General features: G+C 61.1%; 47 protein-coding genes, 2 tRNA genes and 1 riboswitch (2 of these 50 only partly in view). Of the genes, 21 read left to right on the plus strand and 28 right to left on the minus strand.

Translation table 11 applies throughout. From position 1 onward, the window contains the following. Position 1: a 1-nt sliver of a M23 family metallopeptidase gene (locus EWR20_RS10570; RefSeq protein ID WP_129360642.1), read on the plus strand. It extends 515 nt beyond the left edge of the window; a 1-nt sliver of its 516-nt coding sequence is all that appears in the window; its start codon lies beyond the left edge, outside the window; the stop codon is cut by the window's left edge — 1 of its three bases falls inside, at position 1. A 137-nt stretch (positions 2-138) separates the two neighbouring features. Beyond that, positions 139-357: a hypothetical protein gene (locus EWR20_RS10575; RefSeq protein WP_129360643.1), complete on the plus strand. Its 219-nt coding sequence runs from the start codon at positions 139-141 to the stop codon at positions 355-357. 73 nt (positions 358-430) lie between these two features. Here EWR20_RS10575 and EWR20_RS10580 read toward each other — a convergent pair. The 8 genes from EWR20_RS10580 to EWR20_RS10615 all read right to left on the minus strand — a co-directional run bounded on the left by EWR20_RS10580 (position 431) and on the right by EWR20_RS10615 (position 9834). Beyond that, positions 431-504 (minus strand) — tRNA-Ile (locus EWR20_RS10580). 140 nt (positions 505-644) lie between these two features. Next, the gene (locus EWR20_RS10585; RefSeq protein ID WP_129360644.1) at positions 645-1829 is read right to left on the minus strand and encodes a glycosyltransferase; all 1185 of its coding nucleotides are present in this window, start codon (positions 1827-1829) and stop codon (positions 645-647) included. A gap of 210 nt (positions 1830-2039) precedes the next feature. Next, positions 2040-2924 carry a phage holin family protein gene (locus EWR20_RS10590; protein ID WP_129360645.1) on the minus strand — a complete coding sequence of 295 codons (885 nt, stop codon included), beginning with the start codon at positions 2922-2924 and terminating at the stop codon, positions 2040-2042. A 721-nt stretch (positions 2925-3645) separates the two neighbouring features. Continuing rightward, positions 3646-3718 (minus strand) — tRNA-Asn (locus tag EWR20_RS10595). Between the two features lie 90 nt (positions 3719-3808). Next, entirely contained in the window at positions 3809-5686 is a 1878-nt protein-coding gene (gene dnaG / locus EWR20_RS10600; RefSeq protein WP_129360646.1) for a DNA primase, read from the minus strand. A gap of 61 nt (positions 5687-5747) precedes the next feature. After that, positions 5748-7052: a deoxyguanosinetriphosphate triphosphohydrolase gene (locus EWR20_RS10605; RefSeq protein ID WP_129360647.1), complete on the minus strand. Its 1305-nt coding sequence runs from the start codon at positions 7050-7052 to the stop codon at positions 5748-5750. Positions 7053-7156: 104 nt separating this feature from the next. Beyond that, positions 7157-8326 carry a tRNA dihydrouridine synthase DusB gene (dusB, locus tag EWR20_RS10610; RefSeq protein WP_129360648.1) on the minus strand — a complete coding sequence of 390 codons (1170 nt, stop codon included), beginning with the start codon at positions 8324-8326 and terminating at the stop codon, positions 7157-7159. 134 nt (positions 8327-8460) lie between these two features. Continuing rightward, the gene (locus EWR20_RS10615) at positions 8461-9834 is read right to left on the minus strand and encodes an aspartate aminotransferase family protein (protein WP_129360649.1); all 1374 of its coding nucleotides are present in this window, start codon (positions 9832-9834) and stop codon (positions 8461-8463) included. A gap of 175 nt (positions 9835-10009) precedes the next feature. On the opposite strand from EWR20_RS10615, the gene EWR20_RS10620 reads away from it, so the two are divergent. Then, positions 10010-10807: an SDR family oxidoreductase gene (locus EWR20_RS10620; protein WP_129360650.1), complete on the plus strand. Its 798-nt coding sequence runs from the start codon at positions 10010-10012 to the stop codon at positions 10805-10807. Here EWR20_RS10620 and EWR20_RS10625 read toward each other — a convergent pair. Genes EWR20_RS10625 through EWR20_RS10635 form a run of 3 tightly spaced genes read right to left on the minus strand, consistent with a single transcriptional unit; the run spans position 10804 to position 13587 of the window. After that, positions 10804-11202 carry an MGMT family protein gene (locus EWR20_RS10625; protein ID WP_129360651.1) on the minus strand — a complete coding sequence of 133 codons (399 nt, stop codon included), beginning with the start codon at positions 11200-11202 and terminating at the stop codon, positions 10804-10806. The two genes, EWR20_RS10620 and EWR20_RS10625, sit on opposite strands and share 4 nt — an antisense overlap. Positions 11203-11225: 23 nt before the next feature. Then, on the minus strand, positions 11226-12188 hold the full coding sequence (locus EWR20_RS10630; protein WP_129360652.1) for a GNAT family N-acetyltransferase: 963 nt from the start codon (positions 12186-12188) through the stop codon (positions 11226-11228). Positions 12189-12204: 16 nt separating this feature from the next. After that, a complete protein-coding gene (locus tag EWR20_RS10635) occupies positions 12205-13587 on the minus strand; it encodes a glycine--tRNA ligase (protein WP_129360653.1) in 1383 nt (460 codons plus the stop codon). 205 nt (positions 13588-13792) lie between these two features. Here EWR20_RS10635 and EWR20_RS10640 point away from each other — a divergent pair, with 205 nt between their 5' ends. Next, positions 13793-14038: an RNA-binding S4 domain-containing protein gene (locus tag EWR20_RS10640; protein WP_129360654.1), complete on the plus strand. Its 246-nt coding sequence runs from the start codon at positions 13793-13795 to the stop codon at positions 14036-14038. On the opposite strand, the gene EWR20_RS10645 is transcribed toward EWR20_RS10640, so the two are convergent. The 4 genes from EWR20_RS10645 to EWR20_RS10660 are packed head-to-tail and all read right to left on the minus strand — an operon-like array spanning position 14035 to position 18437. Beyond that, positions 14035-15051 (minus strand): alcohol dehydrogenase, encoded by a 1017-nt coding sequence (locus tag EWR20_RS10645; RefSeq protein WP_165001020.1) that lies wholly within the window; start codon positions 15049-15051, stop codon positions 14035-14037. The two genes, EWR20_RS10640 and EWR20_RS10645, sit on opposite strands and share 4 nt — an antisense overlap. A gap of 60 nt (positions 15052-15111) precedes the next feature. After that, entirely contained in the window at positions 15112-15771 is a 660-nt protein-coding gene (locus tag EWR20_RS10650; protein WP_129360655.1) for an alpha/beta hydrolase, read from the minus strand. 58 nt (positions 15772-15829) lie between these two features. Continuing rightward, the gene (gene metX, locus EWR20_RS10655) at positions 15830-17020 is read right to left on the minus strand and encodes a homoserine O-acetyltransferase MetX (RefSeq protein ID WP_238147708.1); all 1191 of its coding nucleotides are present in this window, start codon (positions 17018-17020) and stop codon (positions 15830-15832) included. A gap of 22 nt (positions 17021-17042) precedes the next feature. Continuing rightward, positions 17043-18437, minus strand: a complete 1395-nt coding sequence (locus EWR20_RS10660) for a bifunctional o-acetylhomoserine/o-acetylserine sulfhydrylase (RefSeq protein ID WP_129360656.1) — start codon at positions 18435-18437, stop codon at positions 17043-17045. Positions 18438-18568: 131 nt separating this feature from the next. Then, a riboswitch (SAM riboswitch) is annotated at positions 18569-18683 on the minus strand. Positions 18684-18913: 230 nt separating this feature from the next. On the opposite strand from EWR20_RS10660, the gene EWR20_RS10665 reads away from it, so the two are divergent. Continuing rightward, the gene (locus EWR20_RS10665) at positions 18914-20296 is read left to right on the plus strand and encodes an amino acid permease (RefSeq protein WP_238147731.1); all 1383 of its coding nucleotides are present in this window, start codon (positions 18914-18916) and stop codon (positions 20294-20296) included. Positions 20297-20360: 64 nt separating this feature from the next. Further along, positions 20361-22592 carry a S9 family peptidase gene (locus EWR20_RS10670; RefSeq protein WP_129360657.1) on the plus strand — a complete coding sequence of 744 codons (2232 nt, stop codon included), beginning with the start codon at positions 20361-20363 and terminating at the stop codon, positions 22590-22592. Positions 22593-22672: 80 nt separating this feature from the next. Here EWR20_RS10670 and gatB read toward each other — a convergent pair whose 3' ends face one another. The 9 genes from gatB to EWR20_RS10715 all read right to left on the minus strand — a co-directional run bounded on the left by gatB (position 22673) and on the right by EWR20_RS10715 (position 33467). Then, the gene (gene gatB / locus EWR20_RS10675) at positions 22673-24175 is read right to left on the minus strand and encodes an Asp-tRNA(Asn)/Glu-tRNA(Gln) amidotransferase subunit GatB (RefSeq protein WP_129360658.1); all 1503 of its coding nucleotides are present in this window, start codon (positions 24173-24175) and stop codon (positions 22673-22675) included. Then, entirely contained in the window at positions 24176-25768 is a 1593-nt protein-coding gene (gene gatA / locus EWR20_RS10680; RefSeq protein ID WP_129360839.1) for an Asp-tRNA(Asn)/Glu-tRNA(Gln) amidotransferase subunit GatA, read from the minus strand. A 16-nt stretch (positions 25769-25784) separates the two neighbouring features. Further along, on the minus strand, positions 25785-26081 hold the full coding sequence (gatC, locus tag EWR20_RS10685; RefSeq protein ID WP_129360659.1) for an Asp-tRNA(Asn)/Glu-tRNA(Gln) amidotransferase subunit GatC: 297 nt from the start codon (positions 26079-26081) through the stop codon (positions 25785-25787). Between the two features lie 187 nt (positions 26082-26268). Then, positions 26269-27033 (minus strand): transglycosylase family protein, encoded by a 765-nt coding sequence (locus EWR20_RS10690; protein WP_238147709.1) that lies wholly within the window; start codon positions 27031-27033, stop codon positions 26269-26271. A gap of 375 nt (positions 27034-27408) precedes the next feature. Continuing rightward, entirely contained in the window at positions 27409-29652 is a 2244-nt protein-coding gene (gene ligA, locus EWR20_RS10695; RefSeq protein ID WP_129360660.1) for an NAD-dependent DNA ligase LigA, read from the minus strand. 85 nt (positions 29653-29737) lie between these two features. Next, complete coding sequence (locus tag EWR20_RS10700; protein WP_129360661.1) at positions 29738-30814, minus strand: PP2C family protein-serine/threonine phosphatase; 1077 nt, start codon at positions 30812-30814, stop codon at positions 29738-29740. Beyond that, positions 30811-31947, minus strand: coding sequence for an adenylate/guanylate cyclase domain-containing protein (locus EWR20_RS10705; protein ID WP_129360662.1), 1137 nt, complete (start codon positions 31945-31947; stop codon positions 30811-30813). Before EWR20_RS10705 ends, EWR20_RS10700 begins: the two co-directional genes overlap by 4 nt. A gap of 138 nt (positions 31948-32085) precedes the next feature. Continuing rightward, the gene (locus EWR20_RS10710; protein ID WP_165001021.1) at positions 32086-32568 is read right to left on the minus strand and encodes a PH domain-containing protein; all 483 of its coding nucleotides are present in this window, start codon (positions 32566-32568) and stop codon (positions 32086-32088) included. Continuing rightward, the gene (locus EWR20_RS10715) at positions 32565-33467 is read right to left on the minus strand and encodes a biotin--[acetyl-CoA-carboxylase] ligase (protein WP_129360664.1); all 903 of its coding nucleotides are present in this window, start codon (positions 33465-33467) and stop codon (positions 32565-32567) included. The genes EWR20_RS10710 and EWR20_RS10715 overlap by 4 nt, the downstream gene beginning before the upstream one ends. A 103-nt stretch (positions 33468-33570) precedes the next feature. Here EWR20_RS10715 and EWR20_RS10720 point away from each other — a divergent pair, with 103 nt between their 5' ends. From EWR20_RS10720 to EWR20_RS10760, 9 genes are all read left to right on the plus strand, one after another. Then, on the plus strand, positions 33571-33852 hold the full coding sequence (locus EWR20_RS10720) for a YciI family protein (RefSeq protein WP_129360665.1): 282 nt from the start codon (positions 33571-33573) through the stop codon (positions 33850-33852). Positions 33853-34007: 155 nt separating this feature from the next. Beyond that, positions 34008-35639, plus strand: a complete 1632-nt coding sequence (locus tag EWR20_RS10725; protein ID WP_129360666.1) for an acyl-CoA carboxylase subunit beta — start codon at positions 34008-34010, stop codon at positions 35637-35639. 12 nt (positions 35640-35651) lie between these two features. Beyond that, positions 35652-35903 carry an acyl-CoA carboxylase subunit epsilon gene (locus EWR20_RS10730; RefSeq protein ID WP_129360667.1) on the plus strand — a complete coding sequence of 84 codons (252 nt, stop codon included), beginning with the start codon at positions 35652-35654 and terminating at the stop codon, positions 35901-35903. A gap of 103 nt (positions 35904-36006) precedes the next feature. Continuing rightward, the gene (locus EWR20_RS10735; protein WP_129360668.1) at positions 36007-37704 is read left to right on the plus strand and encodes a DUF885 domain-containing protein; all 1698 of its coding nucleotides are present in this window, start codon (positions 36007-36009) and stop codon (positions 37702-37704) included. A 171-nt stretch (positions 37705-37875) separates the two neighbouring features. Further along, on the plus strand, positions 37876-39390 hold the full coding sequence (locus tag EWR20_RS10740) for a dicarboxylate/amino acid:cation symporter (RefSeq protein ID WP_165001022.1): 1515 nt from the start codon (positions 37876-37878) through the stop codon (positions 39388-39390). Between the two features lie 115 nt (positions 39391-39505). Continuing rightward, positions 39506-41029 (plus strand): acetaldehyde dehydrogenase ExaC, encoded by a 1524-nt coding sequence (gene exaC / locus EWR20_RS10745; protein WP_129360669.1) that lies wholly within the window; start codon positions 39506-39508, stop codon positions 41027-41029. 54 nt (positions 41030-41083) lie between these two features. Continuing rightward, positions 41084-41803, plus strand: coding sequence for a Maf family protein (locus EWR20_RS10750; RefSeq protein WP_238147710.1), 720 nt, complete (start codon positions 41084-41086; stop codon positions 41801-41803). A gap of 53 nt (positions 41804-41856) precedes the next feature. Continuing rightward, positions 41857-43674: an acetyl/propionyl/methylcrotonyl-CoA carboxylase subunit alpha gene (locus tag EWR20_RS10755; RefSeq protein WP_371811895.1), complete on the plus strand. Its 1818-nt coding sequence runs from the start codon at positions 41857-41859 to the stop codon at positions 43672-43674. Positions 43675-44026: 352 nt separating this feature from the next. Beyond that, positions 44027-45448: an MFS transporter gene (locus tag EWR20_RS10760; RefSeq protein WP_129360670.1), complete on the plus strand. Its 1422-nt coding sequence runs from the start codon at positions 44027-44029 to the stop codon at positions 45446-45448. Positions 45449-45531: 83 nt separating this feature from the next. On the opposite strand, the gene EWR20_RS10765 is transcribed toward EWR20_RS10760, so the two are convergent. Next, entirely contained in the window at positions 45532-46947 is a 1416-nt protein-coding gene (locus EWR20_RS10765) for an NAD(P)H-quinone dehydrogenase (protein WP_238147711.1), read from the minus strand. Positions 46948-47138: 191 nt separating this feature from the next. Here EWR20_RS10765 and EWR20_RS10770 point away from each other — a divergent pair, with 191 nt between their 5' ends. The 4 genes from EWR20_RS10770 to EWR20_RS10785 all read left to right on the plus strand — a co-directional run bounded on the left by EWR20_RS10770 (position 47139) and on the right by EWR20_RS10785 (position 50876). After that, positions 47139-47945, plus strand: a complete 807-nt coding sequence (locus EWR20_RS10770; protein WP_129360844.1) for a purine-nucleoside phosphorylase — start codon at positions 47139-47141, stop codon at positions 47943-47945. 36 nt (positions 47946-47981) lie between these two features. Further along, positions 47982-49715: a phospho-sugar mutase gene (locus EWR20_RS10775; RefSeq protein WP_129360672.1), complete on the plus strand. Its 1734-nt coding sequence runs from the start codon at positions 47982-47984 to the stop codon at positions 49713-49715. A gap of 66 nt (positions 49716-49781) precedes the next feature. Next, positions 49782-50456, plus strand: coding sequence for a deoxyribose-phosphate aldolase (gene deoC / locus EWR20_RS10780; RefSeq protein ID WP_129360673.1), 675 nt, complete (start codon positions 49782-49784; stop codon positions 50454-50456). 96 nt (positions 50457-50552) lie between these two features. Beyond that, complete coding sequence (locus tag EWR20_RS10785) at positions 50553-50876, plus strand: DUF1772 domain-containing protein (RefSeq protein WP_129360674.1); 324 nt, start codon at positions 50553-50555, stop codon at positions 50874-50876. A 217-nt stretch (positions 50877-51093) separates the two neighbouring features. On the opposite strand, the gene mfd is transcribed toward EWR20_RS10785, so the two are convergent. Then, positions 51094-54729, minus strand: a complete 3636-nt coding sequence (gene mfd / locus EWR20_RS10790) for a transcription-repair coupling factor (RefSeq protein WP_129360675.1) — start codon at positions 54727-54729, stop codon at positions 51094-51096. 259 nt (positions 54730-54988) lie between these two features. Here mfd and EWR20_RS10795 point away from each other — a divergent pair, with 259 nt between their 5' ends. Both EWR20_RS10795 and nhaA read left to right on the plus strand, forming a co-directional pair. Beyond that, positions 54989-55489 (plus strand): DUF2505 domain-containing protein, encoded by a 501-nt coding sequence (locus tag EWR20_RS10795; protein WP_129360676.1) that lies wholly within the window; start codon positions 54989-54991, stop codon positions 55487-55489. A gap of 131 nt (positions 55490-55620) precedes the next feature. After that, positions 55621-56988 (plus strand): Na+/H+ antiporter NhaA, encoded by a 1368-nt coding sequence (nhaA, locus tag EWR20_RS10800; RefSeq protein ID WP_129360677.1) that lies wholly within the window; start codon positions 55621-55623, stop codon positions 56986-56988. Between the two features lie 6 nt (positions 56989-56994). On the opposite strand, the gene sufU is transcribed toward nhaA, so the two are convergent. Beyond that, entirely contained in the window at positions 56995-57456 is a 462-nt protein-coding gene (gene sufU / locus EWR20_RS10805) for a Fe-S cluster assembly sulfur transfer protein SufU (RefSeq protein ID WP_129360678.1), read from the minus strand. A gap of 23 nt (positions 57457-57479) precedes the next feature. Further along, positions 57480-57671: the 3' end of a SufS family cysteine desulfurase gene (locus tag EWR20_RS10810; RefSeq protein ID WP_129360679.1), read on the minus strand. It continues 1119 nt past the right edge of the window; only the last 192 of its 1311 coding nucleotides appear in the window; the start codon falls outside the window, past its right edge — the gene reads right to left on this strand; its stop codon occupies positions 57480-57482.

Raw genomic sequence — 57671 nt, forward strand, 5'->3', positions numbered from 1 at the left:
ATCTTCAGCTATAACCGAAGACTTCTGTCTTCCCATTCCATGATGTGGATTTGTACATGCCAGGAACTCTTCAATCCCTTAGTGTGAATGTGCGAAGCTTCGCTCAGAGCCTCTCGCGGGAAAGGATGCCGATCACTCGTGACCATGCACTACGTCAGCCGACACAAGATCGCAGTGGCCTTGGGGATGACACCTGCGGCCATTCAACAACGGCACAACGCGGGCACGATGCCCAAGCCTGACGCCATCCTGCACGGGTCCAAGGCATCGGAATGGTTCGGTTGGAAGAGAGAAACCATCGAGAAGTGGGCTCCCAGCATCGGGCGAAAAGTCGACTGGACGCGGACCGGAAAATAGATCGAGGCCCCCCCCAAATAGCAAAGAGCCCGCTTGCGGCCGCACGATGGCGGCCGGAAGCGGGCTCTTTCGGTAGGGGGTGCGGGGCTTGAACCCGCGACCAAAGGATTATGAGTCCTCTGCTCTGACCAGCTGAGCTAACCCCCCGAATGATATTTTCCCGGTCCCGCGGTGAACAGGGCCGAACAGCTATCTAGAATACCGCATGTAAAGCCCGCTCACGGCCACCTCGGATCGTCGGCCGTTCTTCACGTCCTTGCGTACCGCAAAAATACGGTTGGCCGTGATCACTGCCCCACGGGCCCATTGTAGGAACCGTTGTACATGGCCTCGAAAGCATCCCACGTCTTCTCCACGGAATGCTGCTTGACCATGGTGTGACTGATTTCGCCCATTCGGCGTCGGGTCTCTTCCGAGGCCGTCAAGATACGCAAGAGCTTCTCGCTGAGGTCCTTTTCGTTCCCGGGCTCGAACAGATACCCGTTCTCGCCCTCGCGCACCAAGTGGGGCAATGCCAAAGCATCGGCCAGAACTACGGGCGTGGAGGCCGACATCGCCTCGAGCGTGACCAGTGACTGCAATTCTGCGGTCCCGGGCTGGCAGAAGATATCGGCACGAAGGTATCCGGCGCGCAATTCGGCGTCCGAAACGAAGCCCAGAAAATCGACACGGTCCTCGACCCCGACTTCGCGAGAAACTTCTTTGAGCTGATCCTCGATCTCTCCGCTTCCTGCCAATTCGACGTGGGCGTTCAGATGGGCAGGCAAGAGAGACAGTGCCTTGATCAGGACGTCGATATTCTTCTCGACCGCGAGCCGGCCGGCGAAGAAAATCACGGGATAGTCCCTCTTGTCGATCTGCTCCCCGTGCTCCAATTCGTAGACGGACGAGTCGATGCCGTTGGAAACCGGAATGACCGGCGTTTTGAAACCGTGATCGTGCATCGCCTTCGCGCCGATCGGCGTCGGCGTGGTGACGTATTCGGCCCGCCCGAGGACCCTTTCCATGTCTTTCCATGAGCACTTCGAGATGAAGTCCAGCGCAATCTGCGGAAACGGCAGGAAAGGATTGAGGTTCTCCGGCATGAAGTGGTTGGTCGCAACCATCCGAATCCCTCGACGCTTGCATTCCCAGGACAGCATCCGACCAATAATGTAGTGGCATTGGATGTGGACCACATCCGGCTTGACCTGGTCCAGGATCCGCCCCACACGGAATTGCATCTCCCAAGGAAAACAAAACCGGAAATAGGGGTGCGTCGGCGGGTGGTGCGACCGCAGGCGATGCTCCCTGATCCCGTCGATCTCGATGTCGTACGAGGCGCCACCGGTAGTACGAGCCGCGACGACGTGGACTTCGTGGCCACGGTCCTTCATTCCCATGGCCAATCGATGGCCGAATTGGGCCGCACCGTTGACGTCGGGCGGGTAAGTATCCGCGCCAATGAGGATCTTGAGGGGCTTGGTAGTCATAAGTCGGTGGCGTTCCGTCGTCTGTTCGAAGGGTCGTGGCGTCCACGCGGTCCCCAACAGTCTACCGATCACACACCTAGTGTCGCCGAGGCCGCCCTGAGGCGTGGCTCATGGTTCCGAGGCCCCGCACAACGCAACGACGCCCGCCCACCGAAGGGTGAGCGGGCGTCCTCGTGAATCAAGGTCCGGTTGGTACCGGGGACCGTTGCCTTACTTCTTCTTGAACAGGCGTCCGAGGAACACGAAGAACGCGCCGGCCGACACTGCGAAGGCAGTGAGCGGCTTCCAGCGTGCCTTGAGGTTCTCGGGGTCGGAAATGTTCGCGGTGAAGTTCGATGCGGCAGACTTCGCGCGATCCGGTGCCGACTGGGCATCCGATTTGGACTTGTCCACCAGGCCAGTAGCAGAGGACTGCACCGAGGAGAACTGGTTTCCGAAGTCGTCCCGCAATGACTTGAGGTGATCGCGACGCGCCTTGGTGCGCTGCTCCAGCTGGTCCTGCGTCGGCTGAGCATTCTGCGGAGCCTGGCCGGACTTCTCCTGGCGCTTCTTTTCTTCCTTGGCTTTCTGCTTCTCGTCGGCCTTGGCCTCTTGCTTCTCTTGCATCTCACGACGCACACGGCTCGAGGTGTAGGACGAGCCTTCCTTGGCCACGCCAAGGTCGTAGAGGAATCCGAAGATCGCAGATTCCGGTTTGAGCGGCATCTGCTTCTTGATCTTCATCAAACCGACGAGAGCGAAGATCGCCAGAAGAACGATAAATAGCGCGGCGAAGAGCAGGGCCGAAAGCCACAACGGCATAACGGTCGCGAGGCCGGCGATGGCGGCCCCGATCAATGCGATCGTCGCGAAGAGCAGGAAAACCAGCCCTACGACGACGAATGCCGCGCCGACGCCGAGCTTGATGCCCTTGTCTTTCAGCTCGAGCTTTGCAATTTGGATTTCGTCTTTGATCTGCTTGGGGCCCAGTCGGGAGGCCACCTTGCCGATACCCAGTACCTGACTGGCCCCAGCCTTGAGGGAGCTGAAGCCTCCCCGATACGAACGGGGCTTTTGGTAGTTAGCGGTCTCTCCGTTGTCGATGGAGTGAGACATCAAGCCTCCCTAGTGAATGCCGGTGAACTTCACAGCCAAACCTATCATTTTTGGGCCAATACCGAGAGTTGCGCCACTTGAACCTCAGGAATTATCAATATTCCCGGCCACTGGCCTGGACGCCGGCACGCCACGTGACAATGTTTCAAATCGAGAACAAACCCCGAAAGCCGAACAGATACAGGCGCTCCGGGTTCCTTACACGCGGGCCACAACCCTGTGACCGACGCCAATAAACACGACCCGGTCCGACGGCAGAGAACGCGCGCAGAAAACTCAATGTTTCGGGCGGTCTTGCAGATCGTCTAATCGAGCGCAATCGGGGAGGGCCGGACAGCCTCATCGGCATCGCAATTTTCCTGGGTCGCGAGGCTATAGCCCGTTAGACGGTACTTTATTGATGTGACGAATTGGAAAAGAACGTCGAATCCCTGAGCGAGTTCAATTGAGCTATCGGCAGTTATAGAAGTATCCTTGGGGAATGTCGGAAGGGGTCCGACGGATGTCACGGTGGGTCTATCCCCCATTTCGACCCGCTGCCACATCATCCAACCCCTAGGCGCCCCGGTTTGCCCATAGCCTGCCGGGGCGCCGTTCTATTTGGTTTGAAAGAGAATAGTCCAGAAATAAGCACGTGCATTCGTTCAACTGGACAAAAGAAAAACCCGGCATCACTTTCATGATACCGGGTTACTTCACACCGCACATGCGATGGCCACTGCTCCCCCGACTGGACTCGAACCAGTAACCCTTCGATTAACAGTCGAATGCTCTGCCAATTGAGCTACGGGGGACCGCTACCGAACGTTTGTCAACGTCCGCAACAGCATTAGACTTTACAGCGTTCGCCGCTGGGACGCAAAACCGCATGCGAGTGACGCTGGTCACCGAACCTCGGACAACTGCCGACGCTTGGCCTCGAGGTCGAGGATCTCCCGCTGGATGCTCCGAAAACGCTCTGCCTCGACCACGGAATCAACCCGTTCGAGCTCACGCACCTTGTCTCGTTGTCGGACGCTCAGCTCTTGCGCCAGCAGCCTGTTCAGAATCGACACGGCATGGTTCTCGAGCTGCCGTTGCGTCGTGGCCGGCAAAGGAGCCACAGTCAGCTCCGCCAATAAGGGGTGTGCGGCATCGTGAGTGTGGTTGCGGATGCCATTGATCCAACGGGTGCCGGGGGCGGTCTCGGTGTCTTCGTGAGCCGCCAGGACCCCTCGCAGGATCTCATGGTGAATCCGGTACCGCACTCTGATAGAGCCGAGGGCTTCCCATTGCGACTGTTCGACTAAGTCAGGCACCTGGACCAGCACTTCGAGAGCCTGCTTCTCCCGGCGGGCTGCGGCATCGTTCCTGTAATCCGGCATCTCTGCCTCGGGCCCGGGAACCGTTTCGTGCTCGGCGGACGCGGCCTGAATCTCTTCTTGACGTCGCTCCGCCGGCTGCCTGGCCGCCGCGCGGACTGCCCCGTCGAGCTCCTGCAGGTCGACGCCGATCCAGCGAGAAACCTCGCGTTGGTAGGCCTGCCGAAGCCCCGAGTCCCGAATCGAGGCCACCATGGGCGCGACCACACGCATCGCGCGTATACGACCTTCGATGCTCTCCAGGTCATAATCCCGGAGCGTAACCCGTATCGCGAATTCGAAGAGGGGACGCTTGGCCTTGAGCAGGTCCCGAACGGCTCTGTCCCCCCGCTTGAGCCGCAAGTCGCACGGATCCATCCCGTCAGGTGCAACGCACACGTAGGTTTGTGCGGTGAACCGCTGATCCTCTTGGAAAGCGTGGAGGGCCGCCTTCTGCCCGGCTTCGTCCCCGTCGAAAGTGAACACCACTTCTCCACCGCTTCCGTCGTCCCCCAATAGACGTCGCACGATCTTGATGTGCTCCGTTCCGAATGCGGTACCGCACGTCGCGACGGCTGTTTCGATACCTGCCAGGTGCGCGGCCATCACGTCGGTGTACCCCTCGACGACGACGATCTGCTTTCCCTGGGCGATTTTTCGTTTGGCAAGGTCGATCCCGTAGAGAACTTGGGACTTCTTGTAGAGCTGCGTTTCCGGCGTGTTGAGGTATTTGGGACCTTTGTCATCCTCGAAAAGTCTTCGGGCGCCAAAACCTATGGTCTCCCCCGTGATGTTTCGGATAGGCCAGATCAGACGACCTCGGAAACGGTCGTACAGGCCTCTCTGCCCCTCTGAAAACATTCCGGTGGCTTTGAGCTCTTCGTCGGTGTATCCCCGATCCCGAAGGTGTTTGAGCAGATTCGACCAGCCCTGCGGTGCATAACCGATGCCGAATTTCCGGGCGGCCTCTCCGTCGAACCCGCGACCACCCAAGAAATTCTGGGCAACCGAGGCTTGACGGGTGTACAAGGCTTTCTCGAAGAATTCCTGTGCAATTTTGTGCGCGTCGATGAGACGCTGCCGACGCCCCTTCTCTTCCCGAGTCGGGCCGGTGCCCTGTTCATAGTGCAATTCGAAACCGATACGAGCCGCCAGCCGCTCGACCGTCTCGGAGAAAGAGGTGTGATCCATCTCCATGAGGAAGGAGATGACGTCGCCCGACTCACCGCACCCGAAGCAGTGGTAGGTACCCATTTGGGGGCGGACATGGAATGAAGGGGTCCGCTCGTCGTGAAAAGGGCACAGTCCTTTGTAAGAGCCGATGCCCGCGGATTTGAGCGTGACGTAGCCTTCGACAACCTCTCGGATGTCGGTGCGAGAGCGCACCTCGTCTATGTCCTCGCGTCGAATCAAACCAGCCACAAGGGCCAGTTTATCCGGCCTGACAAATCGTCGTCGCGCGAATTCTCCGACCGTGGAGGATTCACCACAGAGGCTTGTCTCCGATGCGCCAATTCAATCCGGTGATGCGGTCGTGAAGGCGTACGGCCGAGGAATCTGTGAGCGATGCAACCTGGTCGACGACCAACCGCAACCGACCAGCCTCATCCTGCCGATCCGTCTCCCGCCAATCCGCAGCGAACACAGGGTCAAGGAAGAGTCCGTCGGTATCCATGAGAGCCTCGACCAGCACGGCAAGCATTTCGCGCTGATTCTCGTACAAAGGTCCCTGATCCCTGACTGCCATGACGTATGCGGTAGCGATCCCCTTCATGACCGCGATCTCCGTGAGGGTGTCCCGCGGAATACGCAACTGGGCATCATAACGGGTCAAATTGCCCTGGCCGTACTCCGCACGGGTCGCCGCAATGGCCTCTCCCGCGAACCGCCCAATGAGTCGGCTCGTCAGCGCCTTGAGAGCCGCCATCGATGCCCGCGTTCCGGTCATCAGGGGCAGCCACTCGTCCAGATGCTGAAGCCGCACCAGCGCGGCTTCGAGTTCCTCAGGGTCGGTATCCGGCATGTACCAGCGCTGGGTCCATGTCATGACCCGATCGCGTTCCGCTGGTCGATCCATCCACCCCAACTGCACATGACCCCCGAAGACGGCGTCCTCGACGTCGTGAACGGAATAGGAAATATCGTCGGCGAGGTCCATGACCTGGGCTTCCAAGCATTTCTGGCCTGGAGGTGCGCCGTCCCGGAACCATTCGAAGACAGGCAGGTCATCCTCGTAGACACCGAATTTCCGGCTCTTGCGACCGTTGGTGACCGGTGCGTCTTCCTTGGTCCACGGGTATTTGCACGCGGCGTCGAGACAAGCGCGGGTCAGATTCAGGCCCGCGGAGTGGCCATCGGGCATGATCACTTTGGGCTCGAGTCGGCTCAGGAGGCGAAGGGTCTGGGCGTTGCCTTCGAATCCGCCTGCTTGTGCCGCGATCACGTCCAGGGCGGCCTCTCCATTATGTCCGAAGGGCGGGTGCCCCAGATCGTGGGCCAGGCATGCGGCGTCGACGACGTCCGGGTCGCAGCCGATCATGCGCCCCACCTCTCGACCCACCTGGGCGACCTCGAGCGAGTGCGTCAGGCGGGTGCGGATGAAGTCGTCCGAACTCGGCGAGACGACCTGGGTTTTGAAGCCCAGGCGGCGCAGGGCCGAGGAATGGAGAACCCTCGCCCGATCGCGCTCGAACTGACTCCGGTAGAGGTTTTTGTGGTGCTCCGGCAACCACCGGTCTGCATCGCGCGGCGAGTAGCCGGGCTGATTCGGTTCAGTCGGGGAAGACATGGACGCGTGCACCTTTGTCGGAGAAATCGAACAAACCCCACAGTACCGCGCGATTCCGCGGATGCACGGTGTTTGTCCACAACAACACCGCAAGCCGCACGATATCAGCCTCCCGAGATATCGAGCTCCGCGTCAGCGAGGCCCAAGCGTTCGGCATCGCCGAGAATTCGAGAGTCGAGCCAGCCGTCGGGCAGATGCGGCTTCTTGGGCGAACCCGCGCGCCCACGAGGCCCTTCAACGTCGGCACCCGGATACGGCAAGGACAGATCCAGCTGGCCCAGCAATTCACGGAACTGTTCAAGGCGCTCGACCTGGGCCATCTGCGCCCGCAGTTCCCCGCCCACGGGGTACCCCTTGAAGTACCACGCGATGTGCTTGCGGATCTCGCGCATGCCGCGGTGCTCTTCGCCGAAGGTCTCTACGAGCAATTCGGCATGACGGTAGATGATCTGGGCAACCTCCGCGACACCCGGGCGGAATCGGTCTTCCCGACCCTCGAAGGCCGCTTGCAGATCGCCGAAAAGCCACGGTCGTCCTTGGCATCCGCGCCCGATGACGACGCCGTCGACTCCCGTCTGCTCGACCATGCGCGCAGCGTCCTCTGCGGACCAGATGTCCCCGTTTCCGAGGACCGGAACATCCGGGATCGCTTCTCGGAGTTCGGCGATGGAATCCCAATCGGCCTGGCCCGAATAGTGCTGGGCCGCCGTACGTCCGTGCAGGGCAATCGCGGCTACCCCGGCATCACGGGCGGTCTTTGCAGCGTCGAGGAACGTGATGTGCTCGTCGTCTATGCCTTTGCGCATCTTGACCGTCACCGGGATTTCGCCACGTGAGGCCTCCCGTACCGCGGTTGTCACAATCGCTTCGAAGAGGTCGGTTTTCCACGGCAGGGCCGAGCCGCCACCGTTTTTGGTGACTTTGGGAACGGGACACCCGAAATTGAGGTCGATGTGGTCAGCACGTCCCTCCTCCGCGACCATCCGCACGGCTTTTCCGACGTTGACGGCGTCCACTCCGTAGATCTGGATCGAACGGATCTTTTCGTCCTCGTCGTGCTCGATGATGCGCAACGATTCCGGGCGTCGCTCGGCCAGCGCCCGGGCGGTCACCATCTCCGTCACGTACAGCCCCCCACCGTATTCCCGGCAAAGTCTCCGGAAAGACCTGTTGGTCACGCCCGCCATGGGCGCAAGGACCACCGGCACGTCCACCGTGAGGTGGCCGAGCTGAAGCGGAGGCAATGCGAGACGTGTGGGAATTGCTGTAGTCACGGGCCAATTTTCTCACAGTCGGAGGTGTTCGTGCGCGGTCTCGGCTGGACTCCCAGGGTGAGATCGCACTACCGGGCGCTCGGACGGCTGCCGGAACGCCCACAGGTTCCGCCTCGCCTACCCCTATGACGGCGTCAGAGGGTGTGCGCGTCCGCCACAGTCAACGCCGTGTCGATGATCTCGAGTCCTTCCCGCGCTTGCTCGTCCGTCAGGTTCAACGGGGGCGCGATGTGTATGCGGTTGAAGTTGGCGAACGGCAGCATGCCGGCCGCCGTGAGAGCGCCGATCAGCTCGTTCATTTCGGGTGAGGAGCCTCCGTATTCGGCCAACGGCTCCTTGGTCTCGCGGTTCTTGACCAATTCGATCGCCCAAAAACAGCCAAGGCCCCGCACGTCTCCAACCGATGGATGTCTTTCGGCGATCTTCTGCAGACCCGGCCCAAAGATGTCGGTCCCCAGGTGCGCAGCGTTGTCGACCATCTTCTCGGAGGTCATGGCCTCAATGGTGGCCACCGCAGCGGCGCAGGCCAACGGGTGCCCCGAATACGTCAGCCCGCCCGGATAGGGCTGTTCCGCAAATGTCTGGTAAATGACCTCGGAGATCGCGACGCCACCCAGCGGAACATAACCGGAATTGACGCCCTTGGCGAAGGTCATGAGGTCGGGACGAACATCCCAGTGCTCGACCGCGAACCAGGCGCCGGTGCGGCCGAACCCGGCCATCACTTCGTCGGCTATGTAGACAATTCCATATCGGTCGGCCAGTTCGCGCACGCCCTGCAGATATCCGGGCGGGGGCAAGTATATTCCGGCCGTTCCGGGAACTGTTTCCAGGATGATGGCTGCGATTGTCTGCGGGCCCTCGAGCAGAATCACGTCCTCCAGATGCCGCAGTGCTCGCTCTGTCTCTTCGGTCTCGCTGGTGGAATTGAAGTAGGAACGGTACGGATAGGCCGGCATGAAGTGCGCGACGCCCGCGTCGCCGTGATCGTTCGCGAATCGCCGGGGGTCCCCCGTCACATTGACCGCAAGTTCCGTCCCACCGTGGTAGCTCCGGTAGGCGGAGAGCACCTTGCGGCGGCCGGTGTGCAGCCGGGCCATCCGGATCGCGTGCTCATTCGCATCCGCTCCTCCGTTGGTGAAGAAAATATGGTTCAGATCGCCCGGCGCGAGTTCGGCGATAAGCCGCGCCGCCTCGGAGCGGGCCGGGTTGACGTGGGAAGGTGCGATCGTGCAGATCTTCTCCGCCTGGTCCCGGATGGCCTGCACCACCGCTGGGTGCTGGTGGCCGATATTGGTGTTGACCATTTGGGACGAGAAATCGAGCAGTCTGCGTCCTTCCCCGTCCCAGACGAAAGGGCCTTCGGTTTTCGTCACGGTCATCGGTTTCAAAGCCGCCTGTGCGGACCAAGAATGGAACACATGCTCACGGTCAAGATCATAGGCTCGCCGCCCCTCGGCGATCTCGGCCTGGCTGGGTCCCGAAATTCCTGTACCGGTGGTATTCACTCAGGTCTCCTCCGCGTGGCTTTCGCCGAACATACTTGATTTAGGTATTCTATTCGTCCCTGCGATGAATTCGGCCACAGGTCTCGACGGTTGATCGGTCGACTTTCTACGGTTGGAGTGCCGGGACGTTCCCGGTCTGGCGAGGAGCCAGTCCCCTCTTGAAGAAGGACAGACCATGCAACGATTTCAGAACCGCCGGGTCGTCATCACGGGAGCGGCCACCGGAATTGGACAGGCATCGGCCCGCCGTTTGGGTGAAGAAGGAGCAACCCTGGCCCTCGTTGATGTCAATTCCGATGAATTGGCCAAGACTGCTGACTCGGTGCGAGAAACCGGGGCCGAGGCACAGACCCACGTCGTGGACATCTCGGACGAAGAAGCCGTCAAGAGTCTGGCTTCTGAACTCGGCAAAACGTGGGGCACCGTAGACGCGCTGATCAACAATGCCGGGGTGGACAACAAAGGCGGGAAGGTCCACGAATATCCCACGGAGCTTTTCGACAAAATAATCGCCGTGGATCTCAGAGGAACGTTCCTCATGACGAAGTACCTCGTTCCCCTGATGTTCGCCACGGGCAAGGGCGCGATCGTCAATATGGCGTCCTTCTCGGGGCTCGCCGCAGATGCCGACCGCTCCGGGTACAACGCCGCCAAGGGCGGGGTTGTGAACTTTACTCGGGCCACCGCCACGGATTACGGCTCTCGGAACATTCGCGCCAATGCGGTCTGTCCAGGAACCATCGAGACCCCTCTCGTGGACGAGCTGGTGGGCGGCGCCGACGCCGAGGGCAAGAGTTTCCGGGAGCAGCAGGCCCGCGTCACTCCGCTCGAACGACTCGGCAAGCCGGAAGAAGTCGCTGCCGTCGTGGCTTTTCTCGCCTCCGACGACTCTTCCTTCGTGACCGGCGAAACCATCACCGTGGACGGCGGGGTCATGGCCTACACCTGGCCAGCGAACGTCCTGACCAACTAGCCGGCAGCTGTTCCAGGGTCGGCGGGGCCTTCATCGTCGAGGTTCTTGATCGCGCGGGCCCAGGCCAGGCGCAAGCAGCTTTCCTCGGCCAACAAGGTTCTGACCCGGACCCGGACGACGCCGCCCGCTCCCGAGCGATCCGGGCGGGCGGTAGCCAGGTCGAGCAAATCCTCCCGAACCCAATGGTCGTAGGCCTCCCCACCGTGCCCGGGGATGACGCCTTGGGCATTGACGACACGCCACCAGGGCACGGAAGAGCCCCACCGCGCGAGAACATTTCCGACGACGCGCGGAGACTCTCCTACGATCCGACCGATGAGACCGTAGGTCGCTACGCGGCCGGTGGGAACACACTCCACGGCGCGCAAAATACGTTCAACGCGCAGATCGTCCATCCTGTTCCCCGGGGTACCGCGACCTAATGGTCCGCGACCACGAGGGCCTCTTCCTCGACGCTAGCCGTTCCCCTGTGGAGGAGAGCTTCAACCAGTTCCGTGAGAATGCGCATCGAATCGTCTACTTCAATGACCACGGGGTACTGGGCCACGAGCAGTGCGAGCAACTGTTCGACGTCTTCACCCGAGCGGACTCGATCGAGGTCGTAGCCGAGGAGAACCTCGGTCGCCTCCTCATCGGATACCTCGCGCCCAGGGGCGTCGGCGTCCAAGGCACGGTAGCTGACCGCAAAAGCGGCAATCGGAGCTTTTGACCCGTTCTTTTGGGCCTCCAGTACGCCGTCCCGCATCACGATTGCGCCGTATGCTTCCGCTTCGTCGGAGAGGAACAGCCTGTTGACCCGACCCAAGGACTGCTCGGCCGGCGGGTCCCAATCATGGACTCGACGGTAGAAGTCCCAGACGGCCTGGGTCAGCTCAAGCGACCCTGTCGCCAAGTCTTCGATGGCTTGATCGAGGTTGCCGTCACCGTCGACTCGCAAAGGCCGTTGGGGAAGGGCCCCGGCCTCGACTCGGATCATTCGGGTCCGCTGGATTGAGCCGAGCCCGGCCCACTGGGCGAAACCGGCACCAGAAGTCTCGGGCACAATCTTGGTACGCAACGCCGTGATGCCCGACGGGGCAGTTTGCGCCGCTTCCCGAAGCGCCTCGAGAAGACGCTTTCCCAGGCCGAACCTCCGATGGTCAGGCGCGACCTCGATGTAGGCCCACAGCCGGGACGAATGCAGCGAGGTCTCGTAGACCGTCCCGGCGGCGACGGGAACGCCGTCGTGTTCGGCGACGACAGTCCGTTGCCACGGTTGCTCGCCATCCGGCCCCAGCTTCGCGCGGAAAACGGAGGCCTGAATATTGTCGGCATCGGGCCAGATCTGCATCAACTGCAGGTCGTCGCCCTCTTGCCACCCACGGATCGTGTAGTCCGCCATACCGCTCTCCCTTGAGTTATTTGATCAGCTGTCCCGCGAGGTAGGACTTGACCTGGTCCAAGCTGACGCGCTCTTGAGCCATGGAGTCCCGCTCACGAATCGTGACGGCGTTGTCTTCGAGAGTCTCGAAGTCCACAGTGATGCAGAACGGCGTTCCGATCTCATCCTGGCGGCGATAACGGCGACCGATCGCGCCGGACGTGTCGAAGTCGACGTTCCAGTTCTTCCGCAGATCCGAGGCGAGCTTCTCCGCGGTCGGAGTCAGCGTCTCTTTCTTGGACAACGGCAAGACCGCGGCCTTGACCGGCGCAAGGCGCGGATCCAATTTGAGGACAGTGCGGGTATCCACGCCACCCTTGGTATTGGGCGCTTCGTCCTCGGTGTAAGCGTCGACCAAGAAAGCCATCATCGAGCGGGTCAGTCCGAAGGACGGCTCGATCACGTACGGAACGTAACGCTGTCCCGTACCCTGGTCGAAGTACTCCAGACGCGTATTGGAATGTTCGTTGTGGACACCGAGGTCGTAGTCGGTGCGGTTGGCCACACCCATGAGTTCGCCCCACTCATTGCCCTGGAAACCGAACTTGTATTCGATGTCGATGGTCCCGGCGGAGTAATGCGCGCGGTCGTCTTCGGGGACGTCGAACTTCCTCATGTTGTCCGGGTTGATGCCGAGGTCCACGAACCAGTTCCAGCAGTCCTCGACCCAGGTCTCGAAGTACTTGGGGGCGTCATCAGGGTGCGTGAAGAATTCAATCTCCATCTGTTCGAACTCGCGGGTCCGGAAGATGAAGTTGCCCGGCGTGATCTCGTTACGGAAGGCCTTGCCGATCTGGCCGATTCCGAACGGCGGGCGCTTGCGAGAAGCAGTCACCACATTGTTGAAGTTGACGAATATGCCTTGCGCGGTTTCTGGACGGAGGAAGTGGAGACCTTCCTCGTTGTCAACGGCTCCCAGGTAAGTCTTCATCAGACCCGAGAACTGTTGCGGTTCTGTCCAATTCCCTGGCTGGCCAGTCTCCGGATCGTTGATGTCCGCGAGGCCATTGGCCGGCGGATGACCATGCTTCTTCTCGTAGGCCTCGATCAGGTGGTCGGCACGGTAACGCCGATGGGTGTGGAGCGATTCGACCAGCGGGTCGGTGAACGTCTCGACGTGGCCCGACGCTTCCCACACGGGCGTGGGCAGAATAATCGAAGAGTCCAACCCGACCATGTCCTCGCGCGATCGCACGAAGTTCTGCCACCAGAGTTGGCGAATGTTTTCCTTCAGCTCGGCTCCGAGCGGGCCGTAGTCCCACGCCGACCGGGAACCGCCGTAGATCTCACCGGCCTGAAAAACGAATCCGCGGCGTTTGGCCAGCGTGATGACGTTATCCAGCGTGGACTTTGGTGCCATAGGTATTGTTCACTCCATTAGTCGTCGCGCGCCGCCGGTTTGCGACGCGTGCAAGGGCTTGATTCGCCTACCAGCCTACCGGTTCGCGACGCTGGGACGGGTTTCGGTTTCGGCGCCGAACGGCACGGCCTCTCGTCAGAGGACAGCGGCCCGGAAAAAGACGGTAATAGTCGCCCTCCTAGTGCGTGCCGATAGACTCATGCGCATGACCACTCAAGACGCTCAGCCAGTCGAAATTCGTGAAGACATGATTCGACTAGGCCAATTACTGAAATTCGCGAGCCTCGTGGAGGATGGCGCTGAGGCACGGGAAATCATCGCCGAGGGCCACGTCTTCGTCAACGGTGAGCCCGAATTCCAGCGCGGGAAGCAGCTGCATCCGGGCGACACCGTTGCACTCGGAGAGGTCACAATCCGCATTGAGCGGGAAGATTCCCCCGCCGCCGGCTAGGAGTCCATGGTCAGGACCATGCGGAACCTGGCGTCACCGGCCATCATTTTGTCGAAGGCAGACTGGGCCTTCGCGAGGGGAACGGTTTCGATCTGGGCGTTGACCCCTGTCAGAACGCTGAAACGCATGGCGTCTTCGGAGTCCTGAGAAGTTCCGGATGCGTGACCCTGTACGGCGAGGGATCCTGGGATCAATGCGAAGGGCGGAATCTGCATCGGATCGGCTGAAGCACCGACGACCATGAGCTCGCCCCGGGGTTTGAGGCCGCTCAGGACCGCGGTCATGGCATCCGGCGCCGTCACGGTGGCCAACACCACATTCGCACCACCGAGCTTGTTGAGCTCTTCGGCCGGATCGGTTGAGGTGGAGTCGATGTAATGATGAGCACCGAGCTCGAGGGCGAGGTCCTTCTTCGCTGTACCCCGAGCAATCGCGACGGTTTCGAACCCCATTTTCGCGGCGTACTGAACTGCCAGGTGGCCGAGGCCTCCGACGCCCAGGACCGCGACGACGTCGCCCGGTCTGGCGGAGGATTTCCGCAATGCATTGAAAGTGGTCACTCCAGCACAAAGCAACGGAGCCGCATCGACGTCAGAGAGGTCGTCCGGTATCGAAGCGAGCGCTTCCGCCGGCACGACGGCGTATTCCGCGTAGCCTCCGTCGTAGTGGATCCCCGGGATTTCGCCGTTCTCACACGAAACGAAGTCACCGCGACGGCACGCTTCACACGTAAAATCACAGCCACCGAACCAGCCGACCCCGACTCTCTGACCGGGAGACCACGCGGTGACGCCATCACCGACGGCATCAATTTCGCCCGCGATCTCATGACCGGGCGACCGCGGAAACTCATTGCCCATCGCCCCGGCCACAGTGAATGCATCCGAATGGCAGACCCCGCACGCGTGGACTTTGACACGAACCTGGCCGGCACGCGGCTCCGGGATAGGGACGTTGACGATTTCGAAATTCTTATTGGCTTCGGGAACTCGCACCATCATCATATTTGTCATGCCCGACACACTACTCGCCGTTTCCCCTCATCAACGCGCAGGTTCGTGAGAAAAGGGACGCTACCGGAGGACGTGGCACAGGAACTCGGAGACGTGTTTGATCTCCTGATTGCTCACGCCGTGGCCCATCCCGGCATAAAGCACTTTGGTCACATCGGTGTGATCGCGAAGCCAATCGAGATTGAACGCGACCATATCGGCGGGGATCACGGGATCCTCCTGATCTCGCCCGTAGAAGAACGGTATACGCGGCGAAGAGGCTGCGAGGGCGGCGTCGTCGAAGAATTCGTCTGCCGAATCGAGCACGAACCCAGACAGTCCGACGACGGCGCAGGCCAAGTCCGGTCGATGGCGAATCACCGAGCTGGCGATCGCCATACCTTGAGAGAATCCGAACAGTGTGACATCCGCGTAGTCGGATGATGCCTCATCGATCCAGGCGATCACGTCGGCAGCGGCCCTCTCGACTTCCTCAGCGTCGGCGGTGATGTCTTCCCCGAACGTGCCTTGGAGCTCGAACCAGCTGTAGCCCGGCATTCCGCCGGGCATGGCTCCCGGCGCCCTCATGGCCGCGTAGGTGAAGCCTTCTTCGGGCAGGGCGGGGAGAAGTCCAAGGAGGTCCTTCTCATGGGATCCGTACCCGTGAAGCATGAGCACGAGGTGTGTTCCGGGACGTTCGGCTTCGGGACGGGAGAATTCGACGACGGGATTTTGAGTCATAATTCCCATCCTATGCATGGCCGGGAGCTTCTCACAGACACCGCCCACGCCGCATCAGCTATCCGAGGACCGCACCTTTCAATGCATCACCGTCACGCAGGAATTTGCTGATCTGAGAGGTTTCGATCAGAAATCCATCGTGCCCGCTGGGAGAGCTAATGTACCCGACCTCAACGGGCTGCGGCAGGGCGTGGGCGAGCATCTCGGATTCTTTGGGGTAGAACAACCGATCGGAGTCCACCGCCACGATCGTCCATCCGCAGGTAGAACGCGCGAGCGCCTCTTTGAGAGAACCTCGGCCGCGGGAAACATCGTGGCTCATCAGAGCGTCATTGACGTACAGATATGAGTTCGCGTCGAATCGACCGGCCAATTTGGATGCTTGATGGTCGAGATAGCTTTCGACCCTGTACCGACCGCGCCGGTTCACGCAGGGCCCCGTGGGGTCCTCGTCGTCCTGAGGGTGCCGGCCGAAGCGGTAGTGTAACTCGGTGGCCGATCGATAAGTGATGTGCGCGATGCGCCGGGCCAGTCCGAGGCCGTCGACGGGGAAGATCCCCGAATAGTAATCGCCCCCGGCGAAATTGGGGTCCTGCCGAATCGCGAGCGTCTGGGCTTGGCCCCACGAGAGCTGCTCGGCCGTGGACTCGGCCCCGGAGGCGATCACGGCACAGTGCCGAACGCGGTCCGGAAAAGTCACTGCCCATTCGATCGCCCTTGCGCCGCCCATCGACCCCCCGATGACCAACGACCACCGGTCGATGCCGAGCCCGTCCGCGAGCACGGCTTCTGCCCGGACCGAATCGCGGATGGTGATCAGCGGGAAGCGCGACCCCCACGGGTTCCGTTCCGGATCGATCGATGTCGGTGCGGGCGACGACGGCCCGGTCGAACCGTAACAGCCGCCGATGATATTGGGACAGACCACAAAGAATTGGTCCGTGTCAATCGCAGCACCAGGGCCTATGAGCCCTTCCCACCAGCCTTCTTCTTCGGCGGCACGACGTTCGAGGTCGCTGGCGTCGTCCTCCGCGTACCCGTGGGCCGCGTGCGTGTCCCCGGTGAGGGCATGCAACACCAGAACCGCATTCGAGGCGTCCTCGTTGAGGGTCCCCCACGTTTCGTATGCGAGAGTCGCATCAGGGATTACGGACCCCGAATCGACCAGGAGGTCTCCGACGTCGTAGTAATTGACTACTCCGTCTCCCCTGGTCTGAGCCTTCCGAGCCCCGGTGCCAACGATCGTCACATTTTCTCCTTGTCCAGTTTCCTCAGTACTTAGCCGACACCGTCTCGGTCGAGGACTGCGGGCTCTCCGCGGCTGCCAGCGAGTCGAAGCCGTGTTCGAGATCGGCCACAATGTCGTCGATGTGCTCGAGTCCCACGGACAGACGCACGAATCCCGGCGCGACCCCTGCTGCACGCAGCTCGTCCTCGGAGAGCTGGGAGTGCGTGGTCGAGGCCGGGTGAATGACCAACGAGTGCACGTCTCCGATGTTCGCGACGTTCGAGTGGAGCACGAGGGAGTCCACAAAGGCCTGTGCCGGTTCGGAGCCGCCTTCGAGTTCGAATCCGACGATCGCGCCCACCCCGTTCGGAGCGTATTTCTTCCCTCGCTCGTACCATTGCGACGATTCGAGCCCCGCATAGTGCACTCGGGTGACTTCGGGACGCGCTTCGAGCCACCGAGAGACCTTTAGCGCGTTGTCGACATGGCGTTCCACGCGGAGGGACAGGGTCTCCAGGCCGACGGAAATATTGAAGGCGTTGGTCGGTGAGATCGACGAACCGAGGTCGCGCAGAAGCGTGACACGAGCACGCAGGATGTAGGAGAGATTGACTCCGAAGACCCCGTTTGGCCCCAAGTCCTCGGCGAACACCAAGCCGTGATAGCTCGGATCCGGCGTATTGAATTGCGGGTATCGCTCCGGGTACTTCGAGTAGTCGAATCGACCGGAGTCCACGATCACTCCGCCCATGCTGTTGCCGTGGCCGCCGAGGTACTTGGTTGCGGAGTGCACGACGACGTCGGCACCCCACTCGAAGGGGCGCACCAGGTATGGGGTGGGAACCGTGTTGTCCACGATCAGCGGTACCCCGACCTCGTGGGCAAGGTTCGCGAGAGTTTCGATGTCGAAGACGTCACTGCGAGGATTCGGAACGGTTTCCCCGTAGAAGGCTTTGGTATTCGGTTTGACCGCCGCGCGCCAGGCCTCGGGATCGTCGAAATCTTCCACGAAGGTCGTTTCGATACCGTATGCACCCAAGGTGTGCTTGAGGAGATTGTACGTGCCGCCATAGAGGCTCGGGCTGGCGACGATGTGGTCACCGGCCTGCGCCGTATTGAGGATCGCGATCGTGATGGCCGCTTGCCCTGAAGCCACGAGGAGCGCTCCGACGCCTCCTTCGAGGGCAGCAATGCGATTCTCGACGACCTCCTGGGTCGGATTCGTCAGGCGTGAATAGATGGGACCGAGTTCTTTGAGCCCGAAGCGGTTTGCGGCCTGTTCGGCGTTGTCGAACACAAACGATGTGGTCTGATAGATCGGAAGAGCCCGTGCACCGGTTGCAGAATCGGGCTCTTGGCCCGCGTGAATCTGTTGTGTCTCGAACTTCCATCCCTGCGGGCTGGAAGGAGTCGGAAGGCTGTGAGAGGCCGTGGTCATATTCTGCTCCTGTTGAATCAAGGGCATGGAGCGACCGATCGTCTCGCAAAAGCGAGCACCCGGGTCGACCCGGAACCCTCTGGTTCACCGGGGAATACGAGTCTCACTCTTCGTGACGACCGGGCACACCGCGCCCGCGCTTGTGATCGCGTTGTTCGCGATCACCAGGTCCTCACCCAGGGCACCCCACCGCGGTTGGAGGGTTGCCGGCCAGCAAGCTGGGGCTTGTCACTGGCTCTCTTGACCCATATCCAGGTTTTCCTACGGCCGACCGACACGTCAAGTAGGAGACGGAAACTACGCTTACATGAAACGCCGTGACATTTATGACGCGGAGTGGGCCATTGCGTAATCTGGCTCATGGCCCGCTCCGCCAGGACGGGGCGCATGCATCGTCGAGCTCTCGAAGGACTGCCTTGAATCAGGAACAGGACCCCTCAGATCAAGTTACCGAAACTTCGCGCGCGGACGACGTCGTGCTCGGCGGGGAATCTGCGCTCAAACGCGGGCTGACTCTGCGACATATCCGGTTCATTGCGTTGGGTTCGGCTATAGGAACCGGGCTGTTTCTCGGCTCCGCGGACGCGATACAGTTCGCGGGCCCGTCGGTCCTGTTGGCTTACATCGTCGGTGGCGCCGCGGTATTTATGGTCATGCGTGCCATGGGAGAGATGGCCATGGTCCACCCCGTTCCGGGTTCCTTTTCGGAATACGCGACTGAATACCTTGGCCGGTGGGCCGGATTCGTCACCGGGTGGAGCTTCGCATTCGAAATGGCCCTGGTTGCGGTCGCGGATGTCACGGCGTTCTCCTTGTACATGCGGTTCTGGTTCCCGGACACGCCCAGCTGGATCTGGATCGTCTCGGTCGTCGCGATCATCATGGCCATCAACCTGACCAAGGTGAAGGTTTATGGGGAAGTCGAGTTCTGGCTGACGCTGATCAAGGTGGGCGCCATCGTTGCGATGATCGTGGGTGGGCTCGCGCTGATTGTCTTCGGCATCCAGCTCCACCAGGAAGTCGAGCCGTCCGTGACCAATCTCTGGGAGCAGGGCGGGTTCTTTCCGAATGGGTTCTCCGGCTTCCTCGCGTGCTTCACCGTGGTCATGTTCGCTTTCGGAGGCGTCGAGAACATCGGAATCACCGCTGGCGAAGCCGAGGACCCCGAGAAGTCGATTCCGGGAGCCATCAACACCGTCCCCGTACGCATCCTCCTCTTCTACGTTCTGACCATGGGCGTCATTATGTCCTTGTATCCGTGGGGGAACATCGGCAATGAAGGCTCACCCTTCGTTCAGATATTTTCCGGCCTGGGTATCCCCGCGGCGGCCCATATTCTCAACGTCGTGGTCCTGACCGCTGCCGTCTCCGCGATCAATTCGGATATTTACGGTGCCGGCCGCATGTTGTACGGACTCGCTCAGAGAGGGCTCGCGCCGCGGTCCTTCAACCGTGTTTCCTCACGCGGAACCCCGACCATGACGGTTGCGGCCATGGGGCTGGTGCTCATCGTCGGGGTCCTCGTCAATCATTTTTTCGAGAACGCTTTTCTCTACATCGCGACTCTGGTGACGTTTGCGACCGTCTTGGTCTGGGTCATGATTCTTGTGACGCACTTGGCGATGCGGCGCCGGCGCAAGGCCCAAGGCGTCGGCCCGTCGAAGTTTCCCACTCCCCTATGGCCGGTCGCGTCATGGCTCGCACTCGCCTTTATGATCGGCGTCGTCGTGCTGCTCGGTTTCTTCGAGGACACCAGAGTTTCCTTGGTCATCGGTGCCGTATGGCTCGTGTTCCTGGCCGTCACCTACCCGCTGACGCGCCGGACTCGCCGGGGCTCTGAGCCGCCGGCCGTTCGCTAGGGGCAACCCCAGCCACTGGGGCGACGGCCCCGCGAATTGCGCCCTCGTCAGTAAGGTGGAAGGCATGACTTCAGCAGAATCCCGAGAGGCCCCGCGCCCCACCTGGAACACCGACGCCGAGGCTCCGGAGACCCGCAAGAGCCCGACTACTCGTACGATGCACGGGCATGAGTTCGTGGACAACTACGAGTGGCTCCGTGACAAGGAAAACCCCGAGGTGATTGAGCATCTCAAGGCGGAGAACGACTATGCGGAGTCGTTGACCTCGGGCCTCGGGAAACTGCGTTCCGCGATTTTCGGCGAGATCAAGTCACGGACCCTGGAAACCGATCTTTCCGTTCCGAACCGCCTGGGCGACTGGTGGTACTTCCGGCGGACCAGAGAAGGCCAGAACTACGCGATCTTCTGCCGTGTTCCGGCTCGTCGTACAGGCGATCAACGGACGGAATGGACGCCTCCCGAGGTCCCGGTCGACGAACCTCTCGACGGCGAACAGGTTATCCTCGATTGCAACACCATGGCCGAGGGTCTGCCGTTCTTTTCCCTCGGGGCTTTCCAGGTCACCGAGAACGGACGGTACCTGACCTATTCCGTTGACGACTCGGGAGATGAACGCTTCGACCAGTACGTCAAGGACTTGGCCGACGACCGTCTGCTCCCCGACGTTGTGAAGAACGTCTTCGCGGGTGGCTTCTTGACGCCCAACGGTTCACATCTGATCTACACGTTGGTCGACGAGTCATGGCGTCCGTATGAGTTGCGTTCTCACCGCTTGGGTACGCCCGTGAGCGAGGATCTGGTGCTTCACCACGAGGACGATGTTGCCCTGTGGCTCGGCGCCGAGATCACGGCAGACGAGGAGCACCTGTGCATCGACGTCGGGTGCTCCGAGTACAACGAGACCAGGCTCCTGGCTCTGTCAGCGCTGGAGGCCGCGAGCCCAGGACAGAGGCCTGAATCGCGCGTCGTCGTCCCACGCGACGAGCGCATTCTCTACTCGGCCGAACCCATCGAATTGGGCGGGCAACGGTACATCCTGCTGTGCCACGACCACGAGGCCCAGAACGGCGAACTCAGCGTCGTGGATTATGAAACCGCCTTCGGGGCGGCGACAATGACTCAGTTGCGGTCCGCATGGAAGGTCCTCATCCCGACTTCCGAAACGCGCCGCCTCAACGGTTTCCATTTCAACGAAACGCACATGGCGCTGAGCCTCCGGGAGGACGGACTGGAGAAGGTCGCGCTCATGGACCTCGCCGAGATCGATTCGTCGGTTCGTGGGGGCAGTTTGCCGTCTCTGGTCGAGCCGTTTTCGGGTGAAGAGCTGTACACCGCCAAGATCACCTCGATGGCCCTGCACTCACCCGTCGTGGGTTTGGGCTATATTTCGTACGTCACGCCGTGGCGCCAGTACGATTATTTCCCGGTCACGGGTGAACTCGAACTCCGGAAGCAGACTCCGGTTCTGGGCGGTTTCCGTGCGGAGGATTACGTCGCCCATCGCGAATGGGCGACGGCATCGGATGGCACTCGAATTCCGGTCTCGGTGATTCACCGCGCCGATCTCGACCTGGAATCTGCCCATCCCGTCATCCAATACGGCTACGGCTCGTACGAGTCGAGCTCTGATCCGGGCTTTTCGGTGTCCCGGCTGAGCCTCTTGGATCGCGGCGTCGTCTTCGTGGTGGCTCACGTGCGCGGAGGCGGCGAGTTGGGGCGCGACTGGTATGTGCACGGCAAAAAGCTTCAGAAGATCAATACGTTCACGGATTTCATTGCCGTGACCGATCACGTGGCCGCCCAACCATGGGCGGACGGGCATCGGATTGCGGCGTCCGGCGGTTCTGCCGGGGGCCTCTTGATGGGGGCGATCGTGAACATGGCGCCAGAAAAATACTCGGGAATCCTGGCTGCGGTTCCGTTTGTGGACCCCGTGACGAGCATCAGCGATCCCGAGCTTCCACTGTCCGCTCTGGAATGGGAGGAGTGGGGCAATCCGATCGAAGACCGCGAAGTCTACGAATACATGGTCTCCTACGCTCCCTATGAGAACGTCCACGCAGCCCCGTACCCGCCAATAGCGGCCGTGACCAGTCTGAATGACACACGAGTGCTGTACGTGGAGCCGGCGAAGTGGGTGCCGAAGTTGCGCGAGGCGACCACGAGTCAGGCGCCCGTGATGCTTCGCATCGAAATGGACGGCGGCCACGGGGGCGGCTCTGGCCGATACCGTAGGTGGGAAGACACCGCGTGGGAGTACTCGTTCCTATTGAATTGCCTGGGGATCCAAAGCTGAATCTCGGGCAAATGCGCAAATGGCCCGGCCGGAACATCAGGCGATGAGCCGGCCGGGCCCTTTGCTGTGGATTTCCGTACCTAGCCTTCCACGCCGAGCTTCTCCAGAATCAGCTCACGCACGCGGGCGGCGTCCGCCTGGCCCCGAGTCGCTTTCATGACTTGACCGACCACGGCACCGGCGGCCTGAACCTTGCCGCCGCGGATCTTCTCCGCGACGTCCGGCATCGCGGCCAGAGCCTCGTCGACGGCGCTCGACAATGCGCTGTCGTCAGAGACGACCGCAAGTTCGCGCTTCTCGACGACCTCGGTCGGCGTCCCTTCCCCGTCCAACACATACTCGAGGACCTGACGGGCAATCTTGTCGTTGATTTTGCCCTCTTGGATGAGGCGGTCGAGCTCGACCACCGTCTCCGGGGTAGCGCCCAAATCGCCGGGTTCGACCTCACGAACCTTGGCAAGTCGGGATATCTCACCCATCCACCATTTGCGGGCCACAGGGGCGCTCGCCCCGGCGGCGATGGTATCTTCGATTTCGCTCAGCACGCCGGCGTTGACGACGTCGCGGAATTCCTCGTCCGAGTAGCCCCAATCCGCTTGCAGGCGGCGACGACGCTCGGCCGGCGGCTCCGGAAGTTCGGCCCGCAGCCGTTCGATCCATTCCTCGTTGGTCACGACGGGAAGCAGATCCGGCTCCGGGAAGTACCGGTAGTCGTCAGCGTCGGACTTGGGGCGACCCGAGGTGGTCTGTTTCGTGTCCTCATGCCAGTGCCGGGTTTCCTGGACGATCTCCTGTCCCGAGTCGAGAACCGCTGCGTGCCGGCAGATCTCGTACCGAACAGCCCTTTCGACGGCGCGCATCGAGTTGACGTTTTTGGTCTCGGTCCGAGTACCGAGTGCATCGCTGCCCTTGGGCATCAAGGAGACATTGGCGTCACAACGAACGTTTCCGCGTTCCATGCGGGCATCGGAAATTCCCAAGTTCTTGACGATCTCCCGGATGGTCTTGACATAAGCCTTGGCCAGTTCCGGGGCGCGCTCCCCCACACCACGAATCGGCCTGGTCACGATCTCGATCAGGGGTACTCCTGAGCGGTTGTAATCGACAAGGGAGTACTCGGCACCCTGGATGCGGCCTGCTCCACCCTTGTGGCTCAGTTTGCCCGCGTCCTCTTCCATATGGGCGCGCTCGATGTCGATCGTGTACGTGGTCCCGTCTTCCAGCTCGACCTCGACCGATCCGTTCTCCGCGATCGGCTCGTCGAACTGCGAGGTCTGGAAGTTCTTGGGGGTATCCGGGTAGAAATAGTTCTTTCGAGCAAAATGGCTCACCGGTGCGATGTCGCAACCTAGGGCCAGACCCAGTTTGATCGCTGATTCGACGGCCGCACCGTTGACCTTGGGCAAAACCCCCGGGAGGCCCAGCGAAACCGGGGTGATGTTCGTGTTCGGCTCGTCCCCGAAGCCGTTAGGGGCGTCGTCGAACATCTTGGTTTTGGTGTTCAGCTCAACGTGCACCTCGAAGCCGAGCACGGGATCGTACTTGGCCATGGCCTCGTCGAAGGACAAAATCTCGTCTGTCATTTACTTGGCACTTCCTTGCGTCCGGGCGGCGATGAGGGACTCTGTGTTGGGCAGCTTGTCGAGCAACGGTCCGCCCCACTCCTGCTGAAGCGCGGCTTCCAGGCCCGCACCGGCACGGTAGAGACGGGCATCTTCCTTGACGGGGGCCATGAACTGCACTCCGACCGGCAATCCGTCTTCCGGCGCCAGCCCAGCCGGAACCGAGATCGCGGGGACACCAGCAAGGTTGGTCGGGATGGTCGCGATGTCGTTGAGGTACATCGCTACCGGATCGTCGGTCTTTTCCCCGAGCTTGAATGCAGTTGTCGGAGCGGTGGGCGAAATCAGCACGTCCACTTGGTCGAATGCGTCCTTGAAATCGCGCTGGACCAAGGTGCGGACCTTTTGGGCCGAACCGTAGTAAGCGTCGTAATAACCCGCGGAAAGCGCATACGTACCCAGGATGATGCGGCGCTTGGCTTCCGGGCCGAATCCGGCCGCACGCGTGGCGGACATGACCCGTTCGATCGTGACCGGGTCTTCCTTGGGGAGTTCGCGGAGCCCGAAGCGAACGCCGTCGTACTTCGCCAAATTGGAAGAAACCTCCGAGGCCATGATGAGGTAGTAGGCGCCGAGAGCGTGTTTGAAATTGGGGGTCGAGATTTCTACGATTTCCGCCCCGGCCGCTCGCAGAAGGTCGAGTGATTCCTCGAACCGCTGGGAAACACCGGTTTGGAAGCCCTCTCCGGTGAGCTCTTTCACGATGCCGACCTTGAGGCCCTTGAGCCCGCCTTCCGATGCGCCCTTTTCGGCCTCGGCAAGATAGGGACCAACAGGCTCGTTGATTGATGTCGAATCGTGGGCGTCGTAGCCGCCTATGACCTCGTGCAGCATCGCTGCGTCACGGACGGTGCGCGTCACGGGGCCGACTTGATCCAACGACGACGCCATGGCGATCACGCCGTAACGGGAAACGGATCCGTACGTCGGTTTGACGCCGACGGATCCCGTGACAGATGCGGGCTGGCGAATCGACCCGCCCGTATCCGTTCCGAGTGCCAACGGGGCTTGGAACGCGCTCACGGCAGCCGCGGAGCCGCCGCCCGAGCCTCCGGGAATTCGGTCCAGGTCCCACGGGTTGCGAGTGTTCCCGAAAGCCGAATGCTCGGTCGAAGAACCCATGGCGAATTCGTCGAGGTTGGTCTTGCCCAAAACAGGAAGTCTGGCCTCGCGCACCTTGCGCACGACGGTTGCATCGTAGGGGCTCAGCCAGCCTTCGAGCATGCGCGAGGCTGCGGTGGTGGGCTGACCTTTGGTGACGATCAAGTCTTTGACGGCGATCGGCACGCCGGCCAAGTGCGGCAGCTCTTTGCCCGCCGCACGGTCCGAGTCCACTTGGCGGGCCTCATCAAGGGCCGTCTCCGCGCTCACGTTGAGGAATGCATTGAGACCCGTTTTGCCCTGTGATCGGTCCTCGACGTCGACGGGTGAGCCCTCAGTGGCCTCGATGTGGTCCAGGTGCGCCTGTGTCAGTTGTTCCGAGGTGATCTCGCCTCGGTTCAATTTGCCCGCGGCTTCCGCTGCGGAAAGCTTGATGAGTTCGTTCTGGTTCATGGTATTGCTCACGCCCCTAGTCCTCGTCCAAGATGGCCGGTACCTTGAACTGGCCGTCTTCAGCATCGGGCGCGTTCAGAAGCGCTTCGTCGTTCGTCAGCGTCTGTCCCACGACGTCGTCACGGAAAGCGTTGGAGAGAGGAAGCGGGTGCGAGGTCGGCGGAACGTCCTGAATGGGCGCTTCCGAGACCGATTGCACCGCGTTGACGATCACATCGAGTTCCGCGGCCATGGACTCCAGTTCCGTATTGTCCATCTCGATGTGAGCCAGTGACGCGAGATGCGCGACCTGGTCACGAGTAATGGCAGTCATGAATTCTCCTGCTCCGTTGGCGCTTGTCTATTCCCTGCGCGCCTCCTCCGGCGGGAGCGCGCGGGTCCCGTACCAGTCTAGTCATGGGCGGGAAGTGGTTAAAACAATCGTGCCCCGCCCTGTGACAGGGCGGGGCACGATCTCAAGAAGAGTACTCGCTCGTCTAGACGAGTAGCACTGACTTCAATTAGTTAGCCGGGATCTCCAGAACCTGACCCGGGAAGATCATGTTCGGGTCGGTCACGATCGAGCCGTTGGTCTGAACCAGGGCATCAACCGAAACACCGTGATCGTTGGCGATCTTGTTCAGGGTGTCACCGGCAACGACGGTGTAGGAACCAGCCGAAGCGGTCTGAGCCGGGGCGGCAACCTGGGCCTGGGCAGGAGCCTCGTAGGTCTGCTGTGCAGGAACCTCAGGCTGAGCCTGCTCGACGGGAGCCTGCTGGGCCTCGGGCTGAGCCTGCTCAACCGGTGCCTGCTGGGCCTCGGGCTGAGCCTGCTCGGCGGGAGCCTCGTAAGCCTGAGTGGACTCAGACTGGGTCTGAACCTGCTCCTGCTCCTGCTGCGGCTGAGCCTGCTGCGCAGAGTCATCCGAAGAGCTGCTGGAGGGAGCCGAACCAGCCTGCTGCGAGCAGACCGGCCATGCGCCGGGGCCCTGCTCGGCCAAAACCTTCTCGGCAACCTGGATCTGCTGATCCTTGGAGGCGTTCTGGGGGTCACCCTGGCCACCGAAGGCTGCCCAGGTGCTCGGGGTGAACTGGAGTCCACCCGAGAATCCGTTGCCGGTCGAAGTCGACCAGTCGCCGCCGGACTCGCACTGAGCGACGGCATCCCAATCGAGGCTGTCGGCCTGGGCGGGAGCGGTAGCCAGTGCACCAGCGGCAGCGCCACCGATCACGAGAGCGGCTGCACCGCGGCGGGCATTGCGTCGGAAAGTGGAAGTATTGTTCACGATGCTCCTCAGGCCACCTACGCTCCATCCATCCCTGGACTTCTTGGCGCCGTCGTCTACCTATAGATGTTTTAGGTCAAGTTTCAGGTGTCTGCCCTGTAGACGACGTCCGGTGTTACGGCAGCACCTAGCATTGTTGTTTCTAGCTCTCGCGTATGTGCGTGAGCTCAGGAGTCACCTCTCGGTGACGAACTGTTTATAACGATACAGTAACGATTTTGGAGTTTGCAACCAATTTCTTGATGGAAGCGAAACTTTTTTTGGTTGGTACCCGATCCGGCTACCAGCCAGGATCCGTAGGCACGCGTGTCAGCCTATGAGGCCTCTTGAGGCGATGCAACCCGGTGCGACATGTTCCGAATCACAAGGTTGTGACTATTCCGTGATCGTTTCGTGACCGGAAGCCGCGGCATCAGTGCGATCCAGGGCGTCCGGGCCGCCCTCCAAAAGGGTTTTAAATTCTTGCTCACCCAAGACCGACACGCCGAGATTTTCCGCCTTGTCGAGCTTGGTTCCGGCATTTTCCCCAGCTACAAGGTAGCTTGTGTTCTTCGACACAGACCCTGACGCCTTGCCCCCGCGCTGGATGATCGACTCCTTGGCTGAGTCGCGAGTGAAGTCTTCCAACGTTCCGGTCACCACGAGGGTAAGGCCTTCGAGGACACGGGGCACCGATTCGTCCCTCTCGTCTTCCATCCTCACTCCGGCGGCGGCCCAGCGCTCCACGATCTCACGGTGCCACTCTTCCGCGAACCACTCTTTGACTGCACTCGCAATGGTCGGTCCGACGCCGTCAGTATCGGCAAGCCGGGACTCGTCGGCCTCGCGTATCGCTTGCATGGAACCGAATTCGGTCGCGAGCGCCCGAGATGCGGTGGGCCCCACATGCCGAATCGAGAGGGCCACCAGAACACGCCACAACGGTTGGGATTTGGCTTCCTCGATCTGATCGAACATTCTGCGGGTATTCGCAGACGGCGCCGACGGTTTCTTCGGAGTACCGCGTGTATAGAAGTAGGGCACCAACTCCGTTTCACCGGTTTCCACGCCCTTCTTCTTGACGGCACGCTCGATGCGCACATCGGCCAGGTCCTCCGGAGTGAGATCGAAAAGGCCCGCAATGCTGGTCAGCGGCGGGTTTTCCGGCTCGGCGGGTTGTGTCAGGGCCCTGGCGGCCTCTTCCCCCAAGGCGTCGATGTCGAATGCGCCTCGCCCAGCGGTATGGAAGAGCGTCTGCCACAGCTGTGCCGGACAGGACTGCGCATTGGGGCACCGGATGTCGACGTCGCCTTCCTTCGCCGGCGCAAGCTCCGTGCCGCACGACGGGCAGTGAGTCGGCATCTCGAATTCGTGCTCGTTCCCGTCCCGCAGGGCAACAACGGGGCCCACGATCTCGGGAATCACGTCGCCGGCTTTGCGCAGCACCACGGTGTCCCCGATCAAGACGCCTTTGGCCCTGACGACATCCTGGTTGTGCAGTGTCGCCATTTCGACGGTCGATCCCGCGACTTTGACGGGATCCATGAGACCGTACGGCGTCACGCGCCCGGTGCGACCCACACTGACCTGAATGTCTTTGAGCTTGGTGTTGACCTCTTCGGGCGGGTATTTATATGCAACCGCCCACCTGGGAACGCGTGAGGTATGGCCCAGAAGCTGTTGGGTCCGGAAATCGTTGACCTTGACCACGATGCCGTCGATCTCGTGGACCAGGTCGTGCCTGTGTTCTCCGTAGTCTGCGATGAATTCGAGAATGTCGTCGACCCCGGACAACAGCTTCGTATAGGGACTGACGGGCAGTCCCCACGAGGTGAGAAGATCATAGGTTTCTCCCTGGGAGCGGGCAGTCAATCCTTCACGAGCACCGATTCCATGGACGAACATCGACAGCTTGCGACGCGCCGTGACCTTGGGGTCCTTCTGACGCAGGGATCCGGCAGCGGCATTCCTCGGATTGGCGAAGGGCGCCTTGCCGTCCGCGACGAGGGCCTCATTGAGTTCCCTGAAGTCCGCAGACGCGATGAAGATTTCGCCCCGGACTTCGATTTCTTCCGGGAGGTTCTCGCCCACGAGATTTTGCGGAACGGTATCGATGGTGGCGACGTTATGCGAGACGTCTTCCCCCGTTGTTCCGTCGCCGCGAGTTGCGGCTCGTACCAACTGACCGTCCCGGTACAGGAGGTTGATCGCGAGTCCGTCGATTTTGAGCTCCGTCAGCCACCGGTTCTCGTGCCCGGGTCGAACCTCTTGGATCGAGGCTTCCGCACGTTCGAGCCAGGCCTTGAGCTCGTCGATCGAGAAAACGTCCTCGAGCGAATACATCCGCTCGAGGTGCTGAACCGGGGCAAATGCTTCGGACGGCTCCCCTCCGACTTCCTGGGTCGGTGAGTCGTTGGCCTTCAACTGCGGGTTCTCGGCCTCGATGCGTTCCAGATCCCGGTACAGAGCGTCGTATTCGGCATCCGAAATCCTCGGGGAATCCTCAATATAGTATGCGGCGCGCGCGTCCCTGACCTGCTGGGTCAGTTGGGCGTACCGTTCCTTGAGATCCTCCGCGGGAACTTCACGCTCGTTCTCCCCGGTGGCCTGCTGTGCTCGTTGTTCTTCAGCGCTACTCACAAGAGACCATTCTTGCGCATATCAGAGGTTCTCGCGCCCCGCTGGGGAAAAGTTTGGCGTTACGGCGCCAATTCTGCCGACTCGGCTACTGCTCTTCGTCTGCAGAACGAGGTATTTGCTCGTTCTCGGCGAGCGGTCCGTCGGGGGTCTCCCCCGTCTTCTGCGGATCGTGGAGGTCGTTGTTGTGCCAGTTGTCCAGGTCGATGACGCCTTCTTCGGGCTCCGACTCGTGCACGCCGTTGGTGTCTCCGTCGCAACCGTGGTTCTGGCAGGTTCCCGCTTCCACGGAGTCAGCCACGATGACCGAAATGTTGTCCCGACCGCCCGAGCGAATTGCCGCAGCTTGGAGAACTGCGGCAGCATCCTTCGGATGCACCACGGTGGACAGCACCCGGGCCATGTATTCATTGGACAATTCGCCCGAAAGACCGTCCGAGCACATCATCAAGCGGTCACCGCGCTTGGCCGGGATGACCCAGAAGTCGGGTTCCCAGTAGTTTCCGGTGCCCAACGCGCGAGTGATCACGTTGCGTCGCGGGTGGGTCAAGGCCTCGAGCGCGGTGATCTGTCCCGTGTCCACCAGGTATTGAACCTCAGAGTGGTCCACTGTGACCTGCTCGAGGCTTACTCCCTCAATAGGGGTTTGCGAGACGGACGTGGGTTTGTCGCTGATCGGCTCGTCGGTGTCCCTCCGCAAACGATAAGTACGCGAATCACCTACATTGAAAATGATCCACATGTTCTGGCCGCCGATTTTGACCAGCCACGCGCCGGTCAGGGTGGTGCCGGCTCGCATGGCCGCGGCCGACTTGATACTTTCGTCGGCCTCCCCGATCACGCCCTTAATCTCGTTGAGGATCTCCATAATCTTTGCGTTGAGATTCGAGGTCGCTTTGCGGCGCCTTTTGAAGATCCCTCGGGAATCGTCGGAGTGCTCTTCGGTGGGTTCGACGTCGAAGGAAAGAGTTCCGAAGAGCTCTGCGGCAGCCAAAGTGTTGACGCACATCGCACTGGCTACTTCACCGGCCTCATGACCACCCATTCCATCGGCCACGGCGCACAGATTTCCTTTTGAAATCAAGGAGTCCTCGTTGTTGGAACGATGACTGCCTTGGTTGGTCGTGGCCCCCACGCAAGTCGCAAGGTCGAGCGATTCGGTCATTCGAAGTCAATCTCCAATTCGGTTCCCACACCCGGCGCGAGTGACACGGGTCGGACGTCTCCAAAGCCACGGACGTTGCGCACACCTTGAGATGCCATCACAAAACGTTCGTCGCCCTCGAGCACGTTGGCGGTGGATGCGTCAGTCAGGACGGCGCCAGGCTCAGCCAGCGCGACGAGACGCGAAGCGAGATTGACGGTCGGACCGTACACGTCCCCCAGCCTAGGCAGAATTCTTCCCCAGACAAAAGCAACGCGTGCCTCGGGCAGGTTGGGATCCTCACGGATGATCTGCGACAGCGTGAGCGAAATGCGCGCACCCGCTTCGGGAGATTCCGTCATGAACAAGACTTCGTCGCCCACGGTCTTGATGATGCGACCGCCCCCCACGGCGACGACCTCGGCACACCGCTGTTCGAAATGCTGTACCAGGCTGGCCAGCGTCTTTTCGTTCATTTGGCGGGACAACGATGTGAACGACACCAGATCGGCAAAGCCAATGCCACGCACGAGCGGGAGGGCGCGATAGTCCGTGACGGCGTCGTCGTTGCCGACGACCGGCTTCTCCGCCTTGAGCGCGAGGCGCACCACCGCCGCATTCAACTGCCGGCGGTATCCGTAGCGCATCAGATCTTCGAGTTCGTTGAGGAGTTCGGGCAAAACGTTGAGGAGTTCTCGGCGAGCTTCGGCGTCACTCATTCCGTGGTGGGCGACCATGTCCTCCACGAAAGCCTCGACCTGCCAGGCAACCATGCGGTCCATCATCTGCCCGACGGAGCGAACGATCGACAGAGCACCGTCTTCGGTCACGTGCCCGCTGCGGACCATGGCCGAGACGGTTCCCAGGGCTTCCGAATCGGAGCCCGTGAAGTAGACGTCGCCGTCCTTGAGGTTCGGCATTCCAAGGGCCCGCCATATCTTCCGAGCGGACAGCAGGGAGACGTCCCCCGCATGTGCGGCTTCGCGCCGCGTCATCGAACGATTTTCCCCGAGCAAGGCGCGCTCGAGGGCTCCGACCGCTGCCTTGGCGTCGTCGGACTTGTACAGATTGAACTGTGCAGGGTTCTGCAGGTTGAGCTGACTCGTCTGTGGTCCGGTATAGACCGGCCTGCCTTCGGGTTCCTCCTGCGGCACTAGAGTGCTCCACCTTCCTCAACGCTTTCCTGGTTCCGAGCCCACTGGCGTAGAGCGCGCTCGGCTGAGAATGAGGCTCGAGGCCTCACTGTCATGCTACAGATCACAGGGTCCTTCCGGGTAGTTTTACCTGGATCTTCACGGCCAACGCAGGGCGTTTACTCGGCGCAGATGCGCCTCGTAACAAAGGGCTGAAAACCTGTTGGGTTCTTTCTGATAAGTCAGCTCAAAAGTCTGTCCTTGGGCGGAGATCCTGATGGTTCCGCACCCGGTCAGACGAGCCGTCCCCTTGGGACCCACGACCCCGGCGACGTACTCGAGCGGGATCGAAATCGGGCGGCCGCCTCCCAGACCGCGAAAAACCACAATACGCCGGTTGGTCAACGAATAGCCCGTGGTGAGCCATTTGATGAGGCGGACCGCGACATAGACCAGAGCGGCGATCATGAGAATCGGTCCCACCGCCGACCACCCCGGATAGTTGGCGGTGACGACCTGCAGGAGATTCACGAGGAAAATCGCGACCAACACAACGATGGCCGGCCGAAGCAACTTGAGCGGGTGCGCCCGGTTGCACGTGATGACGTGCTCGCCTGGCTCCAAAGTATCCCGGAATTTCACGGCGACTCCGATTCGGCAGCGTCCGCCCATGTGCCGTTCTCAGGGCGGAGGTGTACGACGTCGCCCACCGAGACTGCTTCAATCATTCCGTCGTCCCGCAGCACCATGAGCGAACCGTCGTCGTCGATCGTGCGCGCGAGGCCCGTGAAGTTCGAGCCAGGGTCCACGAGTTCCACGCGAACGCGACGTCCGAGAGTGTCCAAAGCCGCGCGCACCTCGTCGAGGAGGGAAGGTTTCTTGCCGACGGACAGCGACGGATCGCCGCCGACCGAGAAGAACCCGTTTACATAGGCGCGGAACTCGCAGATGAGGCGAATCAGCAGTTCCGTGCGGTCCACGTCCTGGCCCGTCTCCGTCCGGAGTGAGGTGGCCGTTTCCACGGGCAGATCCGCGGCATCGATGTTGACGTTGATGCCGATTCCGACGACGACGTCGAGCGTCTGGGAGCCGGTGGGAACCACGCGAGCCAGGATGCCGGCTACTTTGCGACCGTGGACCAACAGGTCGTTGGGCCATTTCAATGTTGCCGGCAGCCCAGTGGTCTCCCGGACCGCGGCCCGCCCGGCCAAGGCCAGCATTTGCGTCACCCAGTGCAATGAATCCGCAGGCAGCCGGGACTCCCCCTGTTCGGAACGCACCACGAAGGAGACCACAGCAGAACTGTATTTCGGGGCCGTCCATACTCGTTCTCTGCGACCTTTCCCGGAGATCTGATGCTCGGTCAGCAGAGCAGTCAGGTGGTCAATTTCGCGTCCGGCGCTCATTCTGCTGGCGAGCTCGTCATTCGTGGACCCGACTTCGTCCAATAGTTCGACCGGCGCTGCGATGACGCGATAATCCTGGTTCGGTCCGGGCAACAAACGCCCGGCGTCCAGGGGTTGCACGGTCGTCGTGTTCATAAAGCGGTGCTCTCTCTCGCTCGGCGCCTGGTCGTGCCATGGGTAGTGGGATCTTGTGAGCTAGTTTAGAGGCGGAAAGCTAACTCCGCTTGGAAGGAACATCATGGCTCACTTCGCCGTGCATTATTCATATGGTCCCGTCGAAGAACAGGCGAAATACCGCGGAGACCACCGCGCCTACCTGCGGAGCCTTCTCGAGCAGGGATCATTGCTCGCCTCAGGGCCTTATGTCGATGGCGGCGACGAGGGCGCGCTGCTGATCTTTTCGGCCGATTCTGCGGAGGCCGTTGAAGCGCTTCTGAACGAGGACCCGATGTACGTCAACAAGGTCGTGACCGCACACGAGATCCGTGAATGGAATCCGGTGCTCGGATCGGTAGGGTAGGCAACGACCTACTCAGCCTGATGTTCCGGCGGCAAGCCGGCATCAACGACCATTCACCGTTTGCTACCTTGGTTCAGTAGGTAACAAGAGTAATTTCCGCTGGGATACCCGATTGCATCAGGTATGGGGTCCGAGCAGCTCGTACAGAGGACAAGATGACCGAAGATCTCTCCCGCCAGGATTCCGACGACGCGCAGAACGAGCCAGGCCCGGACCTCACCACCACGGCCGGCAAAATCGCCGATTTTTACGCGCGCCGCGAGGCCTCGTGGATGCCTACCGGTCCAGCTCCCGTCGAGCGCCAGCATTCCCGTGGCAAAAACACCGCCCGCGAGCGCATCGAAATGTTTTTGGACGAAGATTCTTTCGTCGAATTCGATGCCTTGGCGACTCATCGCACCACCGCATTCGGGATGGACAAGAAGAAGCCTCTGGGTGACGGGCTGGTGTCCGGTTACGGGACGGTCGACGGTCGACTCATGGCCATCTACTCCCAGGACTTCACCGTCTACGGTGGTTCCCTGTCTCAGGTCAATGGAGAGAAGATCGTCAAGGTCCAGAAGTTTGCGTTGCGCAACGGCTGCCCTGTGGTCGGCATTAACGACGGCGGAGGCGCACGTATCCAAGAGGGCGTCGCTTCGTTGGCCATGTTCGCGGATATATTCCGCATGAATGTGCGCGCTTCGGGGGTCGTGCCCCAGATTTCCGTGATCATGGGTCCCTGCGCGGGCGGTGCAGCCTACTCTCCTGCCCTCACGGATTACGTGATTATGGTCGACAAGACCTCCCATATGTTCATTACCGGCCCGGACGTCATCAAGACCGTCACGGGCGAAGAGGTAGACATGGAGACCTTGGGCGGTGCGAAGTCGCACAACTCCGTGACGGGCACCTCGCACTACCTCGCCGAAGACGAGGATGATGCTTTCGACTTCCTCCGGGAGTTGCTGGAGTTTCTCCCGTCCAACAATCTTCAGGACGGTCTGCTCGTCGAGCACGACCAAGAACCCGAGATCACGGTGGACGATCTGGATCTCGATGGCCTGATCCCTGATTCCGCCAATCAGCCCTACGACATGCGTTCGGTGATCGAGACAGTTGTCGACGACGGCCACTTCCTCGAGATGCAGGCGTTGTACGCCCCCAACATCATGACCGGTTACGGTCGGGTGGAGGGGCGGACCGTCGGCGTCATCGCGAATCAGCCTATGCAGTTTGCGGGGACCTTGGATATCGCGGCCTCCGAGAAGGCCGCGCGCTTTGTGCGCCACTGCGATGCCTTCAATATTCCTATCCTCACTTTCGTGGACGTGCCCGGTTTCTTGCCGGGCACCGAACAGGAGTTCAACGGAATCATCCGACGCGGGGCGAAGCTGATCTTCGCCTACGCGGAAGCCACGGTGCCGATCGTCACGGTGATCACCCGCAAGGCCTACGGGGGCGCATACATCGTCATGGGCTCTAAGAAGCTCGGTGCGGACATCAACCTTGCGTGGCCCACGGCTCAGATCGGGGTCATGGGTGCACAGGGCGCCGTCAATATCCTGTACCGCAGGGACCTCAAGACCGCGGAGGAGAACGGCGACGACGTCGAGGCTCTGCGTTCCGAGTTGATCCAAAAGTACGAAGAAGAGCTCCTGAATCCTTACCAGGCCGCGGAACGCGGTTATATCGACTCGGTCATCGCTCCATCCGAAACACGAGTGAACATCATCAAGTCCCTGCGCGCTCTTCACGACAAACGAGCCGCTCTGCCCGCCAAGAAACACGGCAACATCCCGCTCTAGGGGGAAGGAAGTATGGCACCCGAAGAGGAATTCCAAGAGTCGGAACAGCCGTTGTTCTCGGTGGTCAAGGGCTCGGCGAGCGAAGAAGAGATCGCGGCTCTGACCATCGCCGTGCTGCAAACCCAACGGCCGCAGACTGCCACGAAGTCCAGGCAATCCGCGAAGCCGCTGACCGAGGTCGGCCGTCTGCTCTCGCGCCGTCAACGCATCGGCGCGGGCCTGCCCCCGGGACCGGGTTCATGGCGGCGAGCCAAACCGAGGTAAAGCACATTCCACAGAAAGCCCCTCTCGGAACCCACTGGTTCCTCGAGGGGCTTTCTGCATGAATCGGCTGTGATCTGAAGCATGTGCATATAAACTGGCCGACATGACTTCGCCTTTGCCCGCAGCCCTGAAACTCGATCGCGAGACCACCGACATCGACCGGGTCGCGAACAGTTACTATGACAAGCTCATGGAGTTGGACCCCGCCACCGCGACCATCGAAGGCATACCCGGGCACGAAACGGAGTACGGCGACCTCTCCCCCGCCGGAACACTCGAGTTCATCCGGGCAGCGCGGGAGGCTCTCGAGCAAGTCAACGAGATCGACCCCCAGGACGACGTCGACCGCGTGACCCTTGACGCGATGAATGAGAGCCTCGGCCTGATCATCGAAATGCACGAGGCCGGCCTCGGCGACTGGGAGCTCAACAACCTGGCGACGCCGGCACATGACGTCCGGCAGGTCTTCGACCTCATGCCCCAGTCCACGCAGCAAGATTGGCTGCACATCGTAGGCAGAATGAAAAACGTTCCCCAGGCGCTCGCGGGCTTCAGAGAAAGCTTGGCCGAAGCCGCGAGCCAGGGGAGAATTGCGGCGGCCCGCCAGGTTCGCCTCCTGATCCAACAATTCGGCGCCTACACGGAGCCCGATGGATTCTTCGACCAGCTGGCCCAGCGTGCCGCCGCATCGGATCCGACCCTCGACAACACCGCCCGTGCCGCGGCACAGGGCGCGCGAACGGCCTATGCCGATCTCGCCGCATTCCTCCGGACTCGACTCCTTCCGCAGGCTCCTGAGCGCGACGCCGTGGGCCGTGAGCGTTACGGATTGCATTCGCGAGCTTTCCTGGGTGCCGCGGTCAACCTCGATGAAACCTATGCCTGGGGCGTTGCCGAACTCGACCGGATCATTGCGGAACAGCAAAGAGTCGCCGATCGAATCAAGTCAGGGGCGTCCATCCGAGAAGCCAAGTCCGTTCTCGACGAAGACCCCTCGCGCAAGCTCCACGGGAAGGAAGAGCTGCGCGATTGGATGCAAGAACTCTCCGACCGAGCGGTCGAGGACCTCGCGAAAGAGCACTTCGTGATCGAAGGCCCAATGCGTGACCTGGAATGCATGATCGCGCCGACCCAAGAAGGCGGCATCTACTACACGGGCCCGTCCGCAGACTTCTCCAGGCCGGGGCGGATGTGGTGGTCCATCACAGAAGGCGAATCGGAATTCACCACGTGGAGCGAGACCTCGACCGTCTACCACGAGGGCGTGCCGGGCCACCATCTCCAAATCTCGACCGCGGCGGCGATGGCCGAGAGCATGAATAGGTGGCGCGCCAACGGCCTGTGGTATTCGGGTCATGGCGAGGGCTGGGCACTGTACGCCGAGCGGCTCATGGCCGAACTCGGCTACCTGGACGATCCCGGCGACATGATGGGCATGCTCGATGGCCAACGTATGCGCGCGGCCCGCGTGGTCTTCGACATCGGGGTGCACTGCGAACTCGAGATCCCCCAGCGGTGGGTCGAGGAGCTCGACCTCACTCCGGGTACATGGTCGCCGGATTCGGGCTACGAATTCTTGCGCCACAACTTGGCGATCCCCCAAGGTCAACTGGATTTCGAGTTCAACCGGTACCTCGGATGGTGTGGGCAGGCTCCGTCCTACAAAATAGGCCAGCGCATGTGGGAGCAGCTTCGCGACGAGGCAGTTGCGCGCGGTGAGTCCCTGAAGGAATTCCACACGAGGGCCTTGAAGGTCGGCTCCGTCGGACTCGACACCCTCAAACGGGCCTTGTCCGCGTAGCGCGGGCTTTCCGAACACCGTGCTGCGGTGTGAGGCACCCGTGAATGATCCGGAACTTACCCCACCGACGTCGCGCAAGAGTATGACGCACAACACCCTCGCGCTTTATTCCCGTAACATTTCTTCTCAGTCCTTTTCTGTGTTATTAGTTCAAAGCTTAGGGTTGAGGACATGTCTACTCGCCCCTCCCCTAATCCGCGTGATTCTTCCGCGCCAGCATCGTCGCAACGTGCTCATCGACTTCCCTCGTGGATGACCAATTTTGGTGTGCAAATCCTTTTGGGCCTCGCCTTCGGCGTCGCCTTGGGTTTCCTGGCCCTTGCCCTGGGCGGTGATGCCGAAAAGAACCCCAACTGGCTGATGACCACGCTGGATACGATTGGCACCAGTTATGTTTCCCTCCTCAAGGCCGCCGTTGTCCCCCTCGTGGTCACCGCTGTGATCTCATCGATCGCGAACCTCAGCCAGGTGACCAATGCGGCTCGGCTCGCATGGAAGACGATCTTGTGGTTCGCCGGCACGGCATTGATCGCCGTCATCATCGGCATTCTGCTCGGCGCGATCTTCCGCCCGGGCGCCAACACTGGCCTGTCCGCTCCTGAGTCCTACTCCGGCACAACCGGGTCCTGGCTGGCTTTCGTCACGAGTATCATCCCGGCCAATTTCTTGGGACTCACCGTGAGCACCAAGGATGCCGGCGCGGACGGCCTCACCTCGACGCCCAATTTCAACGTCCTCCAGATCTTGGTGATTTCCGGTGCGATTGGCATCGCGGCCCTCAAGGTCGGCAAGGCGGCCGAGCCGTTCCTTACCTTCATCCGCTCCGCTTTGGCCATCATCCAGAAAGTCCTCTGGTGGATCATCAGATTGGCGCCGCTGGGGACCCTGGGCCTGATCGGCTCGGCAGTCTTCACGTACGGTTGGACCACCATGGGGTCGCTCGCCAAGTTCGTGATCCTGCTCTACGTTGGGCTGGTCATCATAGGATTCGTCGTGTACCCGATCTTGGCGCGAACTCAAGGCCTTTCGATCAAGCAGTTCTTCTCCGGTGTGTGGCCGGCCGCTCAGATCGGCTTCGTCTCGCGGTCTTCGATCGGCACGATGCCGGTGACCCAGCGTGTTGCCGAAAGAAACTTCGGCGTTCCCCAGGCCTATGCATCCTTCGCCGTACCTTTCGGCGCCACAACAAAGATGGATGGCTGCGCCGCCGTATATCCGGCGTTGGCAGCAACGTTCGTTGCCCAGTTCTACGGAATTGACCTGAGCATCGCACAGTACGTTCTCATCGTGGTGGTCTCGGTACTCGGATCCGCGGCCACGGCCGGTACGACAGGTGCAACCGTGATGCTCACGCTGACCCTGTCGACTTTGGGACTGCCGCTCGACGGCGTCGGTCTGCTTCTTGCGATCGACCCCATCATCGATATGGGCCGTACCGCCCTCAACGTTTCGGGGCAGGCGCTGATCCCGGCCATCATTTCCAAGCGGGAAGGCATCCTGGACGAGAGTTTGTACAACGCGCGCCGCTCGAGCGATTGGTTCGAGTCGGATCTGTCTGCCGCAGAATTCGCCGAGGGCTCCCCGGCTGACGGCGAATCCGCACCGGATCTCGGGACGGCGTCGGAGGCTGCCCCGGAAGAAGCCGTGGATTCGAATCGGGAACCGGCAGGGTCTTCCCTGCGCTGACCGCCTCGTCACCAGTTTCCTGTGGCGCATCCGAGGGGCAGGGAGGAGTGACCTCCGTGCCCCTCGGCCGCTATAGTAATGTCCGTCACGTTAATTGGACGTCAAAGGAGACACCATGACGGTTTACGCTCAGCCCGGCTCATCCGATTCACCCGCAGCATTCCGCGCCCGGTACGAGAACTTCATCGGAGGCAAGTGGTTGCCGCCGACCAAGGGCGAGTATTTCGAGAACAAGACTCCCATTACGGGCGAGGTATTCACCGAAGTTCCACGGAGCACGGCAGAAGACGTCGAGCTGGCGATAGATGCCGCATGGAAGGCATTTGAAACCTGGGGCAAGACCTCGGCCGCCGAACGCGCCGGAATCCTCCTCAAACTAGCCGATGCCATGGAATCCAATCTCGAACGCATCGCGGTCGCGGAGACCTGGGATAACGGCAAGCCCGTCCGAGAGTGCTTGGCCGCCGACATTCCCCTCGCCATCGACCATTTCCGATATTTTGCTGCGGCCATTCGGACTCAGGAAGGCCGTATCTCCCAGCTCGACGAAGATACAACCGCCTACCATTTCCACGAACCCCTCGGTGTCGTCGGTCAGATCATTCCGTGGAACTTCCCGGTTCTGATGGCAACGTGGAAGATTGCTCCGGCTCTGGCCGCGGGCAATACCGTGGTCCTCAAGCCAGCCGAACAGACACCTGCATCGATCCTCTTGGTCGCGGAAATTTTCCAGGACATCCTGCCCGAAGGCGTTCTCAACATCGTCAACGGTTTCGGCGAGGAAGCCGGCGCGGCCCTCTCCACGAGCGAGCGTATCTGCAAGATCGCGTTCACCGGGGAGACCACCACCGGCTCGGTCATTGCCAAGGCCGCGGCGGAGAACATCATCCCCTCGACCCTTGAGCTGGGTGGCAAGTCTCCCAACTTGTTCTTCGAGGATGTCGCGGCCAAGGATGACTCCTTCTACCAGAAAGCCCTCGAAGGCTTTGTATCCTTCGCCCTGAACCAGGGCGAGGTGTGCACCTGCCCCTCGCGTGCGTTGGTCCAGGAGTCCATCGCGGACCAATTCGTCGCCGACGGCCTCGAGCGTGCACGAAAAATGAAACAGGGAAATCCGTTGGACACCGAAACCATGGTCGGAGCCCAGGCTTCCGAGCAGCAATTCAAGAAGATCTCCGCCTACCTGGAGAAAGGACCGCAGGAAGGAGCTGAGGTCCTTCTCGGTGGCCAGTCGCTGGAGCTCGACGGCAACCTCAAGGGTGGTTACTACATCCAACCGACGGTGTTCCGGGGAGACAATTCGATGTGCATCTTCCAGGAGGAGATCTTCGGCCCGGTATTGGGTGTGACCACGTTCAAGGACTATGACCAGGCCATTCAAATCGCCAACGACACCAGTTATGGTCTCGGCGCCGGAGTATGGACCCGCGGCCAGAACACCGCATACCGGGCAGGTCGGGCTATCCAGGCGGGCCGTGTGTGGGTCAACAACTACCATTCGTATCCGGCCCATGCCGCATTCGGCGGGTACAAGAAGTCCGGATACGGCAGGGAAAATCACCTGATGATGCTGGATCATTACCAGCAGACCAAGAACTTGTTGATCTCCTATTCGGAGGAGCCGACCGGGCTCTTCTAGATTTGATCCACAGGTGACCCTCGGGGTGCACACGACTGGCCTAGACTGGTCCTCGTGTGCACCCCGATGTCGTCTCCGCAGAATCAGCAAGTCTCCGAACCCGGTTCCGTTCCTGAGGCGAGCGCGCCTGACCTGATCCTGGCCTCGCAGTCGCCCGCGCGGGCTTCCATCTTGTCGGCCTCGGGGCTCCACTTTCGCACCATCGTTTCCGGGGTCGATGAAGACGCTGCGGTCGAGCGAGCGGAGAAGGAGCAGGGTGCACCCCTGTCTCCGGCACAAACGGCATTGACCCTCGCACGCGCGAAGGCCGAAGCAGTTGCGGCTCTCCCCGCGAGCCAAGGCTGTCTGGTACTCGGTTGCGATTCCGTTTTCGAGTTGAACGGCGAGGCTTTCGGGAAACCGTACGAACCCGAGGTTGCCGTCTCGCGAATCCGCGATATGAGTGGGACCACAGGAACGCTGCATACGGGACACTGGTTGATCGATGTCCGGGATAGTGTCAACGGCTCGAATGGACCGACAGGTTTGGGCGAGGTTCGCTCCGCCGACGTGACATTCGACGACATGAGCGACGAAGAAATCCGCGACTACGTAGCCACGGGAGAGCCCCTGGAAGTCGCGGGTTCATTCACCATTGAAGGATTTGGGGCAGCCTTCATTACGGGGATCCGGGGAGAGTCTCACACGGTGCTCGGCCTCAGCATCAATGCCCTCAAACACCTGCTCCGAGAGCGCGGTTTGGAAATAGCTCAATTGTGGACCCGGAATACTTAGTCAAATGACACATTTGCTACTAAGCTCACGGGAGGATTAAAAGGAGTGGATGAGTGACCATCACTGAGTCAGAGCACAAGGGAAGCGCGAGCTCCCGCTACACGAGCGGACCGGTCAATAAAGTATTGATCGCAAACCGTGGTGAAATCGCGGTTCGCGTGATTCGCGCCGCCGCCGATGAAGGCATGCAAACCGTCGCCGTGTACGCGGAACCCGATCGCGAAGCGCTTCACGTGAAGCTCGCGGACGAGGCATTCTCCCTAGGGGGTTCCACCGCCGCCGACTCGTACCTCGTCATCGACAAGATTCTCGATGCCGCCCAGCGTTCCGGAGCGGACGCCATTCACCCCGGTTACGGATTCCTATCCGAAAATGCGGAATTCGCCCGAGCCGTACGGGAAGCCGGAATCACGTGGATAGGGCCTTCGCCCGAGGCCATCACCGAGCTCGGTGACAAGGTTGCCGCTCGCCACATTGCCGAGAAGGTCGGCGCTCCTTTGGTTCCCGGAACCAAGGATCCGGTGGCCAATGCACAAGAGGTTTTGGATTTCGCGGATCAGTACGGTCTGCCCGTCGCAATCAAGGCCGCTTTCGGCGGTGGCGGACGCGGGATCAAAGTAGCGCGTGAAAGGGATGACATCCCGGAGCTGTTCGACTCAGCCGTCCGCGAGGCGACGGCGGCTTTTGGACGAGGCGAATGCTTCATCGAGCGGTTCCTCGATGCTCCGCGCCACGTTGAGACACAGTGCATCGCCGACGCACACGGAAATGTCGTCGTGGTTTCCAGTCGCGATTGCTCGTTGCAGCGCCGCAACCAGAAATTGGTCGAAGAGGCCCCGGCTCCTTTCCTTTCGGATGAACAGCTGGATCGTCTCTACGAGTCGTCCAAGGCAATTCTTCGCGAGGCCGAGTACCAGGGCGCGGGAACGTGCGAATTCCTAGTCGGCCAGGACGGCGTGATCAGCTTCCTCGAGGTCAACACTCGTTTGCAGGTTGAGCATCCCGTCTCGGAAGAGGTTTCCGGCATTGACCTGGTCCGCGAACAGTTCCGGGTCGCCCGCGGCGAAATTCTCGGTTACGAGGATCCCGAGCTGCGTGGGCACTCCTTCGAATTCCGCATCAATGGTGAGGACCCGGGCCGCAATTTCATGCCCGCACCGGGAACCGTCGAGACCTTGTCGGTCCCCTCGGGGCCCGGCGTTCGATGGGATTCGGGCGTTATCGGCGGCGACGTCATCGGCGGCAATTTCGACTCGATGCTGGCCAAATTGATTGTGACCGGGAATTCCCGCAAGCAGGCCCTTGAACGCTCTCGCCGCGCTCTGGCCGAGCTTCAGATCACTGGGATGCCCACGGCCGTGAGTTTCCACCGCGTCGTCGTGGAGGATCCGGCGTTCGCTCCGGAAGGCGAGGAACCGTTCTCCGTGCATACGCGGTGGATCGAAACTGAGTTCAACAACACCATCGAGCCGTATGGTGGCATGCCTGGATCGGTCGACAGCGAGGACGACGAGCGACAGAAGGTCGTGGTCGAGGTCAACGGCAAACGACTTGAGGTTCTCATCCCCTCTGTCCAGAGTGCCTCCTCTTCCTCATCCAAGGCGTCGAAATCACGCCAGCGCAAAAACCGCTCCGGAACCGCGACGGCGGCGACCAGCGGAGACGATCTCACCTCGCCCATGCAGGGCACCATCGTGAAGACGGCGGTCAAGGATGGCGCGAAGGTCAGTGAAGGCGACCTCGTGGTGGTTCTTGAGGCCATGAAGATGGAACAACCTCTGACAGCGCACAAGTCGGGCAAGGTCACCGGCCTCAAGGCCAAACCGGGTGACACGGTCACGGCCGGATCGGTGATCGCCACCATCAAGTGACCATCGGGGTCACCTCGTCTCGCGCGGGCGGCGTCGTTATCCACGACGCCGCCCGCGCTGCGTATCTGCCTCACCTTGGACCCGCCGCCTTTCTTCGCCGAGCCCTCGGAAACCACCGCTTTCCCACCGAGCCGGGGCCGCTGTGTCGACTCACCGGACCCGCACCTACAGCCCGCCTGTGAGTGGATGAGGCAGAGTGCGCTATGAGCTTGTGAAGAGTGACACGCACGGGACCACGGCTCTCAGTATATGGAACGTTTTGTCCAGCATGTAGATGCTGACTCTAGGGTAAGAAGACGATCACGCACCCTGGCGCCCGATTGCGGCGTCTTTTGAGTTTTAAGGAGCCTCGATGTCACTTCCTGACACGTCCGTTCCGACCGGTTCGAAGCCGGCCGAAGCGCCGCCTGCTGAACACAAGGTCCCCCAGCACCGCATCATTACGGCTTCGCTGGTCGGCACCACTATTGAGTTCTACGACTTCTACGTGTATGCCACGGCGGCCGTTGCCGTTTTCCCCGCGCTCTTCTTCACGGGGCAGGATGATACCACGAAGCTCCTGGCCTCGATGGCCACATTTGCTGCAGCGTTCTTCGGGCGTCCCATCGGTTCGGTGGTCTTCGGGCACTTCGGTGACCGCATTGGCCGCAAGGCCACGCTCGTCGGCGCGCTCCTGACCATGGGTTTGGCGACCTTTCTGATCGGCCTGTTACCCACATACCACCAGATCTCGTTTTGGGCCCCGGCGCTCTTGACGATTCTGCGTTTCGCCCAGGGCATGGGGCTGGGAGGCGAATGGTCCGGGGCCGCCCTGCTGGCGACTGAGTATGCGAAACCGGGCAAACGGGCCCGCGCCGCGATGTGGCCTCAGCTGGGTGCCCCCATCGGGTTCATCCTCGCCAATGCCTTCGTCCTTTTGCTGACCACGTGGATGAACTTCGATTCGACCAAGGACGCCGCGGCCATGGATTCCCCGTTCTTGATCTGGGGCTGGCGTGTACCGTTCATTTTCTCGGTCATCATGGTCGCCGTGGGTCTCTACGTTCGCGTCCGTCTGGAAGAGACCCCTGTCTTCAAACAGTCCGTCCAACGTGGTGAAAAGGTCAAAACGCCCTTGGTGGACGCTTTCAAGACCGCATGGAAGCCGATGATCCTCGGAACGTTCATCATGTTGTCCTGCTATGTGCTGTTCTATCTCATGACCGCCTGGATCCTCTCCTACGGCATCGGCAAGCCCTCCAAGGGTGCCGGACTGGGAGTCCCTTACCACACGTTCTTGCAGGTTCAGCTTTTGGCCGTCTTGTTCTTCGCGGCTTTCGTGCCGGTGTCCGGGTGGCTAGCGGACAAGATCGGGCGCCGTCGTCAACAGCTGATTACAAATGTGCTGATGTTGCTGTTCGGGCTCAGTTTCGGCCTCTTCATGGCTCCTTCCGTCATCGGCACGGGAACCGATGCGAATATCCCCGGTCTGATCCTGTTCATCTCGATCGGAATGGCCATCATGGGGCTCTCCTTCGGCTCGATGTCCGCTTACCTGCCCGAGTTGTTCCCGACCAACGTGCGCTACACGGGATCAGGCATTTCCTATAACGTCGCGTCGATATTGGGCGCCGCAATCACCCCCTATGTTGCGGTCTGGTTGAACGCGCAGGGCGGCGTGAGCGCCGTTGGCTGGTACCTCGCGGGTGCCGCGGTGATCACGATGATCGCATTGCTGATTTCGCACGAGACACGCGACGTCGACCTGGCTGCCGTCAGCTCCGAGGCTGAGTAAGCCGTTCCTCCTGGAACACCAAACGCCGCCGTGCTTTCCCACCAGGGGTGAGCACGGCGGCGTTTTTTCGATGCGGCGTGATTCTAGGAAGGCATCTTGTGTAGACGACGCGCCGCCTCGGACATCGACCCCGTCAACGAGGGGTATACCGAGAAGGTGTCTGCGAACTCGTCGGCGGACATTTTGTTGTTGACTGCCAAGGAGATCGAGAAGATCAGTTCGGAGGCCCGCGGTCCGACGACCACTCCACCGATAATCGTGCCGGACCCCTTGCGAGCGAAGATCTTGACGAAGCCGTCTTCCACGGCCATCATCTTGGCCCTCGGGTTGGTCGACAGCGACAGCATCACGGTATCGGCCTGGTAACGGCCGCTCTCGATGTCCGCCTGGGAGACTCCCACCGTGGCGATTTCAGGAGAGGTGAAAACGTTCGAGGCCACGCGATGCTTCTTCAGCGGCGAGACCGAGTCTCCCAGAAGGTGGGCGATAGCTATGCGCCCCTGCATCGCCGCAACGGATGCGAGAGGCAGGACGCCGGTGCAGTCGCCGGCGGCATAAACGTTGGGGGCAGTGGTGCGGGAGACGCCGTCCACGGCGATGTGACCCGACTCGGTCATGGTGACCCCCGCATTTTCGAGCCCAAGATCGTGCGTGTTCGGGATCGAGCCGACGGCCATGAGGCAATGCGACCCGGATACCTTGCGGCCATCGGAGAGCGTGACGATGACGCCGTCGCCGTCCCGCTCGACAGAAGCGGCGCGCGAACGTGGCATGACGTTCAGACCGCGGCGGTCAAACACGTCTTCCAGAACCTTGGCGGCGTCTTCATCCTCGCTCGGCAGGACTCGATCGCGCGAGGAGATCAGTGTGACGTCCGAGCCCAGCCCGCGATAGGCCGAAGCGAATTCGGCACCGGTCACACCTGAGCCCACCACGATCAGGTGCTCCGGGACTTCTCGAATTTGGTACAGCTGCGTCCAGTTGAAGATGCGCTCCCCGTCTGGCTTTGCGGTGTCCAGTTCACGAGGGTGCGCGCCCACACTCAGCAGGACCGCGTGCGTCTGAAGCTCGTAGGTCAGACCCTTGCTGTCATGGATTTCAACGGTGCGTTCATCGACCAGTCGGCCGGTCCCGTCGATGATCTTGACGCCGGCTTTTTCGAGCGTTCGCCGGATGTCTTTGGACTGTTCTTTCGCAAGGTTCAGCAGGCGGCGGTTGACCTTGTCGATATGAACTTCGAGCTCCACGAGTTCATCGCCTGCGCGCGTCCGGATACCCAGGGCCGGTGCTTCGCTGAACCGGTTCATGGTGTCGGCCGACGCGATCAGGGTTTTGGACGGCACGACGTCCGTGATCACCGCGGAGCCGCCCATCCCCTTCTTCTCGACGAGGGTAACGTCGGCACCCAGGTTTGCCGCTACCAGTGCGGCCTCGTATCCTCCGGGGCCGCCGCCGATAATAATGATCTTCTGTGGTGTAAATGCAATAGCTTCGCTCACGTGGTTCATTCTTCACCACAGCCCCGAGACCCTCCAACTCTTGATGAGATAAGTTCTCTTGAACTCCACCGGTGTTTTGCCCTGTGGGATTCTCTTCGGCCCTTCATATCCGGCCGTATCCTGCTAGGTTTGGACACGTGACCACGAGCAAAAACACCCTTCCCGTGAAGCTTCCGGGCAACTCCTCGGATATGGCGTTCGAGCCCAATCGGCTGGCCCAGGAGGCCGCCGAGTACATCGCCGCGAAAACCGGCATCGAGCAGCACGACTATGCCCTGACGTTGGGGTCGGGCTGGGGCGGTGCCGCCGAATTGATCGGTGAGACCACGCACGTCCTCAAGGCCGCGGATGTTCCTGGTTTCCACGCCTCCGACGTCGCAGGTCATTCGGGCACCTTGTCGTCCATCACAACGCCGTCGGGTCGCCATGCACTGGTCATCGGCGCGCGCACGCATCTGTACGAGGGGCGCGGCGTCGACCCGGTGGTCCACGGTGTACGGACTGCGGCGGCAGCCGGTTGCTCGACCATGATCCTGACCAACGGGTGCGGCGGGCTTCAGCCCACGTACAGTCCGGGGACTCCCGTGCTCATCAGGGACCACATCAATTTCACCTCCACATCTCCGCTGGTCGGAGCGCATTTCGTGGATCTGACGGATCTTTATTCGCCTCGCATTCGGGATATTGCACGCTCAATCGATCCGAGCCTTGAGGAAGGTGTGTATCTTCAGCTTCCGGGGCCCCATTACGAGACACCGGCGGAAATTCGTATGGCGAAAACCCTGGGCGCCGACCTCGTCGGAATGTCGACGGCTTTGGAAGCGATCGCAGCCCGCTCCGCTGGTCTGGAAGTTTTCGGGATCTCCCTGGTCACCAATCTCGCCGCAGGCATCTCGGACAGTCCACTGAACCACCATGAGGTACTAGAGGAAGGGCGCAACGCCGGCCCTCGGATCTCCAAGTTGCTGGCGCAGATCATCGAACGCTTGGACGGCTAGAACCCAGGCCCTGCAGGAGAACAACGAGGTTTATCCATGACAACGACGACCGAACTGATCGACGAAGCCATCCGGTGGGTCGAAGCTGATCCCGATCCTCAGACTCAGCGCGAGCTCCTGGACTTGGTCAGCCGTGCCGAGACCGCAGAAGGGGAAGCGGAACTGCGCGAGCGTTTCTCCGGGACGCTCCAATTCGGTACTGCTGGGCTGCGTGCCGCACTAGGTGCTGGACCCATGCGTATGAACCGTGCCGTGGTGGCCCAGGCGGCGTACGGCGTCGCGACCTATCTGAAGGAACGGGCAGCCAAGGAGAATTGGAGCTCGACCCCGAGAGCGATCATCGGCTTCGATGCTCGCACCAAGTCGGATGCCTTTGCACGCGATACGGCCGGAATTTTCACGGCGGCTGGCCTCGACGCATTCCTCATGCCGCTTCCTTTGCCCACCCCAGTGTTGGCGTGGGCCACGCGTCTGTTGAAGGCCGACGTCGGGGTTATGGTCACGGCATCGCACAATCCTGCCTCGGATAACGGGTACAAAGTGTATTTGGGCGGGCAAGCGGTTGGTGAAGATGCTCGTGGGGCTCAGATCGTTCCACCGACGGATTCCGAAATCGCGGCGAAAATCGCTCAGGCCCCCACGGTCGATCGCATCGAGCGAGCCGGTTCTGGGTGGACCATGCTTCCGGAACGCATTGCGCGCGACTACGAGCATGAAGTGACTTCACTGATTCCTGGAATGGCCCCCGCGAGCCGCTCCTTGAGCGTGGTCCTGACGCCGATGCACGGCGTGGGCGGCGAGGTGATGTCTTTCGTGTTGTCCCGTGCCGGATTCAATCGTTTGCACGTGGTTCCGGAACAGGCTTTGCCCGACCCCAAGTTCCCGACGGTCATGTTCCCGAACCCCGAAGAGCCTGGGGCGATGGATCTGGCCCTGCAATTGGCCAGGGATCGGGGTGCGGACCTCGTTATCGCTAATGATCCGGATGCGGACCGAGTTGCTTTCGCTGTGCCGGATGCGGAAACGGAGGGCGGCTGGCGCATCCTCCGCGGCGACGAAGTAGGTGCGATCATTGGACGAATCATGCTCGAGCGTCTACCGGCTTCGAGTGGGACACGTCGTTATTTCGCCAATTCGATTGTCTCCTCCCGCTTGCTCGGGGAAATGGCCAAGGCGCACGGGATTGAGCATCGGGAAACCCTGACGGGCTTCAAATGGATCGCAAGGGTGCAGGGCCTGGTCTACGGCTACGAAGAGGCGTTGGGCTATTGTGTGGCACCTGACTTGGTCAAGGACAAAGACGGCATATCGGCCGCCCTCGTCGTTGCGGATTACGCGGCGAAGCTCAAGGACGCCGGGAAGTCGCTCTTGGACGTGCTCGACGAGATTGCCGTCCAACACGGCGTTTATTCGACCGATCAGCTCTCGGTTCGAGTGGAGGATCTGACTCGCATCCGGGCAATGATGGAGCGTCTGCGCCAGGGGCAGCCGAAGGAGCTCGGAGGCTCGCCCGTGGTCAAGGTACGAGACCTTGCGCAAGGTTCCAAAAGTCTCCCTCCGACTGAAGGCATCTTGTACCTCACCGAAGACGGTGGGCGTGTCATCGTTCGCCCTTCAGGCACGGAGCCCAAGCTCAAGTGCTACCTCGAGGCCGTGGTTCCGGTTGAAGGGCGGGAGAGTCTTCCAGAAGCTCGTGCGGTGGCCAAGCAGCGTTTGTCGGAGCTCCGCAAAGATACCGCGCGGGCCCTTGGCGTGGATACGGAGTCGTAGGATTCTCCCTGGGCATTATTTTTCGCCCCGTTTCCGGGGCACCGACTCTTTGAAGATGGAGCACTCATGACCGAAACCAATAACATTCCCGAGAATCTTGCGGGCATGATCGACCACACCATTCTGGCGCCGAATGCTCGCACGGCGGACGTGTTGCGTCTGTGCCAGGAAGCTCGCGATCATGGTTTCGCGTCCGTATGCGTGAACCCGGTATGGGCCAAGGTGGTCGCGCAGGAGCTTGAAGGCAGCGCGGCTGTTGCCTGCGCGGTCGTCGGTTTCCCTCTTGGTGCAACCAGCACTGACACCAAGGTTTTCGAGGCCGCCACCGCTTTGGCGGACGGGGCACGCGAGATCGACATGGTGATTAATATCGCGGCTGCCCTGGAGTCGGACGAGGAAGCACTGACAGCGGATATCAAGGCCGTGGCGGACGCCGTGCACGAACGCGAGGGGTTGCTCAAAGTCATTATCGAGACCTGCCTTCTCGACGACTCCCAGAAAGTCCTCGCCTGCAAGGCGGCCGTGGCCGCAGGGGCGGACTTCGTCAAAACGTCCACGGGTTTTTCGACCGGTGGAGCCACTGCTGAGGACGTCAAGCTCATGAGGAAGACCGTCGGCCCGGACATCGGAGTCAAGGCGTCCGGAGGTATCCGAACCCGGGAGGACGCGCTGGCCATGATTGGGGCCGGCGCAAACCGGATCGGGGCGTCGAAGGGCATCGAAATCATCGGGGCAGGCTAAACGGCCGGACAGCTCTTATACTGGAGAAGACTCGTTATCGACTCTGCATCACCCCAAGTGATGTTTGAGTGACCAACCTTGAGGAATGAGGATCGCATGACCCACGGAGAAGAATCGGCGTTCAGGGAAGGGGCAGCCGACTACGCGCAGAATTCGGAGGCGTACCCGTCGAACCAGAAGGTCCGGAGCCATTCCGGAGAAGGCCATACGGTCAGCAACCTATTGACCTTCATCTTCTGCATGATCCTACTGATCGCGTCCTTCTATTGCTTCGGCCTGTGGATCTCCGATTCCAAGGCATGGTTGCCTTTCGCGATCGCGATCGTCCTGTACGGATTGACCTTCATGGTGCCCCTCAACATCCTTCGGGGCAAAACCGCCAAGGATTCCCCCGGGGGCAAAGAGTTGACTCAGCTCTAGGCTCTGCGGAAAGCACTCCCTCCGACCCGCAACGTCGTTGAGGAATGGACCAAGCCACGATGGATACCGACCTGGACGGGTCAGCATCCATCGTGGCTTTTCATTGAGGACGGCCGAAATGCGATGTCGAAGCCTTCACCTCAAGTGGCTCTCCGCCGGCTCAGAACCGAATCTTCGGTCCCATTGATCGGTATGGGCTGAACTCCGCGGTCCGCCGTTAGCTCAGAATCGCGTCGATGAATCCTTCGACCCACTCAAGGATCTGGTCGTCGACCAGGTCTTTGCCGCCCACAGGCGCGGACTTCGGCTTAGGGACCAGTATTTGCTTCTGCTCGGTACCTTGCACGACCTTGATGAGCGAGTTCGGGTACATGCGGTTCAAGCGCATCTCACGGGATTCGGCCAAATCCACCGGGTAGAACCGAATCTTCGGTCCCATGGCCATGATTTCGGTGAGCCCCACCGACCTCGCCTTGATGCGCAGTCGCGCAATCTTGAGGAGGTTCTCGGCCGGTTGCGGCAATTCACCATATCGGTCACGCAGTTCAGCTCCGACCTCGTCAACGGCTTCGTCACTCGCCGCGGCTGCCAGGTTGCGGTATGCCTCCAACCGGAGCCGCTCCCCCGGAACGTAATCGTGTGGGAGATGAGCATCCACGGGGAGCTCGATCTTCATCTCGGCAGGAGCCTCCTCCTGCTCCTCGCCTCGGTAATCGGCGACGGCCTCGCCCACCAAACGCAGATACAGGTCAAAACCCACTCCCGCGATATGCCCGGACTGCTCGCCGCCGAGAAGGTTACCGGCACCACGGATTTCCAGATCCTTCATAGCCAGTTGCATACCTGCACCGAGCTCGTTATGCGCCGCCACGGCCTTGAGCCGTTCCAGGGCGACCTCACCCAGCGGCTTCTCGAGAGGATACAAGAAATAGGCATAAGCACGTTCGCGCCCTCGGCCAACTCGCCCACGGAGCTGATGAAGTTGCGAAAGTCCATAATTGTTGGCCCGGTCGACAATCAGCGTGTTGGCGTTGGAAATATCCAGACCAGTCTCAACGATCGTGGTGCATACCAGCACGTCGAATCGCTTCTCCCAGAAATCGACGATGATCTGTTCGAGTCGGGCTTCGCTCATCTGTCCGTGAGCCACGGCGATGCGGGCTTCCGGAACAAGTTTTTGCAGGTCGGAAGCGACCCGGTCGATCGAGGAGACCCTGTTGTGGACGTAGAAGACCTGGCCCTCCCGCATCAGCTCACGACGCACTGCCGCCGCGACCTGCTTTTCGGTATGCGGGCCCACGAAAGTAAGGACTGGATGCCTTTCCTCGGGAGGCGTTGCCAACGTTGAAGTCTCTCGGATACCGGTCAGCGACATCTCTAGCGTTCGGGGAATCGGCGTCGCGGACATGGCCAACACATCAACGTTGGTCCGCAACGTCTTCAGTTTTTCCTTGTGCTCGACTCCGAAGCGCTGCTCTTCATCGATGATCACCAGACCGAGGTCTTTGAAAGTGATATCCGAAGAAAGCAGCCGGTGTGTACCGATGACGACGTCTATGGTTCCGTCGGTAATTCCGGACTCAACCGCCTTGGATTCTTTGGGGGTCTGGAAGCGCGAAAGAGTCGCGACCCGGACGGGGAACCCACTGAAGCGTTCGGTGAATGTCTCGGAATGCTGTTGAGCCAGCAGAGTCGTCGGCACGAGGATTGCTACCTGTTTGCCGTCCTGAACGGCCTTGAATGCGGCCCGCACGGCAACCTCGGTTTTGCCGTACCCGACATCGCCCGAAATCAACCGGTCCATCGGGATTTCCCGCTCCATGTCGGCCTTGACCTCGTTGATCGTCGTCAGCTGGTCGGGGGTCTCCACGTACGGGAAGGCCTCTTCCAGTTCCCGCTGCCAAGGGGTATCCGGAGCAAAGGCGTGGCCGCGTGAAGCCATGCGTGCCGAATACAGGCGGATGAGGTCGGCAGCGATCTCTTTGACAGCTTTTCGGGCCCGGGACTTTGTCTTCGCCCAGTCGGAGCCGCCCATCTTGGACAGCGTGGGTGCATCACCGCCGACGTAGTTGGTGACCTGGTCCAATTGATCCGTCGGAACGAAAAGCCGGTCCCGCGGCGCCCCACGCTTCGACGAAGCGTACTCGAGAACCAAGTACTCCTTCATCGGCTTCGGCTGGCCAGGCTTGACCATGGCCCCAGCAATGGGCCGCTGAATCAGCTCGACGAACTGCCCAATACCGTGCTGCTCGTGAACAACGTAGTCCCCGGGCTTGAGCGCGAGCGGGTCCACCGCGTTGCGACGGCGCCGAGCGGGGAGTTTCCTCATGTCACGCGTCGTATAGGGGCTGGCCTTGCCGAGGACGTCGGATTCCGTCAGGAGAGCAATCTTCGCTTCCTCGAGGACGAATCCGGTTCCGTGAGGCGAGGTCGTGAGTTCGATGATGCCCGGCTGCGGCTCCTCATCGAGGTCCGCACGTCGAGCGGCAGGCAGATCGGCGCCCTGGAACAATTCGGTCAGCCGATTCAACGGGCCTGGACCGTCCGTAACCGCCACGACCTGCCACCCGTTGCGCACGTGGTCGCCTACGACATCGAGCATCGCATCCACGTTCCCCGCGAAGGTCAAAGGTGCCCGAACCGAAATCGTCAGGCTGTCGGCCTCGTCCTCGATGGCTTCGTCTACCCCCAACGACGTGATGGACCACCAGCCGTGCCCCAAGTCCAGAGCTTCGCTTCGTGCATCCGAGACCGACGTGAAACTGGCCTGGGCCAAGCCCGTCTCATTGATGTCAATGGGAGCCTGTTGCCCGTTGGAGGCCTGCTCCCATGCGGCGAGAAGGAATTCCTCATTCGTGGCGACGAGGTCGGCGGCACGCGCACGAACCTTTTCCGGCTCCAGAAGAACTGTCATCGAATCTTTCGGCAAGGAGGCGATCAGAGTCGTCATCTCGTCCACGAGGAGCGGAGCCAGGGACTCCATACCCTCCACGTAGATTCCGCCCGCGATTCTCTCCAACATGGACTCGGCGCCCGGCAGCGTATTCTTCAATGTCGCGGCCCGAGACATGACGTTGGGGGTGATCAGGATTTCTCGGCACGGCGGGGCGATCAGCTCCTTCGGGTCTTCCCCGTCTTTGGGGGTGAACGTGCGCTGGTCGGCGATGGCGAACCACTTCATCTGGTCGATCTCGTCGCCGAAAAAGTCGATGCGGACCGGATGATCCTCGATGGGAGAGAAAACATCCAGAATCCCTCCGCGAACCGCGAATTCACCGCGCTTGGTCACAAGGTCCACACGCGAATACGCCGCTGCGGCCAGTGCCTCGACTGTCTCTTCGAAGTCATGTTCTTCGCCCACCCCCAGGCGCACGGGCTTCATGGACTCCAAACTTGCAGAAATAGGCTGAAGAACGGAACGGATGGGTGCGATGACCACGCGCACCTCGTCCTGAACTTCGGAGATCCTGCGTAGCACGGCCAAACGCTGTCCCACCGTGTCCGAGCGCGGCGACAGCCTTTCGTGAGGCAACGTCTCCCACGCCGGGAAACGTGTCACGCTGCCTTGATCGAGGTAGGATCCCAAGACCCCTTCGAGGTCCTCGGCTTCACGATCGGTGGCGGTGATCGCCAGGACCACAGGTGCGTGCTGATCCGTTTCCCCGATCAGGCCCTGTTCGGCCGCCACGCCCAGCCCATCAGTGATTTGTGCCACAAGCGGCGCGCGGAGCCCCTCCGCGGCACCGATCACGGTCTCCGAGGAACGCTCGGCGGACGCTCGAGACGCCTGAGCCAGAACATTGGCGAAAGTCGGTTCCTTGTCGAGGGCTTTTCGCAACCCGATGAGGCTCATAAAACGCGATCCTTGAATGGTCGGGGTCTGGGATTGCACCCAGTTTTGGGCACGCGGAAAAGCGCCCGAATTCTTTCGAGACGTACGGGCGACGCTCGGCATGGAACCGAACGAACCCTACATTACGCCCGTCGACGATCCCGCTCCACGGGCCCTTGCTCCAGGCTTAACCGCCCGGCAAGGCTCGGCCCGGGTTCGGCCGCGTTCTTCCCGCTAGACTGAGCCCTGAATCTGTTCACCGAACTGAATTGAGTTATTCATGGCTATGAAGGAATCACACACCATCAACGCTTCGATCGACCGTGTCATCGAAGCCTTCAGCTCGGAAGACTTTGCGCGACACGTAGCGCAGAAGGCCGGAGTCGAGTTCCAGAGCCTTTCCGTTGACGGGGAGACCTCGGGCCCGTTCACCGTGACCACCGTGCGCGGCGTCGGCGCGGACAAAGTTCCCAGCGTCGCTCAGAAGTTCGTGAGCAACGGCGTCAAGTTGACTCAGGTGGATGAATACAGCGCCCCTCGAGAGGACGGCTCGCGCACGGTCGAGACCAAGATCGACGTCGCAGGCCTCCCGGTCTCTGCGACGGCTCACCAGGATCTGAAGTCCCAGGGCGAACAGACCGTTGTCGAGGTCGAGGGCGATGTCAAAGCAAATATCCCGTTGGTCGGCAAGAAGATTTCCGCCGCCGCCGAACCGTACATCGGCAAGGCGCTTTCCTTGCAGAGCACGACCGCCGAAGCCTGGATCAAGAACCACAGCTAGCCCCGTCTCGCGGTGATACAGCGGCGTCTTCCGTCCAGCGTGCACGTCTTCATCTTCGGCTGAATTCGGCAGTGCCCGGAAGGCGCCGCTAGCGTAAGTAAGGACCGCCAAGATCGCACCATGAGGAAGAAATGACGACGACACTCGCGCAAGAGGGCTATCACCAGAGCAAATTCGGTATGAAACTGCGTGAGGGCAACACTGGTGGCCTTCTAATGATCGCCGCGATGGTTCTCGGCTTGCTCTTCGCCAATACGGCACTGTCCGACGGATATTTCGGTCTCCGCGACGCGCACCTCGGCATTGCCGGTGTCGACAGCGCCTTTCACACGGTCGGCGAGTGGGCTTCCGAAGGCCTCCTGGCCGTGTTCTTCTTCATGACCGGACTCGAGCTCAAGTCCGAATTCGTCGATGGTGAGCTCCGACGCATCAAGAAGGCCGTCGTGCCCGTGGTCGCTGCGTTCGGCGGCGTGGCCATGCCGGCGATCATTTATGCCGTGATCAACCTGGTCTGGGGAGACGCTGCGACCTTGCGCGGATGGGCCACCCCCACGGCCACCGACATCGCTTTCGCCGTATCGGTGCTCGCCGTGGTCGGCTCCGCACTTCCGACGGCGATGCGAACCTTCCTGCTGACACTTGCTGTCGTCGACGACCTGATCGCGATCGTGATCATCGCATTCGTCTACTCGGAAGGCGTCAATTTCCTCTTCTTGGCCCTGGCTGTCCTCCCCGCCGTACTTTTCTGGATTCTGACCCACAAGTGGCCCCGGTTCTTTGCCCACAGCGCTTGGGGCGCCTGGGTCATCCTGTTACCCATCGGTGTCCTGACCTGGATCCTCATTTACTCGGCGGGTATTCACGCTACGATCGCTGGTGTCGTGCTGGGCTTCATGGTTCCCGTTCTGCGTCGCTCCAAACCTCGTGCGGGAGAAGCCCCGGTCGGTCTGGCACCGCGTCTTTCGCACCGTTTCGCGCCGCTGTCCAATGGCATCGCGATACCTGTTTTCGCTTTCTTCGCTTCCGGTGTAGCCGTGGGCGGCTGGTCCGGAATCGTCGACGCCTTCTCGGATCCGGTGGCCATCGGCGTCGTCGTCGGTCTCGTTCTGGGCAAGACCATCGGAATCTTCGGGTCGACATGGATTCTGACGCATATTTCAAGGGCCGAGATCGACGAGGACATGAAATGGGTGGATGTCTTCGGTCTCGCGATGATGGGCGGTATCGGTTTCACCGTTGCGTTGCTCGTCGCCGAACTGAGCTTCGGCCTAGGAACCATCCATGACGACCATGCCAAGGTCGGTGTGCTGACCGGTTCGCTTCTCTCCGCAATTCTTGGCGGCATTCTGTTGGGAATTCGCAATACCCACTACAAGCGGCTTCGCGCACAAGGAATCCCGGTGGACACGTATGATGGCGACGAGCCGGATGCGGCCGAGGCAACGGAGGCCCTGGCCCAGGACGATCCCGACTCGACGGATTCGCGACCTCGCTCGTGAAACCGGTCAGGCCTCGGAGACAACCGCTTCTTTTGCGGCTTCTTCGGCCGCTACCCATGAAAGCATTGCGCACTTGACGCGGGCTACGAATTTGGAGACCCCCGCGAACGCAGCGGCGTCGCCCAGGGTTTCTTCGTCCGGTTCGACGCTGCCGCGCGAACGGAGCATCTCGCGAAATTCGTCGACCATTCTGTAGAACTCATCGGTGGTCATACCGGGGGCCATCTCGGACAGGACGGATGCGGCGGCCATCGAAATGGAACACCCGTCTCCTTCCCAGGACAGAGCGTCGATTCGACGACCGCGTTCGTCGAGCGAAATGCGCACCTTGATTTCGTCGCCGCACGTCGGATTGTACTGGTGGTTCTCGGCAGAGTGTTTCGTCTGCGAAGCCGGCAGTCCTTCCCCCGAGCGCTTGCGGGAATGATCCAGGATGATCTGCTGATACAGCTGGTCGAGGTCGCTCATGAGTAATTACTTCCTGTGCTTTCTCAGAGACCGAAGAATCCGCGGACGCCGCTCAATCCCTCGAGGAAACGGTCCACGTCATCGGTGGTGTTGTAGATGTACGCGCTGGCCCGGGTAGAGGCGTTGATGCCGAGGCGACGATGCAGCGGTTGGGCGCAATGGTGACCCACCCGTACCGCTATTGACCGGGTATCCAGCAACTGCCCGACGTCGTG

Origin of the sequence: Rothia uropygioeca (assembly GCF_004136585.1) — a bacterium.
GTDB lineage: Bacteria > Actinomycetota > Actinomycetes > Actinomycetales > Micrococcaceae > Rothia.

Bases quoted from the DNA above. Each gene is read 5' to 3' on its own strand.
- EWR20_RS10740 (WP_165001022.1), top strand. From the start codon at position 37,876: ATGTCTACTCGCCCCTCCCCTAATCCGCGTGATTCTTCCGCGCCAGCA.
- EWR20_RS10785 (WP_129360674.1), top strand. From the start codon at position 50,553: ATGACCCACGGAGAAGAATCGGCGTTCAGGGAAGGGGCAGCCGACTAC.
- EWR20_RS10590 (WP_129360645.1), bottom strand. From the start codon at position 2,924: ATGTCTCACTCCATCGACAACGGAGAGACCGCTAACTACCAAAAGCCC.
- exaC (WP_129360669.1), top strand. From the start codon at position 39,506: ATGACGGTTTACGCTCAGCCCGGCTCATCCGATTCACCCGCAGCATTC.
- EWR20_RS10725 (WP_129360666.1), top strand. From the start codon at position 34,008: ATGACCGAAGATCTCTCCCGCCAGGATTCCGACGACGCGCAGAACGAG.
- EWR20_RS10620 (WP_129360650.1), top strand. From the start codon at position 10,010: ATGCAACGATTTCAGAACCGCCGGGTCGTCATCACGGGAGCGGCCACC.
- EWR20_RS10775 (WP_129360672.1), top strand. From the start codon at position 47,982: ATGACAACGACGACCGAACTGATCGACGAAGCCATCCGGTGGGTCGAA.
- EWR20_RS10645 (WP_165001020.1), bottom strand. From the start codon at position 15,051: ATGACAAATATGATGATGGTGCGAGTTCCCGAAGCCAATAAGAATTTC.
- sufU (WP_129360678.1), bottom strand. From the start codon at position 57,456: ATGAGCGACCTCGACCAGCTGTATCAGCAGATCATCCTGGATCATTCC.
- EWR20_RS10630 (WP_129360652.1), bottom strand. From the start codon at position 12,188: ATGGCGGACTACACGATCCGTGGGTGGCAAGAGGGCGACGACCTGCAG.
- nhaA (WP_129360677.1), top strand. From the start codon at position 55,621: ATGACGACGACACTCGCGCAAGAGGGCTATCACCAGAGCAAATTCGGT.
- EWR20_RS10585 (WP_129360644.1), bottom strand. From the start codon at position 1,829: ATGACTACCAAGCCCCTCAAGATCCTCATTGGCGCGGATACTTACCCG.
- EWR20_RS10660 (WP_129360656.1), bottom strand. From the start codon at position 18,437: ATGACCACGGCCTCTCACAGCCTTCCGACTCCTTCCAGCCCGCAGGGA.
- gatC (WP_129360659.1), bottom strand. From the start codon at position 26,081: ATGACTGCCATTACTCGTGACCAGGTCGCGCATCTCGCGTCACTGGCT.
- EWR20_RS10700 (WP_129360661.1), bottom strand. From the start codon at position 30,814: ATGACCGAATCGCTCGACCTTGCGACTTGCGTGGGGGCCACGACCAAC.
- EWR20_RS10635 (WP_129360653.1), bottom strand. From the start codon at position 13,587: ATGGCACCAAAGTCCACGCTGGATAACGTCATCACGCTGGCCAAACGC.
- EWR20_RS10760 (WP_129360670.1), top strand. From the start codon at position 44,027: ATGTCACTTCCTGACACGTCCGTTCCGACCGGTTCGAAGCCGGCCGAA.
- EWR20_RS10640 (WP_129360654.1), top strand. From the start codon at position 13,793: ATGACCACTCAAGACGCTCAGCCAGTCGAAATTCGTGAAGACATGATT.
- EWR20_RS10730 (WP_129360667.1), top strand. From the start codon at position 35,652: ATGGCACCCGAAGAGGAATTCCAAGAGTCGGAACAGCCGTTGTTCTCG.
- EWR20_RS10770 (WP_129360844.1), top strand. From the start codon at position 47,139: ATGGCGTTCGAGCCCAATCGGCTGGCCCAGGAGGCCGCCGAGTACATC.
- EWR20_RS10720 (WP_129360665.1), top strand. From the start codon at position 33,571: ATGGCTCACTTCGCCGTGCATTATTCATATGGTCCCGTCGAAGAACAG.
- EWR20_RS10625 (WP_129360651.1), bottom strand. From the start codon at position 11,202: ATGGACGATCTGCGCGTTGAACGTATTTTGCGCGCCGTGGAGTGTGTT.
- EWR20_RS10795 (WP_129360676.1), top strand. From the start codon at position 54,989: ATGGCTATGAAGGAATCACACACCATCAACGCTTCGATCGACCGTGTC.
- gatB (WP_129360658.1), bottom strand. From the start codon at position 24,175: ATGACAGACGAGATTTTGTCCTTCGACGAGGCCATGGCCAAGTACGAT.
- EWR20_RS10715 (WP_129360664.1), bottom strand. From the start codon at position 33,467: ATGAACACGACGACCGTGCAACCCCTGGACGCCGGGCGTTTGTTGCCC.
- gatA (WP_129360839.1), bottom strand. From the start codon at position 25,768: ATGAACCAGAACGAACTCATCAAGCTTTCCGCAGCGGAAGCCGCGGGC.
- mfd (WP_129360675.1), bottom strand. From the start codon at position 54,729: ATGAGCCTCATCGGGTTGCGAAAAGCCCTCGACAAGGAACCGACTTTC.
- EWR20_RS10650 (WP_129360655.1), bottom strand. From the start codon at position 15,771: ATGACTCAAAATCCCGTCGTCGAATTCTCCCGTCCCGAAGCCGAACGT.
- EWR20_RS10605 (WP_129360647.1), bottom strand. From the start codon at position 7,052: ATGTCTTCCCCGACTGAACCGAATCAGCCCGGCTACTCGCCGCGCGAT.
- EWR20_RS10670 (WP_129360657.1), top strand. From the start codon at position 20,361: ATGACTTCAGCAGAATCCCGAGAGGCCCCGCGCCCCACCTGGAACACC.
- deoC (WP_129360673.1), top strand. From the start codon at position 49,782: ATGACCGAAACCAATAACATTCCCGAGAATCTTGCGGGCATGATCGAC.
- EWR20_RS10735 (WP_129360668.1), top strand. From the start codon at position 36,007: ATGACTTCGCCTTTGCCCGCAGCCCTGAAACTCGATCGCGAGACCACC.